The 56187-nt window shown below is 67.5% G+C and carries 54 protein-coding genes and 1 tRNA gene (2 of these 55 running past the window's edge); 13 read left to right on the top strand and 42 right to left on the bottom strand.

Annotation, left to right across the window (positions count from 1 at the left end):
* On the bottom strand, window positions 1-114 hold the beginning of the coding sequence (locus ACE3T8_RS01740) for an EamA family transporter (RefSeq protein ID WP_374606289.1). The gene continues 255 nt to the left of window position 1, outside the view; only the first 114 of its 369 coding nucleotides appear in the window; its start codon is at window positions 112-114; its stop codon lies off the left edge, out of view.
* Between the two features lie 475 nt (window positions 115-589).
* On the opposite strand from ACE3T8_RS01740, the gene ACE3T8_RS01735 reads away from it, so the two are divergent.
* The 4 genes from ACE3T8_RS01735 to ACE3T8_RS01720 all read left to right on the top strand — a co-directional run bounded on the left by ACE3T8_RS01735 (window position 590) and on the right by ACE3T8_RS01720 (window position 5249).
* The gene (locus ACE3T8_RS01735; protein WP_374606287.1) at window positions 590-1015 is read left to right on the top strand and encodes a hypothetical protein; all 426 of its coding nucleotides are present in this window, start codon (window positions 590-592) and stop codon (window positions 1013-1015) included.
* Window positions 1016-1103: 88 nt separating this feature from the next.
* Window positions 1104-1535 (top strand): hypothetical protein, encoded by a 432-nt coding sequence (locus tag ACE3T8_RS01730; protein WP_374606286.1) that lies wholly within the window; start codon window positions 1104-1106, stop codon window positions 1533-1535.
* A gap of 331 nt (window positions 1536-1866) precedes the next feature.
* The gene (locus ACE3T8_RS01725) at window positions 1867-4287 is read left to right on the top strand and encodes a hypothetical protein (protein ID WP_374606284.1); all 2421 of its coding nucleotides are present in this window, start codon (window positions 1867-1869) and stop codon (window positions 4285-4287) included.
* Window positions 4284-5249: a glycosyltransferase family 2 protein gene (locus ACE3T8_RS01720; RefSeq protein ID WP_374606283.1), complete on the top strand. Its 966-nt coding sequence runs from the start codon at window positions 4284-4286 to the stop codon at window positions 5247-5249. Before ACE3T8_RS01725 ends, ACE3T8_RS01720 begins: the two co-directional genes overlap by 4 nt.
* A 9-nt stretch (window positions 5250-5258) precedes the next feature.
* Here ACE3T8_RS01720 and ACE3T8_RS01715 read toward each other — a convergent pair whose 3' ends face one another.
* The 20 genes from ACE3T8_RS01715 to ACE3T8_RS01620 form a co-directional block, all read right to left on the bottom strand.
* Complete coding sequence (locus ACE3T8_RS01715; RefSeq protein ID WP_374606281.1) at window positions 5259-6251, bottom strand: acyltransferase family protein; 993 nt, start codon at window positions 6249-6251, stop codon at window positions 5259-5261.
* A gap of 5 nt (window positions 6252-6256) precedes the next feature.
* Window positions 6257-6697 carry a hypothetical protein gene (locus ACE3T8_RS01710; protein ID WP_374606280.1) on the bottom strand — a complete coding sequence of 147 codons (441 nt, stop codon included), beginning with the start codon at window positions 6695-6697 and terminating at the stop codon, window positions 6257-6259.
* Window positions 6698-6832: 135 nt separating this feature from the next.
* Window positions 6833-8944 carry a hypothetical protein gene (locus tag ACE3T8_RS01705; protein ID WP_374606278.1) on the bottom strand — a complete coding sequence of 704 codons (2112 nt, stop codon included), beginning with the start codon at window positions 8942-8944 and terminating at the stop codon, window positions 6833-6835.
* Window positions 8941-9528: a D-glycero-beta-D-manno-heptose 1,7-bisphosphate 7-phosphatase gene (gene gmhB / locus ACE3T8_RS01700; RefSeq protein ID WP_374606276.1), complete on the bottom strand. Its 588-nt coding sequence runs from the start codon at window positions 9526-9528 to the stop codon at window positions 8941-8943. Before gmhB ends, ACE3T8_RS01705 begins: the two co-directional genes overlap by 4 nt.
* Window positions 9525-10226, bottom strand: a complete 702-nt coding sequence (locus ACE3T8_RS01695; RefSeq protein ID WP_374606274.1) for a nucleotidyltransferase family protein — start codon at window positions 10224-10226, stop codon at window positions 9525-9527. The genes gmhB and ACE3T8_RS01695 overlap by 4 nt, the downstream gene beginning before the upstream one ends.
* Window positions 10216-10815: an SIS domain-containing protein gene (locus ACE3T8_RS01690; protein WP_374606272.1), complete on the bottom strand. Its 600-nt coding sequence runs from the start codon at window positions 10813-10815 to the stop codon at window positions 10216-10218. The genes ACE3T8_RS01695 and ACE3T8_RS01690 overlap by 11 nt, the downstream gene beginning before the upstream one ends.
* Complete coding sequence (locus ACE3T8_RS01685) at window positions 10812-11840, bottom strand: dehydrogenase (RefSeq protein WP_374606271.1); 1029 nt, start codon at window positions 11838-11840, stop codon at window positions 10812-10814. The genes ACE3T8_RS01690 and ACE3T8_RS01685 overlap by 4 nt, the downstream gene beginning before the upstream one ends.
* Window positions 11837-15916, bottom strand: a complete 4080-nt coding sequence (locus tag ACE3T8_RS01680) for a glycosyltransferase (RefSeq protein WP_374606270.1) — start codon at window positions 15914-15916, stop codon at window positions 11837-11839. The genes ACE3T8_RS01685 and ACE3T8_RS01680 overlap by 4 nt, the downstream gene beginning before the upstream one ends.
* 22 nt (window positions 15917-15938) lie before the next feature.
* On the bottom strand, window positions 15939-18149 hold the full coding sequence (locus ACE3T8_RS01675; protein ID WP_374606269.1) for a secretin N-terminal domain-containing protein: 2211 nt from the start codon (window positions 18147-18149) through the stop codon (window positions 15939-15941).
* Between the two features lie 25 nt (window positions 18150-18174).
* Window positions 18175-18747 (bottom strand): hypothetical protein, encoded by a 573-nt coding sequence (locus ACE3T8_RS01670; protein WP_374606268.1) that lies wholly within the window; start codon window positions 18745-18747, stop codon window positions 18175-18177.
* On the bottom strand, window positions 18734-19342 hold the full coding sequence (locus ACE3T8_RS01665; protein WP_374606266.1) for a GspMb/PilO family protein: 609 nt from the start codon (window positions 19340-19342) through the stop codon (window positions 18734-18736). Before ACE3T8_RS01665 ends, ACE3T8_RS01670 begins: the two co-directional genes overlap by 14 nt.
* Entirely contained in the window at window positions 19339-20340 is a 1002-nt protein-coding gene (locus tag ACE3T8_RS01660; protein WP_374606265.1) for a hypothetical protein, read from the bottom strand. Before ACE3T8_RS01660 ends, ACE3T8_RS01665 begins: the two co-directional genes overlap by 4 nt.
* A gap of 13 nt (window positions 20341-20353) precedes the next feature.
* A complete protein-coding gene (locus ACE3T8_RS01655; RefSeq protein WP_374606263.1) occupies window positions 20354-21421 on the bottom strand; it encodes a hypothetical protein in 1068 nt (355 codons plus the stop codon).
* Window positions 21418-22044, bottom strand: a complete 627-nt coding sequence (locus ACE3T8_RS01650) for a type II secretion system protein (RefSeq protein WP_374606261.1) — start codon at window positions 22042-22044, stop codon at window positions 21418-21420. Before ACE3T8_RS01650 ends, ACE3T8_RS01655 begins: the two co-directional genes overlap by 4 nt.
* Window positions 22041-22478, bottom strand: coding sequence for a type II secretion system protein J (locus ACE3T8_RS01645; RefSeq protein ID WP_374606259.1), 438 nt, complete (start codon window positions 22476-22478; stop codon window positions 22041-22043). The genes ACE3T8_RS01650 and ACE3T8_RS01645 overlap by 4 nt, the downstream gene beginning before the upstream one ends.
* A 74-nt stretch (window positions 22479-22552) precedes the next feature.
* Window positions 22553-23011, bottom strand: coding sequence for a Tfp pilus assembly protein FimT/FimU (locus ACE3T8_RS01640; protein WP_374606257.1), 459 nt, complete (start codon window positions 23009-23011; stop codon window positions 22553-22555).
* Window positions 23012-23024: 13 nt separating this feature from the next.
* On the bottom strand, window positions 23025-23489 hold the full coding sequence (gspG, locus tag ACE3T8_RS01635) for a type II secretion system major pseudopilin GspG (RefSeq protein ID WP_374606256.1): 465 nt from the start codon (window positions 23487-23489) through the stop codon (window positions 23025-23027).
* A gap of 45 nt (window positions 23490-23534) precedes the next feature.
* Window positions 23535-24728: a type II secretion system F family protein gene (locus ACE3T8_RS01630; protein ID WP_374606254.1), complete on the bottom strand. Its 1194-nt coding sequence runs from the start codon at window positions 24726-24728 to the stop codon at window positions 23535-23537.
* Window positions 24729-24735: 7 nt separating this feature from the next.
* Window positions 24736-26436, bottom strand: coding sequence for a GspE/PulE family protein (locus ACE3T8_RS01625; protein ID WP_374606253.1), 1701 nt, complete (start codon window positions 26434-26436; stop codon window positions 24736-24738).
* The gene (locus ACE3T8_RS01620; RefSeq protein ID WP_374606251.1) at window positions 26426-27226 is read right to left on the bottom strand and encodes an ABC transporter permease; all 801 of its coding nucleotides are present in this window, start codon (window positions 27224-27226) and stop codon (window positions 26426-26428) included. Before ACE3T8_RS01620 ends, ACE3T8_RS01625 begins: the two co-directional genes overlap by 11 nt.
* A gap of 464 nt (window positions 27227-27690) precedes the next feature.
* Here ACE3T8_RS01620 and ACE3T8_RS01615 point away from each other — a divergent pair, with 464 nt between their 5' ends.
* The 3 genes from ACE3T8_RS01615 (at window position 27691) to ACE3T8_RS01605 (ending at window position 31815) form a co-directional block, all read left to right on the top strand.
* Complete coding sequence (locus tag ACE3T8_RS01615) at window positions 27691-29625, top strand: hypothetical protein (RefSeq protein WP_374606249.1); 1935 nt, start codon at window positions 27691-27693, stop codon at window positions 29623-29625.
* Window positions 29626-29738: 113 nt separating this feature from the next.
* Window positions 29739-31061 (top strand): ABC transporter ATP-binding protein, encoded by a 1323-nt coding sequence (locus ACE3T8_RS01610; protein ID WP_374606247.1) that lies wholly within the window; start codon window positions 29739-29741, stop codon window positions 31059-31061.
* A complete protein-coding gene (locus ACE3T8_RS01605; RefSeq protein WP_374606245.1) occupies window positions 31042-31815 on the top strand; it encodes a sulfotransferase domain-containing protein in 774 nt (257 codons plus the stop codon). Before ACE3T8_RS01610 ends, ACE3T8_RS01605 begins: the two co-directional genes overlap by 20 nt.
* 15 nt (window positions 31816-31830) lie before the next feature.
* On the opposite strand, the gene ACE3T8_RS01600 is transcribed toward ACE3T8_RS01605, so the two are convergent.
* The 4 genes from ACE3T8_RS01600 to ACE3T8_RS01585 all read right to left on the bottom strand — a co-directional run bounded on the left by ACE3T8_RS01600 (window position 31831) and on the right by ACE3T8_RS01585 (window position 36535).
* Complete coding sequence (locus tag ACE3T8_RS01600; RefSeq protein ID WP_374606243.1) at window positions 31831-32994, bottom strand: cystathionine gamma-synthase; 1164 nt, start codon at window positions 32992-32994, stop codon at window positions 31831-31833.
* Between the two features lie 122 nt (window positions 32995-33116).
* Entirely contained in the window at window positions 33117-34493 is a 1377-nt protein-coding gene (locus tag ACE3T8_RS01595; RefSeq protein ID WP_374606242.1) for a pyridoxal-phosphate dependent enzyme, read from the bottom strand.
* A 136-nt stretch (window positions 34494-34629) separates the two neighbouring features.
* Window positions 34630-34842: a YdcH family protein gene (locus ACE3T8_RS01590; RefSeq protein ID WP_374606240.1), complete on the bottom strand. Its 213-nt coding sequence runs from the start codon at window positions 34840-34842 to the stop codon at window positions 34630-34632.
* A 430-nt stretch (window positions 34843-35272) separates the two neighbouring features.
* Complete coding sequence (locus tag ACE3T8_RS01585) at window positions 35273-36535, bottom strand: OmpA family protein (RefSeq protein ID WP_374606239.1); 1263 nt, start codon at window positions 36533-36535, stop codon at window positions 35273-35275.
* Window positions 36536-36626: 91 nt separating this feature from the next.
* On the opposite strand from ACE3T8_RS01585, the gene ACE3T8_RS01580 reads away from it, so the two are divergent.
* Complete coding sequence (locus ACE3T8_RS01580) at window positions 36627-37736, top strand: PilT/PilU family type 4a pilus ATPase (RefSeq protein WP_374606238.1); 1110 nt, start codon at window positions 36627-36629, stop codon at window positions 37734-37736.
* 10 nt (window positions 37737-37746) lie between these two features.
* On the opposite strand, the gene maiA is transcribed toward ACE3T8_RS01580, so the two are convergent.
* From maiA to rplM, 6 genes are all read right to left on the bottom strand, one after another.
* On the bottom strand, window positions 37747-38412 hold the full coding sequence (gene maiA / locus ACE3T8_RS01575; RefSeq protein WP_374606236.1) for a maleylacetoacetate isomerase: 666 nt from the start codon (window positions 38410-38412) through the stop codon (window positions 37747-37749).
* Between the two features lie 100 nt (window positions 38413-38512).
* Entirely contained in the window at window positions 38513-39502 is a 990-nt protein-coding gene (locus ACE3T8_RS01570) for a fumarylacetoacetate hydrolase family protein (protein ID WP_374606235.1), read from the bottom strand.
* An 85-nt stretch (window positions 39503-39587) separates the two neighbouring features.
* A complete protein-coding gene (locus ACE3T8_RS01565) occupies window positions 39588-40331 on the bottom strand; it encodes a 2OG-Fe dioxygenase family protein (RefSeq protein WP_374606233.1) in 744 nt (247 codons plus the stop codon).
* 118 nt (window positions 40332-40449) lie between these two features.
* Window positions 40450-40524 (bottom strand) — tRNA-Gln (locus ACE3T8_RS01560).
* Window positions 40525-40671: 147 nt separating this feature from the next.
* Window positions 40672-41079, bottom strand: a complete 408-nt coding sequence (rpsI, locus tag ACE3T8_RS01555; RefSeq protein ID WP_374606231.1) for a 30S ribosomal protein S9 — start codon at window positions 41077-41079, stop codon at window positions 40672-40674.
* Window positions 41080-41081: 2 nt separating this feature from the next.
* A complete protein-coding gene (gene rplM / locus ACE3T8_RS01550) occupies window positions 41082-41510 on the bottom strand; it encodes a 50S ribosomal protein L13 (RefSeq protein WP_166057659.1) in 429 nt (142 codons plus the stop codon).
* 193 nt (window positions 41511-41703) lie between these two features.
* On the opposite strand from rplM, the gene coq7 reads away from it, so the two are divergent.
* Window positions 41704-42348 carry a 2-polyprenyl-3-methyl-6-methoxy-1,4-benzoquinone monooxygenase gene (gene coq7, locus ACE3T8_RS01545; RefSeq protein WP_374606230.1) on the top strand — a complete coding sequence of 215 codons (645 nt, stop codon included), beginning with the start codon at window positions 41704-41706 and terminating at the stop codon, window positions 42346-42348.
* 6 nt (window positions 42349-42354) lie between these two features.
* Here the strand turns inward: coq7 and ACE3T8_RS01540 are convergent, their stop codons facing one another.
* Window positions 42355-42915: a YaeQ family protein gene (locus ACE3T8_RS01540; RefSeq protein WP_374606229.1), complete on the bottom strand. Its 561-nt coding sequence runs from the start codon at window positions 42913-42915 to the stop codon at window positions 42355-42357.
* A gap of 127 nt (window positions 42916-43042) precedes the next feature.
* Between ACE3T8_RS01540 and ACE3T8_RS01535 the strand changes: the two genes are divergently transcribed.
* Window positions 43043-43576 carry a hypothetical protein gene (locus ACE3T8_RS01535; RefSeq protein ID WP_374606228.1) on the top strand — a complete coding sequence of 178 codons (534 nt, stop codon included), beginning with the start codon at window positions 43043-43045 and terminating at the stop codon, window positions 43574-43576.
* 58 nt (window positions 43577-43634) lie between these two features.
* Here ACE3T8_RS01535 and speD read toward each other — a convergent pair whose 3' ends face one another.
* Window positions 43635-44426 (bottom strand): adenosylmethionine decarboxylase, encoded by a 792-nt coding sequence (speD, locus tag ACE3T8_RS01530; RefSeq protein ID WP_374353685.1) that lies wholly within the window; start codon window positions 44424-44426, stop codon window positions 43635-43637.
* Window positions 44427-44550: 124 nt separating this feature from the next.
* Between speD and crp the strand changes: the two genes are divergently transcribed.
* The 3 genes from crp to ACE3T8_RS01515 are packed head-to-tail and all read left to right on the top strand — an operon-like array spanning window position 44551 to window position 46095.
* Entirely contained in the window at window positions 44551-45234 is a 684-nt protein-coding gene (crp, locus tag ACE3T8_RS01525; RefSeq protein WP_374606227.1) for a cAMP-activated global transcriptional regulator CRP, read from the top strand.
* A 7-nt stretch (window positions 45235-45241) separates the two neighbouring features.
* Window positions 45242-45709 carry a GNAT family N-acetyltransferase gene (locus ACE3T8_RS01520; RefSeq protein WP_374606226.1) on the top strand — a complete coding sequence of 156 codons (468 nt, stop codon included), beginning with the start codon at window positions 45242-45244 and terminating at the stop codon, window positions 45707-45709.
* Between the two features lie 2 nt (window positions 45710-45711).
* The gene (locus ACE3T8_RS01515; RefSeq protein WP_374606225.1) at window positions 45712-46095 is read left to right on the top strand and encodes a zf-TFIIB domain-containing protein; all 384 of its coding nucleotides are present in this window, start codon (window positions 45712-45714) and stop codon (window positions 46093-46095) included.
* A 140-nt stretch (window positions 46096-46235) separates the two neighbouring features.
* On the opposite strand, the gene ACE3T8_RS01510 is transcribed toward ACE3T8_RS01515, so the two are convergent.
* The 9 genes from ACE3T8_RS01510 to ACE3T8_RS01470 form a co-directional block, all read right to left on the bottom strand.
* Window positions 46236-46967 (bottom strand): haloacid dehalogenase-like hydrolase, encoded by a 732-nt coding sequence (locus tag ACE3T8_RS01510; protein WP_374606461.1) that lies wholly within the window; start codon window positions 46965-46967, stop codon window positions 46236-46238.
* A gap of 2 nt (window positions 46968-46969) precedes the next feature.
* Window positions 46970-47761: an indole-3-glycerol phosphate synthase TrpC gene (gene trpC / locus ACE3T8_RS01505; protein WP_374606223.1), complete on the bottom strand. Its 792-nt coding sequence runs from the start codon at window positions 47759-47761 to the stop codon at window positions 46970-46972.
* A complete protein-coding gene (locus tag ACE3T8_RS01500; RefSeq protein ID WP_374606221.1) occupies window positions 47754-48101 on the bottom strand; it encodes an antibiotic biosynthesis monooxygenase in 348 nt (115 codons plus the stop codon). The genes trpC and ACE3T8_RS01500 overlap by 8 nt, the downstream gene beginning before the upstream one ends.
* Before the next feature lie 139 nt (window positions 48102-48240).
* Window positions 48241-50016 carry a Mur ligase family protein gene (locus tag ACE3T8_RS01495; RefSeq protein WP_374606219.1) on the bottom strand — a complete coding sequence of 592 codons (1776 nt, stop codon included), beginning with the start codon at window positions 50014-50016 and terminating at the stop codon, window positions 48241-48243.
* A 13-nt stretch (window positions 50017-50029) separates the two neighbouring features.
* On the bottom strand, window positions 50030-52813 hold the full coding sequence (gene cphA / locus ACE3T8_RS01490) for a cyanophycin synthetase (RefSeq protein WP_374606218.1): 2784 nt from the start codon (window positions 52811-52813) through the stop codon (window positions 50030-50032).
* Window positions 52814-52846: 33 nt separating this feature from the next.
* Complete coding sequence (locus tag ACE3T8_RS01485; RefSeq protein ID WP_374606216.1) at window positions 52847-53689, bottom strand: cyanophycinase; 843 nt, start codon at window positions 53687-53689, stop codon at window positions 52847-52849.
* A gap of 23 nt (window positions 53690-53712) precedes the next feature.
* Window positions 53713-54888 carry a beta-aspartyl-peptidase gene (gene iadA / locus ACE3T8_RS01480; RefSeq protein ID WP_374606215.1) on the bottom strand — a complete coding sequence of 392 codons (1176 nt, stop codon included), beginning with the start codon at window positions 54886-54888 and terminating at the stop codon, window positions 53713-53715.
* A gap of 31 nt (window positions 54889-54919) precedes the next feature.
* Entirely contained in the window at window positions 54920-55954 is a 1035-nt protein-coding gene (gene trpD, locus ACE3T8_RS01475) for an anthranilate phosphoribosyltransferase (protein ID WP_374606213.1), read from the bottom strand.
* Between the two features lies 1 nt (window position 55955).
* Window positions 55956-56187 carry the end of an aminodeoxychorismate/anthranilate synthase component II gene (locus ACE3T8_RS01470; protein WP_374606211.1) on the bottom strand. The gene runs 347 nt beyond the window's last position, so only the last 232 of its 579 coding nucleotides appear in the window; its start codon lies beyond the right edge, outside the window; the stop codon is at window positions 55956-55958.

The raw sequence follows: 56187 nt of genomic DNA, 5'->3' as shown, positions 1-56187 counted from the left end.
CAGGTCGAGCTGCGACGAAGCGGTCTTGAACAGCACCTGCCCCAGCGACAGCATCAGGATGGTGCCCAGGATCAGGCCCATGTTCCCGACGGTAAGGTAATCAGTGCGGTTCACGATGCGAGTCCCGCATCGGTGCCCTGCGCATGCCCTTCATCGCACGGCGACTGCGACCCCGGGACAATGGCCGCCATCGACTCTCCAATGATGCTGGCGCTCGCCACGATCTTCTCCCTGCGCATCATTGCCTTGCGCGACGCCGCAATTCTAGCTGCTGGCCGGCGCCCCTCGACAAGACGATTCTCCACTCTCCGATGCATCGACCCGAAAGCGCGGAACCACCCGCAGCCAGGCCTGGCGTGGTGTCCGGGCGACATCACGGATCATGACAACCCGACTCGGTGGGCATCCATGGCGACGTGAAAGCGGAGACGTGCCTACCCGATCTGGAGGTCGACCGACATAATAGGCAGGCACGACATGCAGGCACGGCACCACGCGGACCGCAGGCCCGCCGGGTTAGCCTCACGAGCTCGTTGCCGGCGCCTGCCCGGACCAGTTCCGTTCCCCTTCCCCAAACCCGGGCACCCCCATGAACATCGCATTGATTGCCCTGCTTCCGTGTCTGTTATTGCTGAGCGCCTGCGACGACGCCCCTCGGACGCCCCCTGCGGAGAAGATGGCGCGTGAGGCGGCGCGCAAATCCAGTACGCCCGAATCGCGGCCGGCCACCATTGGGCTAGGTTTTCTCCTCGCAAAACCCTCCAGCCTGCCGAATTGCGAACCGGCAGTCGTGGAAATCGCCTGGGACACGCGGGCTGCTGATCCCGATCTCACTGACGTGAAAGTCAGCGTCATCTCGCCGGGGGAATCCGCGGGCAAGCTTTTCGCGGCTGGCGGCGCAACCGACAAGGCGGTCACGGGCGCCTGGGTCAAGCCTGGCTTGACGTTCCAGCTCCATGATGGGGCGGGGAAGGAACTGGACCGCATCACGATCGGCGGCGCTCCGTGTCCCTGATCGGACCGCGGCTTTCTCGAATGACACCCGGCTGCTAATGTTCGGCAGATAGATGGCCCAAGCCGCCCCTCAATTCCGGTGTACCACCATGACCAAACCATTGTTCGCTGCGCTTCCCTTGCTCCTCGCCCTGGCCGCATGCGGCAAGCAGGGTTCCGAGGCGACGGGTCCGGCCCCCACGCCGGAAGCAAATCCCTCCAGCGCCAAGGGGGTGGCTGATGCCCGGATCGTTGTTCCCCAGACTCGCTTCATCCATGCACAACCGGCAGAACTTCCCAACTGCGACTTCACCAAAGTGACCCTGAAATGGGACGCCAGTGGAGCTGGAATACCGATTGCCGTCGTGGAGATCCATGCGGGCGATGCGACCAGCACTCCGGGATTGTTCGCCGCAGGTGGTATCGCCGGCGAAAAGGAGACGGGTCCTTGGGTACGCCCGGGATCGACGTTCTCGCTCCGGGACAAGGCCACGGGCAATGAGCTGGAAAAGCTCGTGATCGGCGGGCCACGCTGCAGCTGAGGCAGCATACGTGTCGCGGGCTCGGCAGCAGGCTGCGCCAAACTTCAGAACTGTGGCCGCCCGGCATCATCCAGCGTGCATCTGTGCCGCGCCGGAGTCTCCCTGACCGCAGGATCCGCAATATCGTTTTCCTGGTGGACTGGAAGTGCCCGGCGTTGTCGGCGCACCTCACCTCGGTGCCGTCCGCATACCGCTCAGGCGCAACCGAATTTGCTAGTGTTCCGGGTCATGGGGCGACACGGCGCGAGTCGGCATCCCCCGTGCCCTCCAGTTTTCCGCGTTGGGACACGCGGGAGACAAACTGCTCCACTTCATCCTCCAGGCTGGCAGCATGCGACAGTTCGACACCCGCATCGGCGGCGTCCTCAAGAGCACGCTCCTGTGGCTCCCGTTGTTGGTGACCCTGGCCGGGTATCTGACTTACACCTTGAATGTCTCCGCACAAGTTCCACGTGCGCGGACGCTGCTCCTGGTCGCACTGGGGCTGAATGCCGCAAGTTTCGTCGCGCATCGCCTGCGTCGCGAGATCCCGCTGGCGCTTCTGCTGGGCGGCGCCTGGCTGGTCGCGGCGGCGTTCCACGCCGGACTCGCGGCAGCCCTGGCGACGGTACTGGTTGCCGCATGTGCCATCGGCGTCGGAAGCCTGCTCACCGATGGCAACGACGACGCCCTTGCTTCGTTGCTGGTTGGGCTTGCGATCCTGGCCACATCGGTGGGTTGGTTGCTGCCGTTTCCCGTCCATCGCCGCTGGCTTTACGTCCTTGTCGCGATTCTCCTGGTCCTGTTGCGTGCGCCGGCGATCGCAAGATCCTTGGGGAACGCTGGCGTTTCGTTGCGAACGGCTGCAGCGGATTCGCCACTTGCTGCCCTCATCGTGATCAACGTATTGGGTATCTGTTCGACGCCGTCATGGCTGCCGACCATGCAGGCCGACGACATCAGCTATCACCTCGCGCTGCCGTTCCAGCTCCAGGAGCTCGGCTACTACCGGATGGACATCGCGGGCTCGATCTGGGCACTCGCTCCCTGGGCCTCGGACACGATCCATGCGATGGCACAGGTCATCGCCAGCGCGGAGGCCCGAGGCGCGGTCAACCTCATGTGGATGGTCGCCCTGTACGCCGGCATGTGGCGGCTTGGACGAATGCTCGCATTGCCGCCAGCAATCACTGTGGCGGCGATCGCCCTGCACTGCAGCCTGCCGATGTCCAGTTCGCTGCTCGCGGGGATGCAGACCGAACTGCCCTCCTCGGCCTTGCTGGTCGGCTTGATGCTGCTGATTGGCGCATCACCGTCGATCACGGCGTCTCGCCTGGCAAGCATCGCGGCGCTGGCCGGCCTGCTGCTGGCCATCAAACTGTCGAACGCCCTGTTGCTGCTGCCTCTCGGCATCTGGATGCTGGTCCGCTCCGGCAGGGTATTGCCCTGGAGATCGCTGCCGGCAAGCGTCCTGCTGGGGGCGTTCGTGGCCCTGCCCAGTTATGCCTATGGCTACCTGATCACCGGAAATCCGGCGCTGCCGTTCTTCAATGGCATTTTCAGATCCCCGTTCTTCGTGCTCGAGAACTGGATGGATCCTGCATGGATGCATCCGATCGATGGCCTGCTGCCCTGGCGGTTGATGTTCGAGACGTCGAACTACCTCACCGCCCCGGCAGGCGCGGCAGGCTTCGTCTATCTCGTCTGCGCGGCGGGACTGCTGATTGCGCTGGCAACCAGGAAATACCGTCCCATCGCCCTGATTGGCCTGTCGTGCTTCCTGCTGGTCTTCTCCCAGGTCCACTTCATCCGCTATACCCAACCGGCCAATGCCTTGCTGATCGTTGCGGCATTGGGCGGCTTCCATTCCATGGGCTTACACCGTTCCTTGATCGCCGCGGCGTCAGTGCTGTGCGCGCTGAACCTGAGCATGGTCAGCATCGGCTATTGGCAGATCAGCGATGGCGCGCTGGATTCGCTGCTCCGGAACGGACCGGCCGCCACCCTTGAGCGATTCGCACCGCAACGCACGATCGCGGCGAGAATCCGCGCAATCGACGATGGCGATACCCACGTGCTGTTCCACAAGGTCGACGCCCACGGAAACGCGGAACTCACCATTCCCGCGCTCACTTCGTCCTGGTACAACTGGAACCTCGCCAACGACGCCAACGCGGCGGATGCGGACGACAGCGGCGCTCGCTGGGTCGAGATCCTCTCGAGGCACGACATTTCCCTGCTGATCGTCGACCGGGAAAAGACCTCGCCGGGCCTGAGGGCGGCGTTGGCGGCATCCTCCAGGGATCCTGCCTTCTCCCGGCAGAATTACGACGCCTGGCGGATCCCGGAGCAACCCAGCCAGGCACTCGGGGTGGAAATGCTGCATGCAGGGAACGATTTCGCAAAGTACCGCTATGCCCGCGTGGGCGGACAGGGCTCTGTCGCCACCCGCGCGCGGTTCCGCTGCAACCTGCCCGACGAACCCATCGTCATCAGCATCTCGGCGCGCATCTCCGGCACAGGAAACGACCGCAACCTCATCTCGGGCTGGGCCGTCTGCAACGACGAAGGCATCGCCGAGGGAGAGGTAAAGACAGAGATCCCGGAGGGAACGCAGGAAATGTTCTTTACCGCCGTGCCGCGTTCGCCCATGACCTTCGCCCTGATCGAAGCCCGGTCGCAGGCGCAGCCGCGCGCGATTCCGCAATCCGACCCGGCGCGTGATTTGCGCCAGCGGCTGCTTGGACTGATGTTGGCCCGAGTCGAGCCATGAACACCGTGCCGCTACGAGTGGCCGTGGTGATCCCGTGTTTTCGGGTGGGCCCTCTGGTGCTGGACGTGATCGAGCGGATCGGACCGGAAGTGGATCGTATCTATGTGGTCGACGATTGCTGTCCGCTCGGCACGGGGGCAATGGTCGCCACCGGTTGCAGCGACCCCAGAGTAAGCGTCATCGTCCATCCGGAAAACCGCGGGGTTGGCGGCGCGGTGATGTCCGGATACCGGGCCGGCCTCGCCGACGGAATGGACATCATCGTCAAGATCGACGGTGATGGCCAGATGGACCCTGCCCTGGTCGGCCGGTTCATCGCCCCCATCATCGAGGGGCGCGCCGACTACACGAAAGGCAATCGATTCCATCGCCTGCGCAATGTCCGCGCGATGCCCCGCGTACGCCTGCTTGGCAATACCGTGCTTTCGTTCATGACCAAGCTTTCAAGCGGGTATTGGCAGGTATTCGATCCCACCAACGGCTACACCGCGATCCATCGCGCGGCACTGCAGGAACTGGACCTGCAGGAACTGTCTGCGCGCTACTTCTTCGAGTCGGACATGCTGTTCCAGCTCAACCAGGCGCGCGCCGTCGTGCTGGACATCCCGATGATGGCGAAGTACGACGACGAGCCATCCAGCCTGAGCCCGGGCCGGATCATCGCGCCTTTCCTGCGCGGGCATATCCGCAACACGATCAGGCGCGTGTTCGGCACCTATTTCCTGCGCGGCTTCTCGGTGGCATCGATCGAGCTGCTCGCCGGGATGGCGCTCACCGGCTTCAGCGTGTGCTTCGGCAGCCAGGCCTGGTACCTGTCGGTGGCCAACGCAACCCCTGCCTCCGCCGGCACCGTCATGCTGGCTGCGCTGCCATTGATCCTCGGTTTCCAGCTGCTACTGTCGTGGCTCAATTTCGACATCGCCGCGGAACCACGCACACCACTGCAGCACCTGATGCGCTAGGCGACCCGGTCATTTCGCCGCATCGCCCGGCGCCTTCCATTTTAGTCGTGCCAGCGGCCGATCGACCAGAATCACGATCAACCACGACAGCAAGAGCGTCAACGCAAACGCCTTCAGGAAGAACTCGAACGGTCGCGAGAATCCGCATGGGCACACGAACCAGGCGGCGACCGTGGTGTGGATGAGGTAGACCGGGTAGCTGAGATCCCCCAGCATGCGATCGACCTTGCCCGCACGTTGCCGGTGCAGCGACACCACCATCCAGACCGACAGCACCAGCGACACGTAGAGCCCCCATTCCCATGGCCATCCCGGCAGTTTCAGCCAAAGCAAGCCATGCAGGATCCATAGCACCAGGCTCGTCCACGGCATGCTGAAGCGATCCAGCGATTCCCTGTAGTGGCACGCGAGCGAGCCGGCCGCGAACGGCAGCATGCAGGGCAGGAAAGTCGAGTAGCGTTCGCCGAAGGAATCGCCGTTGATGCCGAGCTTCAGGTTCAGCACCACCGCGACCGCAAAGGCGAACCAGGCGGTGCTGCGGGAACGCGCCATCAACGGCATCAGCATGTAGTAGCCGACTTCGATCGCCAGCGCGTTCGACACCGGGACGGGAAGGCCACCACGCTGTGCGCCCGCGAACAGCGTGCTCACATGCACCCATTGTTCGACGTTCTGCGGCCAGTAGAACTCGCCGTTGATGACGCGCAGGTCGATGCCATGGCGCCCGGCGTACCAGAGGCTGGCGAGGCCGGCGACGACCGCGAGCCAGTACAGCGGGAAGATGCGCATGAACCGGTTGAAGGCGTAGGCACGCAACCCCGGCCCGTCGAACCCGTAGCGCGTGGTGAGCACCAGCGTCATCAGGAAGCCGCTGAGCACGAAGAACGCCCACACCGCGTATGCCGCATAGCCCTGCAGCATGCCGTCCCAGAGGTGGGAGGCCGCCACCAGCGACGCAAGTATCAGTCGGCACGCACCAAATCCGATCGTCGGATATTGCATGCGCATCATTTGCTTTCACACGGAAGGCTGGTGGCATGAACCTCCGCCAGCAACTTGTCCCCCGACGGATCTCGCAACTGGATCAATGCGCCGTCCTGGATCCAGGGCCCGGTGACCCCTTCGCCTTCGGGACCGGCTTCCATCCAGACCTTGTTCGCATTCCCCTTCTCGCCAACCGTCACGCGTACCGTCATGACACCCGGCGTCGAAACCTTCCACTTCACTCGCACTTCCGCACTTGCGCCCTTTCCCGAAACGCACGCGCTGCGCACTGCATCCGCCTCCACGGCCACCGATGCGGCGGCGCGAATATCCAGGCGCATCGGCGCCGTCGAGGGTTTGACCGCTTGCTCCAACAGCGCCAGCTTGGCGGCCTGCTCGACGCGACAGCGCTCGAGCGCCGCCTTCTCGCAGCATCCCGCGAGCGAAACGGAAGCCGCGAGCACGAGCTTCCACCTCAGCGAATTTTCCGGCTGCAGCCCACTAGCATCCACTGGTCACCATCCAAATGAAACGTCATCACGTGCCGCGCGAGCCACGGCAATCCCCGAACACGCGAACGGAAGGATAACTCCGCCCCCCTAGCCCGATCGCACGCGCAGCAGCTCGCGTGCGCGATTGCGACGCTCGTCCAGAGCGCGGCAACCGCCACCTCCGGACTGCAGCCTGCCCCAGGCCTCCAGCGAGTCTTCCCGATCCACCCGCACGTAGCCCGAGCCCTCCAGCGCCCCGAAAATCGGACCGCGGACGGAGCCATCTACAACCACGAAGGACGGATCGACCCAGGCCAGCAGGCTGGTCCAGCGTTTCCCTGATGTATCCGCCTCGGCCGCGTTGCGCGCCTGCCACAGTTCCGGATCGTAGCGGCGGTGCATGGAGATCGCATGCCCATGGCCAGCACCGACGAAGGGCTTCTTGGGATCGCCCATCAGTACGCAGGCATCCGGATTGCCCGCCATCACGCGCTCGAGCAGCGCGCGTTCCGGCATGAATTTGCGCACGAGGTCGCTGCGCGCGGCCGGGCCCTCGCGGAGCAACTGCATCCACGGGTTCTCGCGGGCGATCCAGTGGGTGGTCGGCAGCAACGCGGCATTCGCCAGCGCCACCGTGATGACGACACCGGCGAACACGCGGCGGTCGCCCAGGCGAGCCAACCCGACCACGCCGAGCACGCAGAGGACCGACAGGGCCGGGAAGATGTAACGCAGGTACTGCAGGTAGGAGAACACCAGCAAACCGGTGGCCAGCGCCCACAGCAGGAGCCAGCGCGAGGCTGGCCGGCGCACGGCATCCACCAGCGCCGCGGGCAGCAAGGCCAGCAGCGCGATGCCGGCCGCCCCCGGATAGAACTCGCCGAAGGCGACGGTGTTGAAGGTGAGATCCCACAACGAACGCCACGAGATGCCGGCGCGCCAGCGCGGATCGGAGAAGTTCTCGATCGGGTAGTACGGCGACTGGAAGAACCCGTTGAAGAACGGGAACAGCGGATTGCCGGTAACCAACGTCGCGTACGCATAACTCGACCCGCCGATCGCCAGCACGGTCGCCAAGGCGATCGAGGCCCAACGCAGGCGCTGGCCGACAGGTCGCACCGCGACCAGCCAGGCGAGCAGCGGCAGCATGTAGAGCAGGTTGCTGGTCTTCAACGCAAGCAACAAGCCGCAGATGGCGCCGACTGCGACAGCACCCAGCTTGCCTCGGTCCGGACCGGCGGCGAGCGCGGCCAGGTTCAGGAGGATCGCCGTGCTCGCGCCGTCGACCTGCATGGCAGTGGTGAAGTAGCCCGTCAGCGGCTGTGATGCGAACACCGCAGCCGCGGCCAACGCAGTGCCAGGCGACGCATCCAGTGCACGCGCCAGCCGCCATGCCCCGGCCACGCCAAGCAGCAACCACAACGAGGCGACGGCGGCGCGCGCCTCGCCGCCGGCCAGCATCGCGGCGACGCCATGCAGCACGTTGTTGGCCCACGGCGCGACAGCCCAGGACTGGGTCTGCACGTCGAGGTGGTAGTAGCCGTCGAAGCGCAGTTGCGATTGCAGGATCAGGTGCACCGCGTTGTCGTCGTAGTTGAGGCTGGGCAACCACAGCCCCAGGCTGGCCACGGTCATGGCGGCGACCAGCAGGATCGCCCGCTGCGGCCGGGTGGATGCCAGGCCATCGAGCGCCTCGAAGGCGGCGCGCAACTGGCGGGCGATCGGCCTGCGTCGCCACATGACGACGACGGCAGCCAGTGCCAGGTACAGCCAACGCTGATGCAGCGGAAACGGCAGCAGCCAGCCGACGACCGCCGCAATCACGCCCAGTCCCACGACCAGCGACGTCGTCGCGCCGCTCGCGTCCTCTTGGTCCGCAAGCGTGCCCAGGCCAAGCGCGGCAAGCGCGAGCAGCATCGCCGCCGCAAGCGTGGCGGGGCCGACGAACACGACGAGCCCCAGCAGGGCCGGCAACGCCGCGGCGACAGGCAACCATTTTCGCGACTGCGCCATTGCATGCGGCACGGAGTGACGCTCGCACCAATGCACGACGAAGGCGATCAACGCATGCCAGGCCACCACGCAAGCCAGCAGCCAGCGGTAGTCGGCCCGGATGTTCGCCTGCAGGTCGTAACGCACGAAAGCGAGCAACAGGAGCGGCAGCGGCAACAACAGCAGCCACGCGGCGGGGTGGGGACGCGCTGCGACGCGAGCGCTCATCGACCGGCCATCGCTGCAAAAAGCCGGTTCAAATCCGCGATGCCCGCATCGTCCTGCAGCAGGTGGCGTTGCTCCACCCCGGCAGCCGCAGCGGCCTCCAGGTCGGTGGCTTTGTCGCCGATCATCCAGGACGCCCGCATATCTACGTCGAAGCGCGCCGCGGCATCGAGCAGCATCCCCGGCCGCGGCTTGCGGCACTCGCAAGCCACGCGATAGTCGCCAAGGCCTTCTTCGGGATGATGCGGGCACCAGTACGTCGCCAGCAGCGGTGTGCCGCGCGCCGCGAACTGCGCGTGCATCCACGCGGTGTAGGCGAGGAACGCGGCTTCGTCGTACATCCCGCGCCCGATCCCGGCCTGGTTGGTGACCACGATGCAGGCATGGCCGCGCGCCTGCGCATCGGCGACCAGTTCGAAGATGCCCGGCACCCAATCGGTGTTAGCAGGCGTATGCACGTAGCCGTGGTTGATATTGATCACGCCGTCGCGATCGAGGAACAGCGCCTTGCGTGGCGACGCCGTCCCTGCGAGCAGTGCATCCGCCGACGGATCGAGGTATGGCGCGCGGATCAGCGACATGCTCATCGTCGCCCCGCGAACTGCCGCTGCGCGCGTGCGTAATCCTCCGGCACGCCGATGTCGATGAAGCCTGCCGTATCGGTGAACGCAGCGACTTCGCCGGCATGCGTGCGCGCCTGCAGCACCGCTTGCTCGAACGAGAACGCATCCTGCGCAGGCAATGCCGCGAGCGCATCGGCGCCGAGGAAATAGCAGCCCGCATTGATCCAGCCTGGGCCTGCCTCGCCTTTCTCGCGGAAGCCAGTGATGCGGTGCTGGTCGATATCGACGGCGCCGTAGCGCGCCACGTCATCCACCCGCGCCAGCGCGATCGCCATCGGTGTACCCGCGTTGCGCGCGGCGGATTCGAGGGCTGCCGGGTCGTACTCGAGCCAGGTGTCGCCGTTCAATACATGCGCAGCATCGCCTTGCAGCCGGCGCGTCGCGAGGCGGATGGCGCCACCGGTGCCGAGCGGTTCCGGCTCCACCGAGTAGGCGATTTCCATCTTCTGCCAGCGCGCGCCGATGCGCTGTTCGATCACATCCGAGAGATAGCCGGTCGCGAGGATGCAGCGGCGAATACCACTGTCCGCAAGCCGATCCAACAACCACGCCAGGAACGGTCGGCCGGCGACCGGCGCCAGCGGCTTGGGGACGTCGTCGACGATGCCGCGCAGGCGGGTGCCGAAGCCGCCGGCGAGGACGATGGCTTCGTCAGCCGGCATCGCGCGGGAACAGGCCGGCTTCGATCAGCGCGCACAGCAGGTGGCCGACGAATTCGTGGCCTTCCTGGATGCGCGGGGTTTCGTCGGAGGGCATGCGGAAGCACAGGTCCGACATCGACAGCAGCTTGCCGCCGCTGCGCCCGGTGAACGCGATCACCTGCATGCCGCGCGCGCGCGCGACATCGGCGGCGCGCAGCACGTTCGGCGAATTGCCGGACGTGGAGATCGCGACGAGCACGTCGCCAGCCTGGCCCAGCGCCTCGACCTGGCGGGCGAACACGTAGTCGTAGCCGTAGTCGTTGCCGATCGCGGTGAGGATGCTGCTGTCGGTGGTCAGCGCGATCGCCGCCAGGCCGGGGCGGTCGTAATAGAACCGGCTGACCAGTTCGCCGGCCCAGTGCTGCGCATCCGCGGCGCTGCCGCCGTTGCCGCAGAACAGCAGCTTGCGGCCGTTGCGCAGCGCATCGATGCACCGCGCCACTGCATCCTCGATCTGCGCCGACAACGCTTCGTCCGCGGCCAGCGCCTGCATGTTCGCCACGGCCTTGTCGAATTCGCTTCGGATCACGCGCTGGATCGCGTCGCTCATGGCGTCCTCCATGCGGTCGCACCGCCGGGGTTGAAATGGAAGTCGAGCAGGCTGCCGCCCTGCGTCGCCAGTGCAGCCGACAGGCGCACGCGGTCGACCGGATCGCAGACGAACATCATGAACCCGCCGCCACCCGCGCCGGAGACCTTGGTCGCCACCGCGCCATTGTCCATCGCCAATGTTTCCAGTGCGTCGATCATCGGGTTGCTGATGCTGCTGGCCATGCGCTTCTTCGCCTGCCAGCCCTGTTGCAATGTGCGCGCGAAACCCGGCAGGTCGCCGCGTAGCAGGTGTTCCTTCATCTGCACGGCCTCGGCCTTGAGCTGGTGCATCGCCTCGATCGGATTGGCCGCGCCACTGGCGGCATTGCGCGCCTGCTCGTCGATGATCCGCGCCGATTCGCGCGAGACCCCGGTGAAGTACAGCAGCAGCGAGGCTTCCAGTTCAGCGGCCACCCAGTCCTTGATCCGCAAGGGATTGACGATGACGCGGTCGCCGGCGTGGAATTCCATGAAGTTGAACCCGCCGAACGCGGCGGCGTACTGATCCTGCTTGCCGCCGGCCAGGCCGAGGTCGACGCGCTCGATGTCGTAGGCGAGGTGGGCGATCTCGTATTCGCCCAGCGCCAGCGAAAAATACTCCGCGAGCGCGGTCACCAGCGCGACCACCAGGGTGGACGACGAACCCAGGCCGGAACCTGGCGGCGCATCGGACCACGTACGGATGCGCAGCGGCGGACGCTTGCCGTCGAGATAGTCGCGGCTGATGCGCAGGTAGGCGCCTGCGAGCAACTGCACCGGCCCGGCATTCGCATCCACGTCGCCTGGCGCGACAGCGATGCGTGCGCCGCGATCCAGGGCTTCGAGGATCACGAGCGCATCGCTGCCGGCATCGATGGTCGCGTAGGCGTACTTGTCGATGGCTGCGTTCATCACGCAACCGCCGTGCAGGTCGCAGTACGGGGCGACATCGGTGCCGCCACCGGCCAGCCCGAGGCGCAGCGGCGCGCGCGCGCGGACGATCATCGCGCGGGCTCCGCGGCGATGGCGAGCGCGGACGCCAGTTGGGTGCGCAGCGTGTCGCGGGAGAAATGCGCGCGTGCATAGGCGGCACCGAGCCGCGATTGCCGTTGCCACGCCGCGTCGTCGTCGAGCAACTGCAGGATGTGGTCGGCGAGTGCGGCCTCGTCGTCGGCGACGGCGCAGGTCGCTTCGACATCGGGCAGGCCTTGCGCACCCACCGACGTGGTCACCAGCGGCAAGCCCTGCTGCAACGCTTCCACGACCTTGCTTTTCACGCCAGCGCCGTAGCGCAGCGGCACCACGGCGACGCGCGCCTGCGCATAGCGGCGCTGCAGTTCGCCATCGTCGACGAAACCGGTGACGTCCACGCGCTCGCCGGCCAGTGCCAGCACCTCCGCGGTGGGGTTGGATCCGACCAGCGACAGGCGTGCATCCGGACGACGTGCCCACACGCGCGGCATGATCGATTCGACCAGCCAGCGCGCGGCATCCACGTTCGGCGGATGGGCGAAGCCGGCGACGAACAGCAGGTGTTGGCGCTGGTCCAGGGCGGCATCATCGACGAACCGCTCGTAGGCATACGGCGTGATCGCGCGCGCATCGACCGTCGGTTCCAGCGCACGCACCTGCGCCGCTTCGTCTTCGCTCGGATACAACACGCCATCGCAGCGCCGCCAGATCGTGCGCTCGCGTCGCTCCATCGTCGCGGCCGCGCGCAACAACGCGTCGCGGTCATCGCCCTCCGGCAGCAAGGCGGCCTGGTCGCGCATGCGGCGGAAATGCAGGTCGTGGCCGTAGTAGACGACGCGGGCGCGGCTGCTGGCGCGGATCGCGTCGAGGTGCGCATCGGCCACGTCCGGGCGCGACAGCAGCACCGCGTCGAACACGTCGCCGTATTCGCGCAACATCGCGCCGATGCCGTCGCGCCAGCGAATCCCGTGGAAGACCTCCACGCCGATCGCCTGCAATCGCGCGGCGTAGTGCGGGTCGTAGTAAAGATTGTCAGGCCAGAACTTCACCACCGCGCCGGCGTCCAGCAGGCCGCGGAGGAAGGCGAGCATGGTGCGCGAGCCGGCATCACGGTCCGGTTGCGGGATGTAGTGGTCGACCACCAGCACCATCGGCCGGTCCCACGCGCGGTCGCGCGCGCGGGTGACCTGTTCACCGTTCGGATAGTGCGCCTGCAACGCGTCGTGCCAGCGCGTGCGCAGGGTCTGCTGGTTGGCGAGCTGGTAGGCCTTGATCCCGCCGCCGGTGTCGGTGCCGTGCGACACGCCCTCGTGGTGGACGACCCGCGAGAACGGCGTGTAGTAGACCTGCAGGCCCGCCTCGCGCACGCGGAAGCAGAGGTCGGAATCCTCGCAATACGCGGGCGCGTAGCGCTCGTCGAAACCGCCGAGTCGCTCGAACAACGCGCGTGGCAGCAGCAGCGCGGCACCGGAGCAGTAGTCGGCGCGACGCACGTAGTTGAATTCGTTGGCCTCGGGATCGCCAAGCCGCCCGTAATTCCATGCCGAGGCATCGCGCCAGACGATCCCGCCGGCTTCCTGCAGGCGCCCGTCCGGGTACACCAGCATCGAACCTGCAACGCCGGCATCCGCATGGGTGGCGAACACATCGAGCAATGCGTCGAGCCAGTCGCGGGTGACTTCGGTGTCGTTGTTGAGCAGGCAGATGTACTCGCCGCGCGCCAGTTGCAGCGCCTGGTTGCAGGAGCGCAGGAAGCCCAGGTTCTCTGCGTTCTCGTGGTAACGCAGGCCGGGCACCGCGCGCAGCGGCGTCATCGCGGGATCGCCGGATGCGTCTTCCAGCACCAGCACTTCGAAGCTGGCGTGCGCGCCTGCGGACTGCAACGAATGCAGGCAGCGCGCGGTGTAGTCGGCCTTGCCGTAAGTCGGGATGACGATGCTGACGCGCGGGGCGGCGACCTCCGGGAATGCCAGGCCGGCGAACGGATTTGCGGGTGCCAAGGTGGTCGCGGCGGCGATGGCGGGTGGCGATGCGGCATCCGCCACCGTTTGCACTGCAAACGGGATGGCCGGCGCACGCGGGCGTTGCGGCAGCACCGGTTCGGCGGCATGGCCGCGCAGCTTTGCCAGCAGCCGTCGCAACGGGCGCGCCAGCTTCCAGCTGGACGATCCCAGCACGCCACGCAACGCCTGCTCCATCTGCTCCGCGTAACGCTCCATCGACTGCCGCGCCGCGCGTTCGTTGGCCAATGCCGCCTGTTCGCGGGCGAGCGCATCCTGCAAACGCGTCAGTTCGCCGGCGATCCTGTCCAGCTGGTCCCGCATTTCGTGTTCCTGCTGTTCCTGCCGGGCCACCGTCGCTTCAAGCGCCGCCACCCGCCCCCTGCTGTCCGCCAGTTCCGCATCCAGCGCCTTCGCCCAGGCCAGTTTCTCCAGGCGGTCGGCCTCGACGCGGTCGTAGTCCAGGCGCGATTGTGCCAGTTCGCGCTCCAGGCCCCGCGCCCAATCTGTCTTCGCGTCGCCGTCGGCTTGCAGTTGCCGGTAGAGCGCCTGCAGCGATTCGAGTTCGCCCTGCAGCGACATCGCCCATGCCGTCTTCGCCTCGCGGTCGGCCTCCGCCCGGCGATAGCTGGCCTGCAGCGATTCCAGGTCGTCCTGCAAGGATCGCGCCCATCGAACCTTCTCGTCGCGATCCGCTTCGGCCTGACGATACGAGGCTTGCAGCGATCCCAGCTCACCCTGCAGCGCCTTCGCCCAGCCGGCCTTTTCATCGCGGTCCGCCTCGGCCTGGCGATAGACCGCCTGCAACGACGCCAGCTCGTCTTGCAACGCGCGCGCCCAATCGGCCTTCTCGTCGCGGTCCGCCTCGGCCTGGCGATAGACCGCCTGCAACGACGCCAGCTCGTCTTGCAACGCGCGCGCCCAATCGGCCTTCTCGTCGCGGTCCGCCTCGGCCTGGCGATAGACCGCCTGCAACGACGCCAGCTCGTCTTGCAACGCGCGCGCCCAATCGGCCTTCTCGTCGCGGTCCGCCTCCGCCTGACGGTACAGCGCCTGCAGCGTCAGCAGTTCGTCGCGCAGAGACGTCGCCCAGCCGACCATCGCCTCGTATTCGCCGACCTGCGCACCGTGCAGGTCGCGCAGCGCATGCAAGGCCTCGTCGAGTTGCTGGGCCCAGCGCCCCTGCTCGTCGAGTTCGCCGCGCATGGCATCGGTGACGCGGCGCAAGTCCGCTGCCTCGTCACGGCATTTGCCGAGCAGGCCCGCATAGGCATCGACCAGCGGCTCCACCGGGGCGATGGCCGCGGCGAATGCACGTTCGGCTGCCGCCACGCCCCCGGGATCCAACGCACCAACCGCAACCTCCGCCAGCGGTTCCAGCATGCCGCCCACCGGTTCCGTGGTGCGGTGGTGGCGCAGCTGCGGCGTCAGGAACGCATCGATGTCGCGTGCCTGCGGCGTATCCGCGATGAGTTGCGTCGCCAGCGCCCGGTTGATGCGATCCACTGCGCCCTGCCAGTCGGCCAGGAGCTCGTCATAGGCCACCATGCCGCGCCGGCAGCCTTCGCTGCCGCGCACGGCCTCCAGCAGGTAGCGGGCCCACAGCAGTTCGCCGATGGCGATCGGCAGGCCGTCGCGGCGCAGCAGCGAACCCGCGACCTCCTGCGGATGCCGCGAGACCAGCAACACCCGCGGCTCGATGGCGAGGTCCGCCAGCACGCGTCGCCACAACGGCATGAGCCGGCACAGCCGCGGATCCTTCACTGCCCAGAGGGATACCCCGGCGAAATCGCGTTGCACGATCGCCGCGATCGCCTCGCCGGCTGCGTGCGCGGCCTCGGAGTCGAGCCAGCCCTCGGGCATCGGCCGCGGATCGTCCCAGCGCCGGTCGAGCGCGCCCAGCAAGGCGTCGTGCACGGAGACGATGCCCTGGTGTTCCCAGAATCCCAGCGGATTGTCGTCGCCGGGAGGCATCAGGTCGTCGCCCAGGGCCACGCCCAGCAGATTGAGGACACGGGTCAGCGCCGAGGTGCCACTGCGGTGCATGCCCAGCACCAGCAGCGCCACCGGCGCGACGGCCGTGGCCTTTCCCGGACCGTGCTTCGCCATGCCCCTGTCGCCCGCGATCAACTCACTGCGGGCGCTTTGCGGGGACCTGGGCGTCCACCGGCACCGAAGGCCGCACCGGGATTTCGCGCGGGACAGTCGTGGCCGGCGGCAGTTCCAGCAACTCGAAGCGCTGGGCCATCGAGCGGGTCAGTTCCTCTGCCTGGGTATCGGTCTCGATGATGTAGGGCACGATCATCAGCACCAGTTCGGTCTTGTTGCGGCCCTGCTTCTGGGTCTTGAACAGGTTGCCCAGCACCGGCACGTCCTTCAGGAAGGGAACGCCACTGTTTCCATTGGTCTGCCGCTGCGACATCAGCCCGGCCATCAGGATCGCGCTGCCGTCCTTGAGGCTGAGGCTGGTGCTGTAGGAGCGGTTGAAGATGGCCGGCGAACTGACCGTGGAATCCGCCCCGATCGGCAGCGCCTCGCTCACTTCCTGACGCAGTTCGATATCCACGCGGTCGTCCGAATACACCACCGGCTTGATGCTCAGCAGGATGCCGGTCTTGCGGTACTGGACGGTCTGGATGATGCCGCTGTCGCCTCCAGAGATGATCCCGGAAGTGGCCTGCGAACTGATCGTGGGCACCTCGGTGCCAACGTCGAGGTTGGCTTCCTCGCCGCTCTTGACCATCAATCGCGGCGTAGACAGCACGCTGATCCGGTCCTGGCTGGCCAGTGCCTTGAGCGAGGCGCGGGTCTGCCCGCCGATGTCCAGCAGGTAGTTCAACCCGGCACCGCCGGTCGCGGTGCCAAGCACACCGGAACTGATGTTGCCGTTGAACTTGCCCAGGTCCGAATTGTTGGCCAGCCACGCAACCCCGAATTCCTGGTCATTGGTCAGGGTCACTTCCGCCACCGTGACTTCGATCATCACCTGCCGCGGTGCCTTGTCCATCTGCTGGATCAGCGGCAGCAGCCGTCCCCAGTCGGTGGCCGAGCCCTGGTAGATCAAGGCGTTGCGTGGCTCGTCGAGGGTGAGCTTGCCCTTGCTCAGGTCCCCGCCGGATGCGGCGCTGGCCGCCGCGGTCAGCGTGGCCGAGCCCGCCGCCGTTTCCGCGGCAGGTGGCGCGCCGACGTCGCTGCCATCGATCGCATCGCGCGCCGGTTCGCGCGTGCCCGAACCGGTCCGCACACCGGTGATCGTCTTGGCGATTTCCGCGGCGCGGGTGTTCTTCACCATGTAGTAGAACAAGCCGTCGCTACCCGCGGTCGGGTTGGGCCGGTCGATGGTGCGCGCCCACTCGATGGCGTGTTCCAGCACGGCCTTGTCGCCGGCGAACACCAGCACGGTGTTGGCGGCGGTCAGCGGCAGCACCAGGATCGAACCAGCACCGGCACCGCTGCCGCTGTACAGCGAGGCCCCGTACCCTTCGGCCCCCAGCACCTCGACCAGGCGCTTGGACAGTTCTTCCGCGCTGACGAAGGCCGGTTCCAGCCGCGCGCTTTGCCTGCCCCGCATGGACGGACGATCGAACACCCGGATCGCGTCCAGGGCCTGTCGCACCATTTCCGGGCGACCCATCAGGATCACCGCATTGCGCGCACTGTCGGCCTGGATGGTGAGCGCGTCGGACTGCTTGAACGCGACGTTGAGCAGGCTGACCACGTCGTTGACCTTGATCGACTGCAACTCCACCAGCTGGAACACGGGCCGATGGCTGATCGGGACCTCGGGCAGGGTGCGGCCGCTGACGACCAGTGGCGGCACGCTGCCCGCCGTTCCCTGGGCGCGGCTGAACATCACCATCCCCGAGCTGTATTCGGTCGCGACCCCGTAATTGCGAAGCACCTGCACCGCGAGTCGATAGAAATTCTGCGGCGACTGCGGACCCGACGTCCGCAAGGTCACCAGGTCGCTCATGCGCGAGACCTGCGGATCCATCTGGAAGCCGGTCCCCAGGATCGATCCGAAGAACTCGTTGATGAAGGCCGGTACCGGCATGCCTTCGATGTTGACGTTGACGGCACCGCCCTTGAGCGGCGGCATCGGTTCGCCTTGCGCGCCGGCGACAAGGCTGCCGCCCGCACCGGGAATCTGCGGCGTCGCGCTGCGCTGCAGGCCCAGGGGTGCCTGGTTCGCGCTGCTGTTGACCTGGTCGAAGCCCGTCTGGGACTGGCTGGAAGGCCCCGGTGCAGGCAGCGGATCCGGAACCGCAAGTCGCGGCGTGGCGCACGCGCCTGCGAGCATGGCGATGCCGGCGGCGGCCATGAAGGGACGGAGATTGTTCATGCGGTGATAGTCGTCGCGAAGAGGGTCATTGGGTCTTGCCATTGCCTGCAGCAGTGGCTGTTTGTGCGCGCGCCGGTGCGGGTGGTGTCGCTGCCGGGGCGTTGTCGCCGGACGGCGCGCCGATGCAGCCCTCCGGATCCGGCTTGGTCTTGTCCTGGTACAGCGAACGCACGCGCTTGCAGCCGTCTTTTTCGAACCAGATCCGGTCGCGGTTCACGGCCACCAGGGTGGCACCGTCCGGCAGGGCGCCACCCAGCCGCACCCAGGTCTGCGCAGGCTTACCGCCGACGCCGACCGCGACCTGCACCCTGGGACGCGTCACGATCGCACTAAGGCTCCAGGTCGAAGGCTGGTTCGCGGCAGGACGCCCCGGCATGGCCAACTCGCCCCAAAAGCGCGCACGGCGCACGGTCTGGAAGTTGTCGTCGCGGAACCGCTTGAGCGCCTGCGCATTCGGCAGGGACCACGCGGCGTCCTCGGACTTCGGCGGGTCGGCCGCGCGAATCGGCAGGAACAGTCCGATCACCGCGCCGACGACGCTACCGGCGATCGCGACGGCGACGAAGCGACGGCGGCGGAGCAGGTCAGCGAACGCCATCGGTCGCCTCCTTCGGCGCGCCGCTGCCGACGCGGTAATACGCCACCAGCGTCATCGACATGCTGGGCACGCCGCGCACGAAGGTGAAGGAAAATTCGTCGACCACCATCAACCGGTCCGAATCCTCCACCCGCCGCAGCATTTCCAGCATCTGCGGCTGGCTGACCACGCCACGCAGGGTGACCGGGATCCGCCACAGGCCTGGTTGGCCGGCGACTTCGGCCGGTGGCCGCACATCGCTGCCCAACTTGCGTCCGAACGCATTGATGAGTTGCCTGACGAAGGTCTGCACTTCGGCCTGGGCCAGGCCGATCGTGGCCGCATTCGGGACCTCCGCCTGCAGTGCCTTCTCGAGCGCCTGCGCACTCTGCGCCCTGCCCAACCATTGTTCCTGGCCGGCGAGCTCGGTCATCTTGTAGAGCTGCAGCGTGCGCTGCTGGTACTGGTCATGCAGGTCGCGGCGCCAGTCGGCGAGGACCAGGCACAGATAGAAGAATCCGATCGCGATCGCGATGCCGGCGCCCCAGCGCAGGCGCGGATTGCCGTTCCATTCCTCGCGGATCTTGCGGGTCCGCACCGGCAGGATCGCGCTCACTTGCGTGCACTCCCGGATGCAGGCGCGCGCAAGATGCGAGCCTTGACGACGACGGTCTCGGGTTGCTTGCCGATCTCCGCGGTGACCTCGGTGAAACGCTTGGACGCTTCCCATGCCGACACGATCGCGCTGGGATCCGCATTGAGCATCTTCGCGGTCATTTCCAGCGTCTGCGCATCGGTCATCTTCCACTCGACCAGTTGCCAGTTGCCACGCATCAGCCCTGAGACCAGCGAGAACAGTTCCACTTGCCCCGCCGGCGGACGCAAGGCCAGGCGCGCCTCGATCGCCGCCTGCCCCTGCTGGGCACGATCGCGCGCATCGATGATCTTCTCGAGCGCCTGTTCGCGCTCGGCGATGTCTTGGTCGAGTTGCCAGTTCGATACCTTCAGCGCGAGCACGCCGACCAGCAACGCAGCGAGCACCGCAGCGGCGATCCCGACCGCCGCCATCGCCATGTAGTCGCGATAGTGACCGAAGGCCTCGCCGAGGCCGGCCGCTTTCTGCGCCGCCCACGCGCGCTCGTCGAGCGGATACGCCCCCTGCACCGGCAAGGCGGAGGCCGGTGGCAGGCCGGCACCGCGACGGAATTCATTCCATTCCGGCAGGTCCGGCATCTCCGGCCACCAGCGCGACGCAGTCATTACCCCATCGCGCCACGCACGGGCTTCGACACCCTCATCGAGTCCGACCAGTTCTTCGCCCTCGACGCGGGGTTGCCCACGGAACAGCGACTCCGGCCAGACCCGGCGCGGTGGCGGCAAGCTGGTGTCGTCCGGGCCCGCCAGTACGCGCGCCTTCGACCATGCCCACACCATCGCGCGGTCCCCGACCCATTCCACATGGGACTGCGCGTCGGCGAACGGCGACCAGCGCGACACCGCCATGTCGACGAAACCGCGACGCTTGCGCGGCGGCACCGCCGAACCATCGAGCACGGTGTAGGCGCAGAAGCCCCGGGCGAGTACCCATTCCTGGCCATTGCCGCCATCCGCCAACAGGCGGAGGCCGTCACTTCCGCGCAGCCACCTGCTGGCCGAAAAGCCGCGAGCGAACCGGGAGAGCAACGTCGTCCTGCGACGGAGCTTGGGATTGGATGAGCTCATAGTCCTCACGCCAGGGGCGACCCTTGTCTTCGATCGGGGTCAAGGTCCAGTGCACCAGTCCCGCCTGCCCCCCGTGCGAAGGCCACAGCTTCAGAGTGCCGGACGGGGCAGGATACACAGCCACCGGCGCCTCGGGCGACTTGGGCAGCCCGAGGAACTCGAAAAACGCGGTGCCGGTCATGAACGGTTGCACTTTGCGGAATGCGATCGCGCGTGCCGCCTTTTCCTCGTCCACGCCATCGATGACGCGCAGGACGCGGGAGGGTGCAGTGTTGAGATTCACGACAGCGACCGGCTCCACCGTGATCGTGTCGCTGATCTCCGCGGGCGTGAGGAACGACAATGCCTGCTTCCAGCCCGTCACCCGCAACACCTCCATCGGCGTGGCCACGGGCAGGTTGGTGGGCGGCGACATCCCGAGCTTGCGATAGCCATCCGCCTCCATGCTGTTGAGGCGGTACAAGTCGTCGCGGTCCTGGTAATCGAACAGGCGGTTGACCAGAGCCTCCGCAGGCACGGGCCGCGGGTGACCACCCTGCGCGAGCAGGCGCTCCAGCCGCCAAGGCGGATTCCAGTTCACGCCGAACAGCCCATAGTCGTCCTGCAGGGCGAAACGGACGCCACCAAATCCCTTGTACGTCCGTCCGTCCAGCCGGAGCTCGGTACCGACGGGGAGTATCGATTCCAGGTCGGCCTGCGACTGCATCGGCCTCACCCCGTCCTCGCCGAACGAGACGAGGTTGTCCACGGTCAACCCGCCCACCGTCATCCGCTGCGTGCTGAGCAGATACAACAACGTTGCGCGCGTACTGGCGATGTCCACCGCATCCTGGGTGAATTGCGCACGCTGCCGGGCCTGCTCCGCAAGCCGACCGGTCACCGCCGCGATGGTGCCCGCGAGCAAACCCAGCACCACCAGCATGGCCAGCACCAGCACCAGCACGAACCCATGATCGCGACGTGGCTGCTTCATTCCAGTTCTTCTTCGCCATACAGCCGCTTCGGCGGTTCCAGCGGCCCCAGCACGGCCACCAGCAGTGGCCGATCACCGGCCTCGAAGCGTCGCATCAAGCCGACGAACGCAGGTATCGCCTCGGGGTTCACCACGCCGAGCTTCGGTGGCCATGCATCGGTTTCCCGCCACTGGGCATCGAAATAGGCGAACTCCACCTCGCCGCCCCTCTGCAGCGGCAGGTGCCACTGCTCGCGGCCTTCCTCGGCGTACACGATCTCCGCAACGCCCGCCTCATTCTCGCGCAGCGACCATTGGATCGGCGTCGGGCTGCCTTCCGGCGCATACAGGGGATTGAGCGTGGTCGCGGAAAAGTGCGCGGGATCTCCCACGAAATGGTGCTTCGGCGCCGCATAGAGCCCGTGCACGCTGTCGCGGAACCACGACTGGAACAGCGCATTGCGATCGATGTTCCCGGCCTGGCCACGCACGCGCTCGCTTGCGATGCGATAGCTGCCCAGCATCTGGAACATCAGCATCGTCGCGAACGAGATCAGCACCAGCGTCACGAGCATCTCCATCAGCGTGAAGCCGGACTGCGCACGCGTGCACGGGCGCGAATGGCGAGGCGCGTCGGTGCTCACGAGTCGTCTCCCACGGCCCTGACCTGCTTCCATCCGACCTGGCGGACACGGAACACGCCCAGCTCCTTGCCATCGCGGAGGACGCGCACGTTGGCGTCGTACAGGCCGACGTTGAAGATGGCAGGCGTGCCGGACTGCCCCACGTTCGGACGCGCAGGTTCCACCGGGACACTCGTCCAGCTGACCAGCAGGTGGCCGGCCTGGCGCTCTCCGGATGGCGTCTCCATCGGGTTCGTGCGCCTCACCATGTCCAGCGCGGAGTGCATCGCGGCCTCGATCTCCTGCCGATCGCGGATGCGTTCCAGGGTGATCATGTTGGTCGACAGCCAGCCGTACAACGCGAATGCGCCCATGCTGAAGACGACCAGCGCGACGATGGCTTCGAGCAGGGTGAAGCCGGCGGCCTTGGCGGCACTGCCGCCAGGCCGGCTCAATGCCCGAGGGCGATGCCCAAGTGCCGGATTGAAGCGGCGCGGATGCCGACGGCCGGAGCGAGCGGTCCCGCGCATCATGGTTGCACGGACGGATCGCAGAACGGGGCGGCGACGCGGATGGTGCGTTCACCGAAGCTGTTGGCGACGACGACATCGCCGCCCCGGCAGACGCCGTTCGCGCCGACCACCCAAGGGTCCGGCACGCGCAGGCGCCAGTCGCCATCGACGCTCAACGGCGGCGCAGTGGATGCGAGGGTGGCGTCGCTGACGACGATGGGCTTGCCGCTGCCGCGCGCGTTGCCGGGCAGTGCGCGCAGTTGGTCGAGCAACCCGTCCATCGCCGCTTGCCGCCGCCAGCTATCGATGCCGCGCACCATCGACGGCCCGACCAGTGCAGCGGACAGTCCGAGGATCGCCAGCACCACGATCATTTCAAGCAGGGTGAAGCCGGCTGCCTTGGCGACACCGCCGCCAGGCAGGCTGGACCCCGGCGGGCTACGCCCGAGAGCCGGATTGAAGCCGCCGTGGCGCATCCGCTGGGTCGACTCAGGGGGCGACGGCCTGGCCGGGCGGATAACCCACGTCGGCGTCCTGACCGTCGCCGCCCGCCTTGCCGTCGGCTCCGAAGGAATACAGGGTGATGGGATTGTCGCCGCTTGCCTGCGGCGAGTACTGGTACGGCTGGCCCCAAGGGTCGAGCGGCACCGACTCGTCCAGGTAAGGACCGGCCCAGCCGCGCGCCGCATCGGCATTCGCAGGCTTGGTGGTCAGCAGCGCCAGGCCTTCCTGCTCGGTCGGCCAGCGGCTGATGTCCAGGCGCATGGTCTGCAGCGCACCCTTCAGCATCTTGGTCTGGGTGATCGCGGTCTGCACTTTCGCCTTGTCGGCCTGGCCGAACAGGCGCGGACCCACCAGGCCCATGATCAGGCCGATGATGACCAGCACCACGATCATCTCGAGCAGGGTGAAGCCGGCCTGGCGTGGAACAGCGGGAATGCGGCGACGTTGCATCGGTATTGCCCCTGGATTCGATTCGTTGCGGTTGGTGCGTTGCGACTAGACGGCGAGGTCGTTGGCGCTGGTGATGGCAAGGATGACGCCGAGGATGATCGTGCCGATCACGCTGCCGATCACCAGGATCGCGATCGGTTCCAGCAGGATCAGCACGCGCTTCATGCGGTTGCGGCCGGCCTCTTCATACAGCCGGGCCAATGAATCCAGCATGGATGCCAGCTTGCCGGAGCGCTCGCCGACCCGGATCAGGTTGTAGCCGGTCGCGGTCAATGCGTCGTGGTCCTCCAGCGCATCGGCCAGCGACGCGCCGCCGCGCACTGCGCGGGTCACCTCGCCCATGCGTGCGCGCCGCTGCGGCAGCTGCAGGCCCGATTGCGCCAGTTCCAGCCCGCGCATCAAGGGCACCTTGTTGCCGAGCAACGCCCCCAGCACCTTGGCCCAGCGCGCAGTGTCGGCCTCCACCAGCCACGGCCCGACCACCGGCCAGCGCGACATCGCATCCATCCCGCGCGCGCGCAGTTCCGGCTTGCGCAAGGCCCACGTCGCGCCACCGCCGGCCGCCGCGAGCAATACCAACAGGAGCAGGAAGTTCTCGCGGGTCCAGGTACCGAAAGCCAGCACCACCCACGCCAGCAACGGCAGGTCCTTGGCCTGCTGCAGCAGCGAGGCGAACTTCGGCACCACGAAGACGAACATGATCGCCACCGCAGCCACGCCGGCGAACACCAGCACCATCGGATAGATCAACGCGTTGCGCATCTCGCTGCGCAGCTGCTGCTCGTATTCCATCTGGGTGGAGGCATCGCGCAGGGCCTTGCCGAGTTCGCCGGTGAGTTCGCCGGCACGCGCCAGCTGCACCACGTATTCGGGGAGCGGCAAACCGCACTGGGCCAGCGTCGCCGAGAACGCCAGGCCGCGTTGCAGGTCGCGCGACATGCCGGTGAACGCGGCCACGATGCGCGGATGGTGCGCGCCGAGCGCCTGGCTGCCGACCGCATCGGCGATGCTCACGCCGGAGGTGAGCATGGTCGCCAGTTCCTGCAGGGCCAGGATCACGTCAGCGTGGCGCAGGCGGCCACGACGTTCGCGGCCCGCGGCCTCGCCGGAACGCACCTCGACCACCGACAGGCCGCGCCGTTCCAGCTGGCGGGCCACATCGCGCTCGTTGTCGGCGCGCAGCATGCCTTCCAGGCTGATGCCCTCGGCGTTCAGTGCGTGGTAGTGGTAACGAGGCATGCGGGGCTCAGGTGCCGGCGACGCGCAGCACTTCCTCGACCGTGGTCTGGCCCTGCCATGCCTTCAGCAGACCGTCCTCGCGCAGGAAGCGGCAGCCTTCGTCGCGGGCCAGCTTCTTCATCTCGTTCACCGATGCGCCGCTGACGATCAAATGTTGCATCGCTTCGGTCACCGGCACCATTTCGTAGATGCCCAGGCGGCCGCGGTAGCCGGTGTTCATGCAGTGCGGACAGCCCACCGCTTCCATCCAGCGCGGTGCCATGCCGGGCAGCACCCGTTCGGCGAACGGACGCACCTCGGCATCGATCGCCTCCGGCACGGCGTGCGGGCGGGCGCAATGGGTGCACAGCCGGCGCACCAGCCGCTGCGCCTGCACCGCGCGCACCGGGGTGGCGACCAGGAACGGCTCGACGCCCATGTCGACCAGGCGGGTGAACGCACTGATCGCGTCGTTGGTATGCAGGGTGCTCAGCACCAGGTGGCCGGTGAGCGCGGCCTGCACCGCGATCTGCGCGGTTTCGAGGTCGCGGATTTCGCCGATCATGATCACGTCCGGGTCCTGGCGCAGGATCGAACGCAGCGCGTTGGCGAAGGTCAGGCCGATGTCGGGATGCGCCTGGATCTGGGTGATCGCCGGCAACTGGAACTCGACCGGGTCCTCGACCGTGATGATCTTCTTGAGGCCGTCGTTCGCTGCGGCCAGCGAGGCATAGAGCGTGGTGGACTTGCCCGAACCGGTCGGGCCGGTGACCAGCACGATGCCGTTCGCCTCCGCAGTCCATTCCTTCATCAGGGCGAGGTGGTCGGACTCGAAGCCAAGTTTCTCCAGCCCCAGTTCCTTGCGCTCCTTCGGCAGCAGGCGCATCACGATCGATTCGCCATGCACGCCCGGCAATGCCGAGACGCGGATGTCCATTTCCTGGCCGCCGACGCGGGTCGACAGGCGGCCATCCTGCGGCAGGCGGCGCTCGGCGATGTCCATCCCGGAAATCAGCTTGAGGCGCGAAGCCACGGCGTCGAAACGGTCGCGCGGCAGCGACAGCCGGTTGTGGAGCACGCCGTCGATGCGGAAACGCACGCTGAAGGTGCGCTCCTCCGGCTCCAGGTGGATGTCCGAAGCGCGCTGCTCGACCGCCTGCGCCATGAGATTGCTGACCAGCTCGACGACCGGTGCTTCCTCGGCCATCGCCCGCAGCTGCTGTTCGTCGCCCCCGCCCCACTCGTCCGAGCGGGCGTGGTGGGCCAGGCCGTCGAGCATGCGTTCCAGGTCCTGCGCACGGCACAGGCACCAATGCACCCGGCGCCCCGGGAATGCATGCCGCATCGCTTCGCGCAGCGAGGGCTGCAGCGGATCGCGCGCGGCGCACAGCACGTCGTTCCCCTCCCCCGGCCAGACCAGCACCTGCTGGTCGAGCAGCCAGTCGATCCCGGTCGGGGCCTGCAGCGCGGTGAGCCGCATCGCGTCCTCGTCCGGTGCCGGCACCTCGACACCCATCACGGGCAGGCCCAGCTGCCGGCTGAGGACCTGCAGCAGGTTGTCCTCGCTGACCGCGCCGATGCGCATCAGCACGCTGCCGAGGCGCCCGCCGATCTTCTGCTGCAGGGCGAGCCCGCGCTCGAGGTCGGCCACGCCCAGCAGGCCGGCGTCGAGCAGCAACTCGCCCAGCAGGCGGTCGCGCGGCGCGGCGCGCGCGGCTTCAGAGGACATCGGCGAATCCTTTCTTGAGTCTGGAGAACGCCCACAGGCCGAACAGATAGACGACCATGGCGACCAGCGAATACTGCGCCATCACGTCCCACTGCGGCCACTGCGCGTCGAACAGCACCCGCCTCACCTGCTCCACCGGAACCGTGATCGGGTTCAGCGCCAACCACGGCTGGGCCGCCGCCGGCATCGCCTCGCGCGGGTAGAACACCGGCCCCAGGAACATGCAGACCATCACCAGCGGCCCGACCAACTGGGTGAGGTCGCGCAGGAAGACGCCGAGCGCGGACACCAGCCATGCCAAGCCAAGCAGGAGCAAGGCATAGGGAATCAGCACCAGCGGCAGGGCTAGCATCGTCCACGAGAACCCGGTCCCGAACACGCCGTCCAGCACCACCAGCACCACCAGGGCCATCACCGCATGGAACGCGCCGGTCAGCAGCGCCACCCAGCCCAGGACCTCCAGCGGGAACACCACCTTGGTCACGTAATTGGGCTGGGAGGTCACCAGGGTCGGGGCACGCGACAACACTTCCGACAGCAGGCCGTGCACCACCATCCCGGCCAGCAGCCGCAGGGCGAACATGCCGATGCCCTGTTCCTCGACCCCGGGCCAGCGGGTCGGTGCCACCACCCCGAACACGAAGGTGAAGACCGCGAGCATCAGGAGTGGCGTCAGCAGCGACCAGAACGAACCCAGCAGCGAACCACGATACCGTCCGCTGATGTCCCGCCAGGCCAGGATGCGGATCAGCGATGCGTGCCGCAACGGATGTGCGAGGGTATTCAGCACGGCGGGCGTGGCTCCGGATCGGCGGTCAATGCAGCGCGACGGGCGGACAAGGCGCAGCCCTGCGGCCGGTTCTGGCGGCACGGAAGTCTAGCGGTTCCATGCCAACCCTCGGCCACCACCAGCTGAACAGGGACTACACTGACGCAAAAGGTCACATTGATGTCGCAACGTCATGTTGTGACGCAGGTTTCGCTCAGGCTCGCCACCCATTCACATTTAAGGGATTGACGATTCCTGAACCGTGGGTTAGCGTCCGCGCTGCAACTTGATCAACCAGGGGAAGGGGAGTCACGCATGGGCGCAAGCCGGGCGCGACTAACGTCAATCAGAACATCGATGCAAGCCTGGAAGAAACCGGGTGCCGGAGGCCCAGCCTCCTGGTACCGGGCATGGGCCGTGCAGCCGGAAAGAGTTGCAATCAAACCGCAATACCAACTGACAGGAGTTAGTTAGACATGTCTAGCATGAAGAAGAACGCCCTCGCCGCTGCCCTCGTGGCCGGCCTGGGTATGGCGGGCGCCGCCGCGGCCTACAACTACGGCACGCTGAAGGATCCCGCGAATTGCGGCTACACCGACTGCACCCAGCCGGGCGGCAGCCCGTCGAGTGAAGCCACGGCGAGCACCGATCTGCTGACCGCCGAACCGGTGGCCTACCAGAACATCACCATTTCGTCCGGTTACGACTACACCATGCGCGAGCAGCTGGTGTGGGACATCAACCCGGCTGACAACGCGGTGAACTTCACGAACGGTTTCACCGCTCGCCTGACCATCAATGATGGTGCGCTGTTCGACACCAGCTACACCCCGACCGTGTTCAACGTCGATCCGGCGAACTGCACCGCGCAGGATCACGACCTGAACGCCGCGACCCCGAACATCCTGCTGCCGGCCCCGGGCTTTGGTCGTAACGATGCCGTCACCCCGGCGGACATCTACCTCGACCCGTCCATGACCTGCACCTGGGACGTGAACTTCGACAACTACTACACCGCCGGCCAGACGATCTCCATCCGCGTCACCCCGAAGCAGGGCGTCACCAACCCGCAGAACCCGTCGGGCGGCATGATGCTGCGTTACGACAATGCGCACCTGACCAGCCTCGACGAGTTCGTCAATGGTCCGCTCAACGGGATCGTCGACGGCGACTTCTGGTTGATCAACCCGACCAACGACGCGCCGTTCACCGGCTCTCTGCAGAACAAGCCGATCCTCCAGAAGGTCAGCGGTGTCGTTGCCTGCGCCGACTCGGATGGTGCCGAGACCGACAAGTACATCGACGTTGCCGACAACTGGAACGAAGAGCAGCTCCCGAAGACCCGTTTCAGCTGGGACGGCAAGCTGGGTTCGGCTGAAGACGCGACCGGCGGCTCGTTGTTCGCACCGGGCGACTACGGCTCGCAGGTCATCGACCTCGGCAACGTCACCTTGGGTACCAACGATGCGATCGGCGGCTTCACCTTCGACGCGGCGGATGACTTCCACACGGTCCTGACCGGTGACACCGGCGGCTGGGAGGCATTCGACAACGGCGATCCGGCGATTTACAACGACGATGTGTACCTGGTCAACGGCACGTGCGCCTCGGGTACCCTCGTCGCACAGGGCGAAGTGAGCGGCAACACCGTGTACTTCGACTACGACGGCCAGGATCTCGAGGATGCGTTCGGCATCGTCGGCGACGAAGGCGCTTCCGTCTCGATGACGGTGTGCGGTTTCGTCGACACCAATGTGCTGATCAACGATCAGAACATCTCGGTTACCACGACCTTCACCCGCAGCGACATCGTTGGTGGCCCGCAGGTCTTCGGTCCGGCCGGCTGCAACCTGCTGCCGCTGCGCTACAACGGCTCGACGATGGAGATCTTCACCATCAACCCGGGTAGCAACACCACCCAGCGCAGCTTCGTCCGCCTGACCAACCGCGGCGCCACCGACGGTTACGTCTCGCTGGAAGGCATCGACAACAACGGTGATCGCGGCGCTTCGCAGGTCCGCGTGTGGGTTCCGGCCGGCGCTTCGGTGCAGCTGGATGCCACCGACCTGGAGAACGGCACCGGTGGTGCGGTCGGCGCATGGGGTACCGGTGCGGGCAAGTGGCGTGCGGTCGTGACCGCCGAGTTCCCGGGCCTGGTTGCCACCAGCCTGGTCAACAGCTCGCTGCCGAACGTGCTGACCAACATCACCGACAGCGACACCCGCGGTGAGCAGTACGGTCGTGACTACGACGAAGGCACCTTCGCCAGCGATCCGGGCGAGCGTCCGTCGGACTTCGTCCAGGAAGTGACCCCGGACTTCCACGGCAATGGCTCGGAAACTGGTGAGCCGGGTGGTCCGAACGGTGGTGATGGTCCGAGCGGTGGCCAGACCACTCCGGATGGCAACCCGGGTCTGTAATACGCGGCACTGCAACACCTGCTGTAACTGACGGGCGGCCTTCGGGCCGCCCGTTTTTTTTTGCGTGCAAGGATCGCAGTTACAATGCCGGCCGCACCCGCCACGCCGCCTTCATGCCTGCAGACGCGTCAACTTCCGCATCCACGCCCGTCATCCTGGTCCGCGACATCTGCAAGACCTTCGTGACCTGGGCCACGCCGGCCCAGCGCCTGATCGCACCGGCACTGCATCGCGCGGGCAGCCTGCTCGCGCAGGCGGCACCCCGCCTGTCCGAGCGCCTGCATGCCGCCGCACGCCGCCGGATGCATGTCCACGAGGCCCTCCACGGGATCAGCTTCGAACTCCAGCGCGGGGAAGCGCTGGGCATCATCGGCCTGAACGGCAGCGGCAAGAGCACCCTGCTGCAGGTGATCGCCGGCGTGTTGCCGCCGACGTCCGGGCGGGTGGAGACCCATGGCCGCGTCGCTGCCCTGCTGGAACTGGGCTCTGGCTTCAATCCCGAGCTGACCGGGCGCGAGAACATCTACATCAATGGCGCGATCCTGGGCCTGCCGACCGCGCGCATCGATGCCCTGCTCGGCGACATCATCGCGTTCGCAGACATCGGCGACTACATCGACCAGCCGGTCAAGACCTACAGCTCGGGCATGGCCCTGCGCCTCGCGTTCTCGGTGCAGGTGCACATCGACCCCGACATCCTGATCGTCGACGAGGCGCTGGCGGTCGGCGACGCCGCGTTCCAGGCCAAGGCGATGAGCCGCATCCAGCAGATCCTGGCGCGTGGCACCACCCTGCTGTTCGTCGGCCACGACCTCAATGCCCTGCGCGCGTTCTGCCAGCGCGCGATCCTGCTGGAATCCGGGCGCATGGCGATGCTCGGCAGCCCAGAGGAGGTGATCGAGGAGTACCTCTTCCGCGTGCACGCCAAGGCGTTGCGCGACGATCAGCCGAAGCCGATCCGCATGGCGGAGGGGTTCCGCAGCGAAGACGGCGGCATCGTCGGGTTGCGGCTGCAGGATGGTGCTCGCCACCTGGCGCTGGCGCACGACGACCTGCTGGAGATCAGCGCCGACCTGCACCTGGATCCGGGACTCACCGATGCCGCCTGCATCATCGACATCCTCGATGAACGCGGGGTCCCGCTGAGCGGGCGGCGCGTCCGCCTGCCGGATCGCGCGCCTGGCGAGCAACAGGTCCAGCTGAAGATCGCATTCCGCGTGCAGTTGGCGCATGGCGTCTACCGCATCCGCGCGCGCCTGGTGCAGGCGCCGACCTTGCACCAGCACCATCACAGGGTGCTGTGCCGCTACGAGTCCGACCTGTCGTTCGAAGTGATCGACAACTCGATCGAGCGCTTCAGCGGTCTCTTCCCGTTGCCCGCCGAGATCACCCTGCATACCGGCCCTGCCGATGCCGATGGCGCCGACAACGGCTGAACCGCTGATCGCGTTCCTGGTCGGCGGCGTGCAGAAGGCCGGGACCTCGGCGCTCGCCCGTTACCTGGGCGCCAGTCAGGGCCTGCGGCTGCCGGTCGACAAGGAAGCGCATGTCTTCGACGCGCCGGATTTCGATGACGCGTGGTCGCCGGCCGACATCGACGCGTGCTACGCCGCACGATTCGCCGACGATGCACCAGGCGTGCTGTTCGGCGATGCAACGCCCTTCTATGTTTTCCACCCGCGCTGCGTCGCGCGCATCGGCCGCTACAACCCGGCGATGCGCTGGATCGTGCTGCTGCGCGACCCGGTCGAGCGGGCCCGGTCGCAGTACCACATGGAACGCGCACGCGGCGACGAATCCCTGTCCTTCTGGCTGGCGCTGCTTCTGGAACCCTGGCGCCTCCGCGGGCGACATGAAGATTTGACACTAGGATCCCCCATGCGCCACCACAGCTATCGCGCACGCGGCGACTACGCCCGCCAGCTCGACACGCTGTATGCGCACTTCCCACGCGAGCAGGTCCTGCTGCTGCGCAGCGAACGCCTGCGCGAAGACGCCGGAGCCTGCGTGCGCGAGGCGTGCGAATTCCTGGGCGTGCCGCCGCCATCGGAGGACACGGCCTACGAGCCGGTGTTCGTCGGCGACTATCCGCCGGCTTCATCCGGTTCGCTGGGATCGCGGTTCCTGCGCTGGCTGATGCGGCGGGAATTGCGGGCGATGCGCGAGCGTTACGGCATCCGCTTCGACTGAGGCGGGCTGTCCCGATCAGGCCAGTGCGTTCGCCAGGTCCGCACGCAGGTCGGCGATGTCTTCCACGCCCACGCTCAGGCGCACCAGGTCGTCGCTGATCCCCAGTTCCGCACGGCGTGCCGGCGGGATGGACGCATGGGTCATCACCGCCGGATGGTTGGCCAGCGATTCCACGCCACCCAGCGATTCGGCCAGGGTGAAGAGTTCGAGCCGCTCGCAGAAGCGCTTCGCGCCCTCGAAGCCGCCTTTGATCCGCACCGAGACGATGCCGCCGAAGCCATCCATCTGCCGCTTCGCGAGGTCGTGGTGCGGATGCGAGGCCAGCCCCGGATAGATCACGTCGACCACGCCCGCATGGCCCTGCAGCCACTCCGCCAGCGCCTGCGCATTGGTGCAATGCGCATGCATGCGCAGGTGCAGCGTCTTCAGGCCGCGCAGCGCGAGGAAGCTGTCGAACGGTCCCTGCACCGCACCCACCGAGTTCTGCAGGAAGGCGAGTTGCTCGCCGAGTTCGGCGTCGGCACCGACCACCAGGATGCCGCCGACCATGTCCGAGTGGCCGTTGAGGTACTTGGTGGCCGAATGCATGACGATGTCGGCGCCCTGCTCCAGCGGGCGCTGCAGCATCGGCGAGGCAAAGGTGTTGTCGACCGCGACCAGCAGGCCGTGCCGCTTCGCGATGGCGGCGATCGCGGCGATGTCGACGATCTTCAGCAGCGGATTGGTCGGGGTTTCGATCCAGACCAGCTTGGTCTCAGGCTTGATCGCGGCCTCGAACGCAGCCGGATCGGTCAGGTCGACGAACGAGAACGACAATCCGGCGCTGCGCGTGCGCACGCGCTCGAACAGCCGGTAGCTGCCGCCGTACAGATCGTCCATCGCGATGACGTGGTCGCCGCTGTCCAGCAGCTCCAGCAAGGTCGACGTCGCTGCCAGTCCGGAGGCGAAGGCGAAGCCGCGGCTGCCGCCCTCCAGCGATGCGACGCCGCGCTCCCAGGCGAAACGGGTCGGGTTGTGCGTGCGCGAGTACTCGAAGCCCTGGTGCACGCCCGGGCTCGACTGCGCGTAGGTGCTGGTCGCATAGATCGGCTGCATCACCGCGCCGGTGGTCGGATCCGGCGATTGCCCGCCGTGGATGGCGAGGGTGCCGAGGCCGTGGTCGTCGCGTTTACTGGTCATGGTCAGGTTCACGTGTGCCTGGAAAGTTGATCGCTGGAGCCTTGCAGGCACCGGGGCACGTCAAGTCGCTCCCCGATACTCGCTTGGTTGACGTGCCCCGGTGCCCGCAATGCTCGCCGGTTTTACTGCACGCGACGGCGCAGGTAGTTGAGCAGGTCGATGCGGGTGATCAGGCCGATGAAGCGCTCGCCGTCCATCACGATGGCCACGTGGCCGCGGTCGAACACCGGCAGCAGCGCCTCGATCGGCGCCGACACGTTGACCTTGTCGAGCTTGCTGACCATGGCGGTGGCGACCGGGTCGCGGAAACGCGCCTCGTCACCGTACACGTGCAGCAGCACGTCGGACTCGTCGACGATGCCGACGATGCGGTCGCCTTCCATCACCGGCAGCTGGCTCACGTCGTACAGCTTCATCCGCTGCCAAGCGGTGATCAGCAGGTCGCCCGGCCCGACCACCACGGTGTCGCGGGCGGCGAACGGGCGCAGGATCAGGTCGCGCAGGTCGCCGTGCTGCTCGCGCTCCAGGAAACCGTTGTCCAGCATCCAGAAGTCGTTGTACATCTTCGACAGGTACTTGTTGCCGGTGTCGCAGACGAACACCAGCACGTTCTTCGGCGTGGCCTGCTCGCGGCAGTACCGCAGCGCCGCGGCGAGCAGGGTGCCGCTGGACGAACCGCCCAGGATGCCTTCCTTCTCCAGCAATTCGCGCGCGGTCAGGAAGCTTTCCTTGTCGGTGATCGCGTAGGCCTTGGTGACCCGGCTGAAGTCGGCGATCCCGGGCAGGAAATCCTCGCCGATGCCTTCCACCATCCAGCTCGCCGACTTCTCGCTCAGCGTGCCGCGGTTGATGTATTCCTCCAGGATCGAACCGACCGGGTCCGCCAGCACCAGTTCGGTCTGCGGCGAGTGCTCGGCGAAGCAGCGCGACAGCCCGGTCATGGTGCCGCTGCTGCCGCAGCCGAACACGATCGCGTCCACGCCGCCGACGTCGGCCATCTGCGCGAGGATTTCCGGGCCGGTACCGAATTCATGCGCAGCCGGGTTGTCCGGGTTGCCGAACTGGTTGATGAAGTAGGCGCCCGGCGTTTCCCGGGCGATGCGCTCGGCCATGTCCTGGTAGTAGTCCGGATGGCCCTTGGCGACGTCGCTGCGGGTCAGCACGACCTGCGCGCCCATCGCCTTGAGGTTGAAGATCTTCTCCCGGCTCATCTTGTCCGGGACGACGAGGATCAGCTGGTAGCCCTTCTGCTGCGCCACCAGGGCCAGGCCGATGCCGGTATTGCCGGCGGTGCCCTCGACCAAGGTGTCGCCTGGCTTGATGTCGCCACGCTTCTCCGCGGCCTCGATCATCGACAGGCCGATCCGGTCCTTGATCGAGCCGCCGGGGTTCTGGCTTTCCAGCTTGAGGTAGAGCGTGCACGGGCCGACATCGAGGCGGCGGGCACGGATGATCGGGGTGTCGCCGACCAGTTCGAGGATGGAATCGTGGGTAGCCATGCGATCGTCAGCGTGTTGCGGCGAGCCGTCGATTCTAGCAGCCGCCCCTTTCCCACCCGGATATCGACCTGCTGCATGCGCACGGACGGCGGCGGCCCGCGAGCAGGCCACGCACCGCCCGTGCAGGCGCGTGCCGTCAGTGAGTTTCGTACATCCGCAACAGCCGGTCCTTGGCGGCGAGCTTCTCGCGCTTCATTTGGCCCAGGGTCATGTCATTGATGGGCAATACGCCGAGCTCGGCGTCCAGCACCTGCTTGTCCAGTTCCTGGTGCCGGTAATACAGCTGCCGGAACTCGGGGCTGGACTTCATCTTCGCTTCGAGTTCCGTCTGCGGTTGTCCTTCGAACATGGAAACCTCCTTGGGTCTCATGCGGAGCCCGGCGGGAGAAGCCGGGACGGCGCGGGTGGTGGCAGATCCTGGACCTGCCGTGGATGCGGCCCGACATGCTGCGAGCCACGGGGAAACCGATGCGGGATGGGTACCCCGCAAATGCGAACGCCCCGGCTGCGAGCAGCACGGGGCGTCAACAGGACTTGCGGGAACAACCGACCGGCGCATCCGACTGCCTCGGTTGCGCCGCCGCGATCCTGGCTTGCGGCGGCGATCTCCGGGTTGTCGAACGGGTGGTGCATCAGCCGGTCTCCGGCCAGAGGATCCGCGAATTCGAACCCTCCGGGAAACCGACACTACGCCTGCGGTTGCGACCTCGCAAGCCCCGGCGATGAACGGTCAGGACGATCTTCGGGATCGGTGGATTTTGCGTTAAATATTTGTTTTATCAGGGATTATCCGCAACCACGATCTCGACCCGGCGATTCTTCGCACGTCCTGCGGCATTGGCATTGTCGGCCACCGGCTCGCTCTCGCCCACACCCTGGGCGTCCACCCGCCCACGGGTCAGCCCGGCTGAGACCAGAGTCGCACGCACCTGCTGGGCGCGACGCTCGGACAGCGCCTGGTTCGCAGCCTCCTCGCCCTGGCTGTCGGTGTGGCCCAGCACCTGCACCGCGCCACCCGGCACCGCCGCCAGATAGAGGCCGAGCGCCTTGATGCTGGCAGCGGCCCCCGCCGTCAGTTGCGCCTGCCCGGAGGCGAAGGCATCGCCGGCCAGGGTAAACACCTCACCGCGCGCATCGCGTCGCGACGGCGGCAGCTTCGCGCCGGCGACCAGCTCGGCCTCCTGGCGGGCCAGCGCGGCTTCCTTCTCGCGCGCCGCGGCCACCTTCGCACCTTGGTCGATCTGCGCGCTGTCGAGTACCGCTTCGGCCTGCTCGGCCTGGGCACGCAGGCGCGCCGCTTCTTCGGCCTGGACCTGGGCTTCGATGCGCAGGCGCTCGGCTTCGGCGCGCGCGCGCTCGGCGTCGCGACGGCTGGCTTCGACCAGCAGTTCGCTACGCTCGCGCTCGAGGCGATCGATCTCGCGGCGGGTCGCTTCGATCCGCGCCGCCTGTTCGGCGATGCCGACCCGGCGATCTGCAAGGGCCAGCGCCGCCGGTTGCTTGCTGCGGCTGGCCGCATCGACCGCCGCCAAGGCCTGGCGCGCTTGCAGGCGTTCGTACTGCGCGAACGGATTGAGTCGCGGATCGGCGTCGAGCGCCTGCAGGCGTTGCACGGGCGGCGCGCCGGCCATCGGTTCGCCGAACGGATCCATCGACAGGGGTTCGCCTTCCATCTGCAGGCGCGCGCGCAAGCCGGCGATGCCGTCCTGCTGCTGGCGGAACTCGGCGCGGGTGGTCTCCGCGCTGCTGCGCACGCGCGCCAGGTCGGCATCGGCACTGGCCGCCAGCGCGGCCTCGCGGGCCTCGGCATCGCGCCCGCGCGCCATCGCCGCCTGCGCGCGCGACAATGCGTCGCGTGCGCGCAACAGGTCCGCAGCCGCGTACTGCTCGGCATCGGCGGCCTCCGCGCGGGCCAAGGCCTGCTGCGCGGCATCCAGTTCGGCGGTAGGCGGCGGCAGTGTGGCGCAACCCGCGAGCAGGATCGCGATGCCGGCAAGGGGGGCCTGCAGCGCCCGGCGGAAGTGTGCGAAGCTAGTTTGCATAGGGAGTCGTGGCGTCCTGTACGTCCACGGTCATTGTGGGAAGCCGCCGCCGGCAGTGCAATCGCCGGGGCCGCGCCAAGGGGCAGACAGCATGGATATCGGCTATTTCCTCAAGCTGATGGCGGAAAAGAACGCCTCGGACATGTTCCTCACGTCCGGGGCACCGGTGAACATCAAGGTCGAGGGCGACCTGCTGCCGCTGGGCAGCGCGCCGCTACCGTCCGGGATGTCGAAGAAAGTCGCCTATTCGCTGATGAACGAGGCGCAGATCGCCGAGTTCGAACGCGAGCTGGAACTGAACATGGCGATCGCGGTGGCCGGCTCCGGTCGCTTCCGCGTCAACGTGTTCATGCAGCGCGGCGAAGTCGGCATGGTGATCCGCGCGATCCGCAGCGACATCCCCAGCATCGAGGAACTGCAGCTGCCGCAGGTGCTGAAGGACATCATCATGGCCGCGCGCGGGCTGGTGCTGATCGTCGGTTCCACCGGCGCCGGCAAGTCGACCACGCTGGCGTCGATGATCGACCATCGCAACAGCACCAGCACCGGGCACATCCTCACCATCGAGGACCCGATCGAGTACCTGCACCGGCACAAGATGTCGATCGTCAACCAGCGCGAAGTCGGGCTGGACACGCACACCTTCCACGCCGCGCTGAAGAACGCGATGCGCGAGGCGCCGGACGTGATCCTGATCGGCGAGATCCGCGACGCGGCGACGATGGAGGCGGCGATCGCCTTCGCCGAAACCGGCCACATCTGCCTGGCCACCCTGCACTCCAACAACGCCGACCAGACCATCGAGCGCATCCTCAACTTCTTCCCCGAGGGCGCGCACAAGAACGTGCTGATGAACCTGGCGCTGAACCTCAAGGCAGTGGTCAGCCAGCGCCTGGTGGTCGGCGTGGATGGCCGCCGCCTGCCGGCGACCGAAGTGCTGATCAACACCCCGATGATCCGCGACCTCCTGCGCCGCGGGCAGGTGCACGAGATCAAGATGGCGATGGAGGAATCCCTGCAGGAAGGCATGCAGAGCTTCGACCAGTGCCTGTTCCGGCTCTACAAGGAAGGCCGGATCGAGATGGAGGAAGCGCTCAAGGCCGCCGACTCGCGCGATGGCCTGGCCCTGAAATTCCGCCTGTCCGAAGGCGGCGGTGCCGAGCACGATCCCTACGCCGACGTGTTCGGCGGGTCGCACTGACGACCACGATTCAAGCGGGCACGGGTGCGTCCGGCTGGCGTTCCGGGCGCGCGGCATCGAACGCCGGCAAGGCCAGGCAGGCGGCATCGATCCGTTCGATGGTGGGATACGCCGCCATGTCCACGCCGAAGCGGCGCGCGTTGTAGACCTGCGGCACCAGGCAGCAGTCGGCCAGCCCGGGCACGTCGCCCTCGCAGAAGATCCCGGTCGAGGGATGGTCGGCGAGCATCGCTTCCGCCGCACGGAGCCCCTCGACGATCCAGTGCCGCACCCATTCGTCGCGCTCGGGCTGCGGCACGTTCCACTCGTGCTCGAAGTACTGCAGCACCCGCAGGTTGTTGAGCGGGTGCACGTCGCAGGCCACGAGTTGCGCCAGCGCGCGGGCACGATGGCGCGCGCGCGCATTGGCCGGCAACAGCGGCGGCTCCGGCCAGAATTCGTCCAGGTATTCGAGGATCGCCAGCGACTGCCCGAGCCGGCGCTGGCCGTGGCAGAGCGTCGGCACCAGTTCCTGCGGGTTCATCGCGCGGTATTCGGCGGAATGCTGCTGCCCGCCATCGCGCAGCAGGTGCACCGGCACGATGCTGTGCGCCAGGCCCTTCAGGTTCAGGCCGATGCGCACGCGATAGGCCGCGCTGGAACGCCAGTACGAATACAGCTGCAGCGTTTCGGTCATCGGGTCCCCGCCCGCATGGCGACTCCGCACATTAGCGATCCTGCCGATGCCGCGGTATGCCGTTCACGCCCCTGCGGCGACCGCCCGTCCCGTGGGTGGGTCAGGGCCGTTCCTGGCGCTCGATCCGCTGTTCGATCGCACCGAACACGCTGTGGCCGGCCGCGTCCAGCACCTCGATCCGGACCACGTCGCCGAACGCCATGAACGGCGTGGACGGCTTGCCGTCGCGCAGAGTCTCCACGGTGCGCTGCTCGGCGAAGCAGGACGCGCCCAGCGAGGTGTCCTCGTTCGCCACCGTGCCGGAACCGACGATGGTGCCGGCCGACAACGGCCGCGTCTTCGCCGCGTGCGCCACCAGCTGGGCGAAGTCGAACTGCATGTCCACGCCGGCTTCCGGCGCGCCGAACCACGTGCCGTTGATGTGGGTGAGCAGCGGCAGGTGCAGCTTGCTGTCGCGCCAGGCATCGCCCAGCTCGTCCGGGGTCACGAACACCGGGCTCAGCGCGCTGCGCGGCTTGCTCTGCAGGAAGCCGAAGCCCTTGGCCAGCTCGTTCGGGATGAGGTTGCGCAGCGAGACGTCGTTGACCAGGCCGATGAGCTGGATGTGCGATGCCGCCTGCTCCGCGGTCACCGCCATCGGCACGTCGTCGGTGACGATCACGATCTCGGCCTCGAGGTCGATGCCGTAGTCCTCGCTGACCACCTTCACCGCATCGCGCGGGCCGTAGAAGCCGGCGCTCACGCCCTGGTACATCAACGGGTCAACGTAGAAGCTCTCCGGCACCTCGGCACCGCGCGCCTTGCGGACGCGTGCCACGTGCGGCAGGTAGGCGCTGCCGTCGACGAATTCGTAGGCGCGCGGCAGCGGTGCGGCCAGCACCTGCATGTCGAGGTCGAACACGCCGTCGACATCGCCCGCGTCCAGCGACTCGGACAGCGCATTGAGGCGCGGCGCCACGTTGCTCCAGTCCTCCAGCGCGCGCTGCAGCGTCGGCGCGATGCCGGTGGCCCGCACCGCCCTGGACAGGTCGCGGGACACCACGACCAGGGTGCCATCGCGGCCGCCTTCCTTGAGAGAACCCAGTTTCATCGCGACCTCGGCAGACAGTTTCGGAGAGATGGTTGCAATTGTAACGATGTGACGGGAGCGATGTATCGAGGCGCAGTCGATGCGGTCAGCCCGGGTCGTCGCCCAAGAACGCAGCAGCGCGATAGGTCAACACCAGCGTATCGCGATGGCCAAAATCGTCGATCGGCTGGATCGGCGTGGATTCATGGATCACCCGCGCATCGTCCATCAGCAGCATCGACCACGGCGCGTCCAGGGTGAAGCGCTGCCCGCGCGGGCCGTTGGCGTCGAACACCCGGGTTTCGCCGCCCTTGATGCCGCTGCGCGCGACCAGCAAGACGGCAACGAAATCGACGCCGTCGCGGTGCGCGCCTTCCGGCGTGGGCCGGCCCAGGCCGTCGGTGGTGTCGATGCGGAACTGGTGGGCCTCGACATGCCAGCGCGGCGCCGGCGTGCAGCGCCCGCAGGCATCGGCGATCGCCAGCACCAGCTTCGACCAGGCCGGATGCGCAATCACCGCGGGCGTCACCGGCTCGAACCAGCGCTCCATGCCACCGTGCAGCGCGTTGTACTCGACCGGCTGCCAGTGGCGGCGATGCGGCACCTGCACCAATGTCCCCGCTTCCGCGATGAACGACGCATGCCGCCGCTTGCGATAGCGGCCGCCGTCCTTGAGATAGCCGTCCTGCGGCAAGTCGTCCCAGCTCGGCAGCAGCGCATCGAATCCATCGACCGCGATGCCGGCAAGCCCGGAAACCGACTCGGGTGCCAACACGGCATAGCCATCGTCCCGCAGGGCGCGATCCAGCCCATCCAGCGGCACGCTCGGGGCGGGGAAGTGAGCGACCATGCGCGGCTCCAAGGATGAACACGCATTGTCGCATTGCGCCACGCCGGCACGCATTCCGGAATGGCATCGCGCAAACGCGAAACCCGCCTTGCGGCGGGTTTCGAGAGTCTTGCGAATGTGGCAGCCCCGGATGGATTCGAACCACCGAATGCCTGAGTCAGAGTCAGGTGCCTTACCGCTTGGCGACGGGGCTATGTAGCGAATTGTAGAACCAAACGCGCTTGCTGGAAAAACCGCGCCAGCAAGCGCGTATCCGATCGTTCGCTGGCTAGAAGTGGTGGCGCCGCCTGTACGGACAGTACAGGCAAGCTGCCAAGACAACGCCAGGGGACGAGCCGGATTAGCGCTTCGAGAACTGGGTGGCGCGGCGGGCTTTGTGCAGGCCGACCTTCTTGCGCTCGACTTCGCGCGCATCGCGGGTCATGAAACCGGCCTTGCGCAGCTCGATCTTCAGGGTCTCGTCGTACTCGACCAGCGCGCGGGCGATGCCCAGGCGGATCGCACCGGCCTGGCCGGTGGTGCCGCCGCCGGTGGTGGTCGCGACGATGTCGAAGGTCTCGATGTGCTTGGTCAGCTCCAGCGGCTGGCGCACGATCATGCGCGCGGTCTCGCGGCCGAAGAACTCGTCCAGCGGACGCTCGTTGACGGTGATGGTGCCGGTGCCCTTGCGCAGGAACACGCGGGCAACGGAGGACTTGCGGCGGCCGGTGCCGTAATTCTGCGTGCTTTTATTGGAGATGGTCGCCATGATCAGATGTCCAGCGTCTGCGGCTGCTGAGCAGCGTGCGGGTGTTCGGAGCCCTTGTAGACCTTGAGCTTGCGGTACATCGCGCGGCCCAGGGTGTTCTTCGGCAGCATGCCCTTGACCGCGATCTCGATCACGCGCTCCGGGTGGCGCTCCAGCGCCTGTGCCAGGGATTCGGTCTTCAGGTTGCCGACGTAACCGGTGAACCGGTGATACATCTTGTCCTGCAGCTTCTTGCCGGTCACCGCGATCTTCTCGGCGTTGATCACGACGAGGTAGTCGCCGGTATCGACGTGCGGGGTGAAAACGGGCTTGTGCTTGCCGCGCAGGCGGTAGGCCAGTGCTGCGGCCAGACGACCCAGGGTCTTGCCCTCGGCGTCGACGACGTACCAGTCGCGCTGGACGGTCTCGTTCTTGGCGATGAAAGTCTTCATGGGAACTCTTCAGGGGTGCATGGTCGGGCTGGTTGCGCAGCAGGTTGCGGCTGCGGAAGGTCGCCTCGCGTTGTTCTTTCGATACCGGGCCAGATGGCCATCCCTTGACGGGTTTTCGGCGCGAAAGGAGCGGGATGATAGCCCGCGACGCCGGCCCGTGCAACCTGCCATCCTGGCCGCCTAGAATGGCGGCATGTCGACCTCGCGCATCCTGAGCCCCCTCGACCGCCTGCTGGACTCGGCGCAGAACGCGCTCTCCACCGTGGCCGGCAGCCCACGCGCCGAGCGCGCCAACCCCGGCGATTCCACCCCCGACGTGGTCCTGGACGATGCCGAGCGCCGCCACGCCGCCGGCCTGATGCGGATCAACCACGTCGGCGAGGTCTGCGCGCAGGCGCTGTACATCGGCCAGGCCGCGGTCGCCCGCGACCCCGCCACCCGCGCCCACCTGCTGGAGGCGGCGCAGGAAGAAACCGACCACCTGGCGTGGTGCGCGGATCGCCTGCGCGAGCTCGACAGCCGGCCCAGCCTGCTCAACCCGCTGTGGTACGCCGGCAGTTACACCATCGGCGCACTGGCTGGTTTGCGTGGCGACGGCTGGAACCTGGGGTTCGTGGTCGAGACCGAGCACCAGGTCGAGGCACACTTGGAAGAACACCTGCGCACCCTGCCCGAAGCCGACCTGCGCAGCCGCGCGATCCTGCAGGTCATGAAGGACGACGAAGCCCGCCACGCCGATCACGCCGAACAGGCTGGCGCGAAGGTGTTGCCGCAACCGGTGCCGACCCTGATGAAGGCGGCATCGACGCTGATGAAGGCGGTCGCCTACCGCCTCTGAGCGGCCTCAGTCCGGCGTGGCCACGCCGTCCTGCATGCGGATCCGCGGCCGCAGCGACACGCTGCGATCCGCATCCATCAACTGCAGTTCGCCGTCCTGGATCATCGCGGTGACCCGCATGCTGCGGCCAAGCAAGGCCTCAGCCGCCGCGACCTCGGCATCGTCCAGCTCGATCACGCTGAGGTTGCGCAAGCGAGCCAGCGCGGTCGCATTGCGCTTCCACCATGCCTCGGCGGCCTGCCCGCCATAGCCGACCACCACGACTTGCATCGCGCGTCCGCTGGCCTTGCGCAGGCGGGCTTCGTCCGGCTGCCCGAGCTCGATCCATTGCTCGATGTCGCCGGTGTAGTCGCGCCGCCACAACGCCGGCTCGTCCTCGTCGCTCAGCCCGCGGCCGAACTCCAGGCGCTCGTCCGCATGCAGCGCGAACGCGAGCAGACGCACCAGCAGCCGGGTGTCGGTTTCCGACGGATGCTGCGCCAGCGTCAGCGCATGGCTGGCGTAGTAGTGGCGGTCGAGGTCGGTGACCTGCAGCTCGGCCTTGAAGATGGTGGCCTTGGCGGCCATGGCGCGTCCTGCGGCCACGGGGCCGGATCGGGGGTGCGCCATTCTACGGGCAGCCCGGCGGCGTGGCCGGCCGTCGCGGACGTATGCTGCGCGCCTGTCCATGCCGCGCACGCGCAGGAGGTGCCCGATGGCCGCCCACGAATACGACCCCGACGACAACTTCGACCACGCCTTCCATGCGCAGGCCGGCATCGACGATGACGATGCCCTGGAGGCCGTCGCCTGGCAGTTCCTGCTGCTGGTCAACCCGGACGACGAGGACGCGGCGCTGGAGCAGTTCACCGCCTTCCAGCGCGGGCTCGACGAGACCGGCGAGCGCGCCGATCCGGCCCTGCTGCTGCGCGACGCGATCGACTGGAAAGCCGGCTTCCACGTGGGCGAGGACGACGCGCAGGGCCTGATGGAAGCGCTGGACGAACTGGCGGCGCGCTGGCGGTTGCGCATCGACTGGCCACTGGACGACGACGCGGGCGAGTCGCCCGATACCGCCGCGCTGCTGCACGCCGCCTTCGTGCAACTGCGCGAGCGCCATTTCTGCCTGTGGACGGTCGAAACCGGCGAGCCCACCCTGGCCGGCTGGATCACCCGCGAGCGCGACATGGAGGCGATGCAACTCGTCGCCAGCGCATTGGGCATGCCGGCGCGGCCCGGCGCCGGCTGAGTCCAGCCCACGAAAAAGCCGGCTTGCGCCGGCTTTTCCTTGACCGCGTCGCGAACGGTCAGTCGACCAGGTTGCGTCCGTGGTAGAGCTCTTCGATCTCGCGCTTCAGGCGCGCCTCGATCTTCATGCGCTCCTTGAACGACAGGTTCTTCGCCTTCTCCTCGAACAGATAGTTGTCGAGGTCGAATTCCTTCATGTGCATCTTCGTGTGGAAGATGTTTTCCTGGTAGACGTTGACGTCGAGCATCTCGTAGCGCGCGCCGACATTCTTGGCCAGGTAGTCCTGGATCGAATTGATCTTGTGGTCGATGTAGTGCTTGCGCCCCTTCACGTCGCGGGTGAAGCCGCGCACGCGGTAGTCCATCACCACGATGTCGCTTTCCAGCGACTCGATCAGGTAGTTCAGCGCCTTCAGCGGCGAGATCACCCCGCAGGTCGACACGTCGATGTCGGCGCGGAACGTCGCGATGCCGTTGTCCGGATGGGTTTCCGGATAGGTGTGCACGGTGATGTGCGACTTGTCGAGGTGGGCGACCACCGCATCGGAGATCACGCCCTTGGCATCGGCCTTGTCGACCACCGGCTGCTCGGAGATCAGGATCGTCACCGAGGCGCCCTGCGGATCGTAGTCCTGGCGCGCGATGTTGAGGATGTTGGCACCGATGATCTCCGCCACGTCCGTGAGGATCTGGGTGAGGCGGTCGGCGTTGTATTCCTCGTCGATGTATTCGATGTAACGCCTGCGCTCGTCTTCGGACGCTGCGTAGCACACGTCGTAGATGTTGAAGCTCAGCGACTTGGTGAGGTTGTTGAAGCCTTGCAGCTTCAGGCGCGGCAGCGGTTTGACCACGGCGGGGTATTCCGAATGGCTCGAACAGGGCCGCGATTATGCGGCAAAGCGCCGGCCTGCGCGTGCAGAAGTTTGCCCGCCATCACGGTTCCGCCTAAGCTGCGGCATCCCCCGAGGCTTTCCGATGAGCACCAGCTTCAGCAAGCCCGTGATGCCGCGCGTGACCAATCCGCTGCTTGCGGACGCCGCAACCATCGAGCGCTTCATCGCGCATTGCCACCGCCGCAAGTACCCGGCGCGGACCGACGTGTTCCGCCCCGGCGACGCCGCGGGCACGCTGTACTACATCATGTCCGGCTCGGTCAGCATCATCGCCAGCGAGGAAGACGGCCGCGAGCTGGTGCTGGGCTACATCGGCCCCGGCGAGTTCGTCGGCGAGATGGGCCTGTTCGTGGAATCCGACCGGCGCGGCGTCGCCCTGCGCACGCGCACTGCCTGCGAGCTGGCCGAAATCGGCTACGAGCGCCTGCAGCAGTTGCTCACCACCCAGGCCAACGACGCCGCCCGCCTGCTGTACTCGATGGGCGCGCAGATCAGCCAGCGCCTGCTGGACACCAGCCGCAAGGCCGGCCGCCTGGCCTTCCTGGACGTCAGCGACCGCATCTACCGCACCCTGTTCGACCTCGCCCGCGAGCCGGACGCGCTCAGCCATCCGCAGGGCACCCAGCTACGGGTGTCGCGGCAGGAGCTGGCGCGGCTGGTCGGCTGCTCGCGCGAGATGGCCGGGCGGGTGCTGAAGAAACTGCAGGCCGACGGCAAGCTGCACGCACGCGGCAAGACCGTGGTCGTCTACGGCACCCGCGACTGACCCGCGCATGAGCCAGGCGTTCTCACCGGGGCCTTCCCCGTTCGGTGCCGACCTGCGCAGCGCGATGATCGCCGACGCCGACGACGTCGCCCGCCTGCTCACCGAGCTGGGCTATCCCTGCGAGATCGACGAGGCCGCCGAGCGGATCGACGCGATCGCCGCCAACGACCGCCAGGCGCTGGTGCTGGCCCGGCGCGAAGGCGCGGTGTGCGGGCTGGTCGCGCTGGACTTCATGTATTACCTGCCGCTGGGCACGATCACCTGCCGGGTCACCGCGCTGGTGGTCACGCCGACCGCGCAGGGCCTGGGCATCGGCCGCCAGTTGCTGAAGGAAGCCGAGCGCCGCGCCCGCAGCGGCGGCGCCGCGCGCATCGAACTGACCAGCGGCTCGCAGCGCACCGAGGCGCATGCGTTCTACCGCGCCTGCGGCTACAAGGACAGTTCCGTGCGCTTCGTGAAGCAATTGGGAGCCTGACCATGCAGGACGCCGCCCGGCCGCAGGCCCTGACCTGCCCCAAGTGCGATGCGCAGATGCACATCCAGCGCCATCCGGAAAACGACGCCTACCGCTGCGAGGGCTGCCATGGGTTGTGGTTGCCGCTGATGGCGCACGAGCAGTTGGAAGAACGCGCAGACGAGATCGATACCGCCCCCTATCCCGGCACATCCGCACCGGAGACGCGCACCCTCGCCTGCCCCGAATGCGAATTCATGCCGCTGATCCGGATGGTGGACGCGGCGCACCCGGAGATCCATTTCGAAAGCTGCAAGGGCTGCTACGGCCGCTACTACGACGCGGGCGAGTTCCGCGAAGTCAGCGAGGATCCCTCGTTCCTCGACCGGTTGTTCGGGCCGGGCTGACGCCCTGTACACGTGTCGTCCCGAGCGTAGCGAAGGAACCGCTTCACCCTCGCAAGAACAGATCCTTCGCTGCGCTCAGGATGACCTCTCAGGACGCCGCCCCGGATGCGCTTCGCTTATCCGGGCTACGGATTGCGCGCTCAGGCGACCGGATCGCCCGCACGATCGGCGCAACCCCAGTTGAGGATCGGCGTGCCCTCCAGCAGCACCCTGCGGAACATCGCCACGCTGCCGACCTTCGGGTTCACCACCACCGGGCGCAGCGCGGCCTGCAGCAACGGCAGGTCGGCGCTGCTGTCGGTGTAGGCGATCGCCACCGGCTGGGTGAAGCCGGCATCGCGCAGCATGGTCATCTTCATCGCGTGGTGGCAGTGGCGGATCGCCGCGACCGCGCCGAACTTCGGCCCGACCAGGGTGCCCACCACCGGCACGTCGTGATGGGCCACGAAGGCCAGGATCGCGCGCGCGAGTTCCGGCGGCGCGCCGGTGGCGACCACCACGCGGTCGCCGGCTTCGCGATGCGCGCGGAACACCTCAAGCGCGATCGGCAGCAGGCGTGACTGGATCACTTCGACATGGCCGGCCACGTAGGCGTCGATCAATGCGTCGAGGTCACGGCGACGATGCAGTCCGATCGTGCCGATCCAGACGAATACCGAAATCCCGGCGCGACGCGTCGGCAGGAAGGCGACCATCGGCCCGGCCACGGGCGCCGCCAGGATCGCCAGCAACTGACGCCACCACGCGCGCTGGATCAACCACTTGAACAGATGGCTGCCGGAGTCGCCGTCGTACAGGGTGTGGTCGAAGTCGAACACCACCAGCGGCGCATCGTCGCGCGGCACCGGGAATGCGGCTGCAGCTTCCTGCACGCTCACGCGGCGAACAGGTCGCTGAGCGCCACGCCCGGATCCGGCTGGCGCATGAAGGCCTCGCCGACCAGGAAGGCATGCACGCCGGCATCGCGCATCAGCTGCACGTCGGCCGGCGCCAGGATCCCGCTCTCCGTGACCAGCACGCGGTCTGCCGGCACCATCGATTTCAGATCCAGCGTGGCCTGCAGCGAGACATCGAACGTGCGCAGGTTGCGGTTGTTGATGCCAAGCAACCGCGCCGGCACCGGCAGCGCGCGCTCGAGCTCGTCGAGGTCATGCACTTCGACCAGCACGTCCATGCCGAGCTCGTCGGCGATGAAGGCGAATTCGGACAACTGCCGGTCGTCCAGCGCGGCGGCGATCAGCAGCACGCAGTCGGCGCCGAGCACGCGCGCCTCGTGCAGCTGGTAGGCATCGACGATGAAGTCCTTGCGCAGCACCGGCAGCGAACACGCCACGCGCGCCTGCTGCAGGTAGGCGTCGCTGCCCTGGAAGAAATCGATGTCGGTCAGCACCGACAGGCAGGCCGCGCCGCCGGCCTCGTAACTGCGGGCGATCTCGGCAGGATGGAAGTCGGCGCGGATCACGCCCTTGCTGGGGCTGGCCTTCTTCACCTCGGCGATCACCGCCGGCAACCCGGCGGCGATCTTCGCCTGCACCGCATCGGCGAACCCGCGCACCGGCGGCGCCGATGCGGCGCGCGCCTTCAGCTCGAACAGCGAGACCCGGTCGCGACGTTCCGCGACTTCTTCCTGCTTGCGCGCCAGGATCCGCTTCAACACATCATGCATCGGCGCGCTCCCAGCCGTACGCGCGCTCGACCTTCGCCACCCGCACCGCGAACTGCGCATACCAGGCCTCGCGCCCGCGCTGGCGGGTGCTTGCGTGCTCGGCGTGGTCGCGCCAGGCCTTGATCGACGCCTCGCTGTCGAAATACGCGGTGGTGATGCCGAAGCCTTCGCCATCGCGTGCGGATTCGGCGCCGAGGAAGCCGGGCTGCGCGGCAACCAGGTCCTCCATGCGCATCGCGGCTTCGGCATAGCCATCGGCGGCATCGCCGCGGCGGCGCGAACTGAAGATCACCGCGTAGTACGGCGGCTCGGGCAGGCGGGCGAAACGGTCGTCGTGCATGGCAGGGCGCTCGCGGGGGAGCGCCATTCTAAGCGAGCCGGCCTGGTTCGCCCGTAGCCCGGATAAGCGGAGCGCATCCGGGGTTCTTCGAGACGCCATCGCGCTTCATTCCCGGATGCGGCCTGCGGCCTTATCCGGGCTACAAGTCGTGTGCGAAGGCTTCCGGCAACGGCTCGCCCGCGCGCCAACCCTCGGCCTGCAGGCGATCCAGCAGGGCCACGACTTCGTCGCGACGCGCGGGTTCGTGCACCGGCAACACCAGCAGGTCGCCCGCGTTCGCCCAGGCCAGTGCCTCGCGCGATGCCTGCGCTTCGTCCAGGCAGACCGGCAGGTCGGCATCGGCCATGCCGGATGCCAGCAACGCGCCGCGCAGGATCATCGCCACGTCGCCCGAGGCACGCCCGCGCAGGTAATCGCCGCCGATGTCCTTCAGCCAGACGCGGTCGGGCTTCGCCTGCGCGGCGACCTCGGCCAGCGCGCGGAAATCGGATTCCAGGCGATTGCCGGCATGGCCAAGCAACAGGCCCAAGCGGCCACCACGGCGCAGTCCTGCGGCGACATCGAGCAAGCCGCGCAGCCCGTCCGGGTTATGCGCGTAATCCAGCAGCACCTCGACATCGCCCAGCCTCCAGCGCTGCAGGCGACCGGGGTTGTCGGCATTGCTGGCACCGAAGCGCGTGAGGACGGCGGCGATCTTCGCTGGCGGGATATCAAGCGCCTGCGCCGCCAACGATGCCGCAGCAATGTTAGCGATGTTGTAGCGAGCCGCGCCGCCCACGCTCAGCGGCATTGCCGTGACCGCACCGAGATCGTGTTCGCTGCCGTCGCGCGACAGGATCAGCTGGCCATCGCGCACACCGCACGCAAGCGCGCTGCGTGCCGCCGCGTCGGCGAAGGCCAGCGCGAACCAGCCGATGCGACGCGATGCCGGCGCATGCGCGACCAGCATCGGATCATCGGCGTTCAATACCAGCAGGCCATCGGCGGCGAGCGATTTCGCCACCACCAGTTTCACCGCGGCGATGTGCGCCAAGGTGTGGATGCCGTATTCGCCGAAATGATCGGCCGCGACGTTGGTGACCACGGCCACGCGCGCATCGCGGGCGACCAGTCCACGCCGCAGCAGCCCGCCACGCGCGGTTTCCAGCACGGCGGCATCGACCCGCACGTCGCGCAGCACGGTGCGCGCGCCGACCGGACCGGAATAGTCGCCGGCCTCCACGCGCTCGCCGTCGATGAACAACCCATCGGTGCTGCTGTAACCGGCGTGCAGGCCATGCGCGCGCAGCATGGCCGCGAGCAGGCGCACGGTGGTGGTCTTGCCGTTGGAACCGGTGACGACGGCTTTAGGAATCGCGTGCAACTGCGCCCACGGCACATCGTCGATCGCGGGCAACGCCGCCAGGCTCCATGTCTGCGATGCCGCGCCTTCGCCGAGCGACAACGCATCGTCGTCCGCATGCGCGGGCACGCCGTGCGCGCGGGATGCATCGACCAATGCGCGCAGCGCCGGCTTCGCTTCCGCAGCCGCAAGCGCGTGCAACCGGCGCAGGGCTTCACCATCGTCGAAGTGGGCGACATGCGGGCGTGGCGAATCGGCTTCATCATCGACCGGCGCATCGCTCGCACGCAAACCGAGCGCCGAATACAGCGCCCACTCGTTCACTTCGGTGGCGATGTAGAGCTGGTCGAATGGGGCCTCGAACGCCAGCGAAGCACCGGTGGCGTGTTCGCGCACGACGATGGCGTCGTCCGGCCAATCCAGCAACATCCGCGCCCGCGCGATGTTCGCGCGCCAGCGTTGCAGCGTGTCCGCATCGAAGGCGAGGCCCGGCCGCGTTTCCAGCGCTGCGCCTGCACCGTCGAAATACAGGTTGGCGCCGGTGAGTCGGCGCGAGTCCTCGAAGGGTTCCATCACGACGCGAAGCTCAATCGCTTTCCTCGCGCTCGAAACGCAGGCCGCGTTCGTCGCGCACCACGCCTTCCATCGCCGCGACCAGTTGTTCGTCGAGGTTGGTTTCCAGCGTGGGCACTTCGGCGCGCGCGCTCGTCTTCTGCATCTCGCCCTCGGGCTTGAAGCGGATGATCTGCTTCCACGTACGCACCAACGCATCGGCGAAGACCACCAGGAGGTCGCCCGGCTGGCCCATGCGCAACGCGGCATCGACCGCTTCCTGCTCGTCGGGGATCACGGTGATCGCGGCGAGATCCACGCCTGCGGTTTCCAGCGCCTTCGAGATGATCCGCGGCACTTCGTCGCCGTCGCGGCCGCGCAGACTGTCGTCGCGGCGCACTACGTAATGATCGAACTTGCCGGCCAGGGTGGCGGCGATCTCGCGCAGGTCCTCGTCGCGGCGATCGCCCGGCCCGGCGACCACGACGATGCGCCGTCCGCCAACGTCCAGGCGCTGGGCCAGGTCGGCCATCACGCCCGTCGCGTGCGCGTTGTGGGCGTAGTCCATGATCACCTTGAACGGGTGCTCGTTGTACACGTTCATCCGGCCCGGGGCCTGGAAGAACGTGGTGTCGAAGGTGCGCAGGCCGTGCCGGATCGCATCCAGCTTCATGCCCAGCGAGAACGCCATCGACGCCGCGAACATCGCGTTCTGCACATTGTGCAGCGCACGCCCTTCCAGCGTGGCCGGGATCAGGTGCGTCCACAACAGCGGGATGTGGCTGCCCTTGTCATACAGGGTGATCATGTGGCCGTTGACGCCGGCCTCCAGCGCGCAGGCGCGGCCACCGGCGCGCACATGCTCGCGCACTAGCGGATGCGACGGATTCATTGTCACGTAGCAGATGACCTTGGCGTCGGTGTACGCGGACATTTTCAGCACGTTGGGATCGTCGGCGTTGAGCACCGCGCATTCGCGCGCGGCTTCGACGACAACACGCTTCACCTCGGCGAGCTGCTCGAGGGTGTCGATGCCCTTCAGGCCCAGGTGGTCGGAGGCGACGTTGATCACCGCGCCGACGTCGACCTCGGCCACGCCCATGCCGGCGCGCACCAGCCCGCCACGCGCGGTCTCCAGCACGGCGAAGTCGATCTGCGGATCGGCCATCACCATCCGCGCGGACACCGGCCCGGTCATGTCGCCTTCCACGGTGCGCTGGCCGTCGATGTAGACGCCGTCGGTGGTGGTCAGGCCCGGCGTGTAGCCGGACATCTTGGCGATGTGCGCCAGCATGCGCGAGGTGGTCGTCTTGCCGTTGGTGCCGGTCACCGCGGCAATCGGCACGCGCGACGGCGCGCCCGGCGGGAACAGCATGTCGATGACCGGGCCGGCGGCGTCGCGCGGCGTGCCTTCGCTCGGTGCGATGTGCATGCGGAAGCCGGGCGCGGCGTTCACCTCGCAGATGCCGCCGCCGATCGCCTTGTAGCTTTCGGCGATGTTGGTGCTGAGGAAATCCACGCCGCCGACGTCCAGCCCGATCGCGCGCACCGCGCGTTCCGCCATTGCGCGGTTGTCAGGGTGGATGATGTCGGTGACATCGGTCGCTGTGCCGCCGGTCGAGAGATTCGCGGTGGAGCGCAGCGGCACCACTTCGCCCGCCTTCGGCACCGACTCCGCGGTGTAGCCCGCGCGTTCCAGCATCAGTTCGGCCTCGCGGTCGAGCTTGAGCTTGGTCAGGACTTTCTCGTGGCCCACGCCTCGGCGCGGATCGCTGTTCACGACGTCGACCAGCGCCGCGACGGTCGACGCGCCATCACCAACGACGTGGCCCGGCGTGCGCCGCGTCGCCGCGACCAGTTCGCCGTTGACCACCAGCAGGCGATGGTCGTCGCCGGCCAGGTAGGTTTCCACGATCACCGAACGCGAGTGCTCGCGCGCGGCCTCGAAGCCGGCGCGGATATCGTCGTCTTCACGGACGTTGATGGTGATGCCGCGGCCGTGGTTGCCGTTGTACGGCTTCAGCACCACGCCGCCGCCAAGGCGGCGCGCGGCGCGCACGGCTTCGGACGCGCTGGTGACCAGGTGCTGGTGCGGCACCGGCAGGCCCAGCGAGGCCAGGATCTTGTTGGTTTCTTCCTTGTCGCTGGCCAGCTCCACCGCGATGTGCGGCGTGCGCCCGGTGACGGTGGCCTGGATGCGCTGCTGGTACTTGCCGTGGCCCAGTTGCACCAGCGACTGCTCGTTGAGGCGCAGCCACGGGATGCCGCGTTCTTCCGCCGCGCGCACCAGCGACATCGTCGACGGACCCAGCGCGCGGCGCTGCGCGTAGCGGATGAAGCCGTCGCGTTCTTCTTCCCAGTTCCAGCTATCGTCGGTGGCGCTGCGCAGGTCGGTGGGCAGCAGCGAGTCCAGCAGCTTCAGCGCCAGCTCGCCGGCGGCGATGCCCTCCTCCTTCTGCGCGTATTCGTAGACCACCGAATACACGCCGGGACGGTCGTCGGAAATGCTGCGGGTCTTGCCGAAGGTGACGTCCTCGCCGGCGACGTTCTGCAGTTCGATGGCGACGTGTTCCAGCACGTGGCCCAGCCAGGTGCCCTCGCCCTCGCGCATGCGCCGGACGAAGCCGCCGGGCTCGCGGTAGGAGCAGCCGTGTTCGGCCAGCCCGGGCAGTGCGGCCAGCAGGCCGTCGATGAAGCCGTCGCCCAGCTTCGCGGTGGGCCATTGCTCCAGCGCGCCGAGGTCCAGTTCGAGGCGGATGACCGGGAATTTCGCGTACTGCGAAGGCCCCACGTAGACATTACGATTGAGGATCCGCATCGAGCCCTCCGCTCGGTTGCATTGCGTGATGGTTCAGTCCTTGCGTGCCGACAGGGTGCCCGGCAAGGCCTGGCGCGTGTGCAGGTTGAAGGTCGCGCCCGCGGTCAGGATATGCAGTTGCAGGCCGATGATGCAGACCGCATCGCTGCCGCCCACCTGGTCCATCGAGGTGAACTGCACCTGGCTGGCATCGACCACGGTGATCGCACCGCTGCCCTCGACCTCCAGCGTGTTGTCGGGGCCGATGAAGGCCGCGGTGTCCTCGTCCAGGCCGATGCCGATCGCGAACGGGTTGTAGGCCAGTGCCGCGGTGAGCCGGCCCAGGCGGTCGCGCTGGCGGAAATGCTGGTCGATGATGAAGCGGTTGGTCAGGCCGAAGCCGGGCGCCAGGTGCACGCTGTCGGCGCGCGGCGAACCGCCCTCGCTGCCGAACGCGATCATGTGTTCGGACAGGATGCTGGCGCCGGCACTGGTGCCGCCGACCGGCACGCCGTCGGCGTTGCGCTCGCGGATCAGCTTGGCCGCGGGCGTGCCGCCGATGATCGTGGACAGGCGCAGCTGGTTGCCGCCGGTGATGAACACTCCGGTGCACTGGCGCAGGATCTCGAGGAAGTCCTCGCGCTCGCCGTCGGCGCGGCTCTCGAAGTCCAGCGTGTCCACCCGCCCGGCCTCGAGCCGGTCGAACAGTTCCTCGTAGCGCTCGCCGGTGTCGGCCAGTTTGCTGGCGGTGGGGATCACCGCGATGCGTGCGTCACGACCACCGCACAACTGCACGAAGCGCTTGAGGATGCGGCGCCGGCTTTCCTTGTCTTCCGCCCCACCGATGGGGACGATCCAGCCGCGCGTTTCGCCGTCGGCTACCTTGCTGGGACACATGTACTGCGCACTTCCCCTGTGGTTCAGCGCTCGAACATACCACGCCGCACCGGCGCGCCATCGCGCACATGCGGCACGCCACGGGCCAGCAGGTAGCGGACCCGACCGGCGGCATCCAGTGCGACCAGGTCGGCATCGAAGCCCACCGCGATCCGGCCCTTCCCGGGCAGCCGCAGCAGCGCGGCCACGTTGCTGGTGAAGGCCGGCAGCGCGCGTTCAAGCGGCAGGCCACGCGCGAGCAGCGCGTTCAAGGTGTCCAGCATCGAGCCGGAATGGCCCACGTCCATGCCGCAGACGCGGCCTTCGCCGTCGAAGCAGGGCAGGCAGCCGCCGGCGTCGGAACTGATGCTGACCCGCTGCGGCGGCGCACCGCTGTCGAGGTAGCGGATGAGCGCCTCGTCGGCGGGCCAGGCGTCTTCGCCCTCCTCGACCGGGAACGCGGTTATGTCGACATGGCAGCCGCGCTTCGCCAGTTCCAGGGCTTCCTCGAACAGCGCTTTCTTGCGATTGACATGGGTCGGCTGGAAGACGCGCGGCGGCAATTCGCTGGTGTCCAACGCCCGGCGCACCAGGTCGAGGCCGCGCGTGCCGTCGCCCAGATGCAGGTGGACGATGCCGGCCTTGCCGCTCATCAGGCCGGCCACATGCGCCTCGGATGCGAGCCGCAGGAGTTCGTCGAGGGTCGGCTGGCTGGAACGATGGTCGCTGATCGCCAGTTCGCCGATCCCGATCAATGGCTCGATCAGCGCGACGTCGCCGCGCACGCTGCCGGTGAGCGTGGCCGGCGGCACGTGGTAGCCGCCGCAGTAGCCCCACGCCGACAGGCCCTGCTCGCGCAGCGCATACACATGCGAGAGCAGTTCGGCGGTGCTGCGCGTGGCATCGTCGGTGCCGAGCAGGCCGACCACGCTGGTCACGCCGGCCATCGTGTAGCGACTGAGCAAGGGCGCGGGGACGCGGGTGGCGAAGCCGGCCTCGCCGCCGCCGCCGCTGACATGCACGTGGCCATCGATGAAGCCGGGCACCAGGCGCGCGCCATCGAGGTCGAGCGTCTCGACCGCAAGCGATGCAGGCAGGGCCGGCTCGACATCGCCCATCCACAACACCTTGCCGCCGCCGAGCAGCAGGTGGCGCCTGCCCAGCGATTCGGGGGCGTACACGTCGGCATTGCGGAGCAGCAGCATCGGGGTTTCGGTCATCGCGGCAGGGTGCGGGGCCTGCGTTGCAGCGTCAAGCGCCGGCCAGCGCCTGCGTGGCCGCCACGAACTCGTCCAGCTTCGCCCGCGCCGCACCCGACGCGATCGCCTTGCGCGCGCGCGCGATGCCGTCGCCGATGTCCTCGGCCACGCCGGCCGCGTACAGCGCCGCACCCGCGTTGTAGGCCACGATCTGCCGCGGCAGGCCCTCGTGGTCGTCCAGCGCCTGCAGCAGCATCGCCATCGACTGTTCGGCGTCGGCCACCTTGAGGTTGCGGCTGTGCGCCATCGGGATGCCGAAATCCTCGGGATGCAATTCGTACTCGCGGACCTTGCCGTCGCGCAGTTCGCCGACAAGCGTCGCCGATCCAAGCGACAGCTCGTCCATGCCGTCGCGGCCCCAGACCACCAGCGCGCGCTCCGCGCCGAGCTCCTGCAGCACGCGCACCTGGATGCCCACCAGGTCCGGATGGAACACGCCCATCAGGATGTTGCGCGCGCCCGCGGGATTGGTCAGCGGACCGAGGATGTTGAACAGCGTGCGCACGCCCATTTCGCGACGCACTGGCGCGACCACCTTCATCGCCGGGTGATGCACCGGCGCGAACATGAAGCCGATCCCGCAACGCTCGATGCAACTGGCGACCTGCTCCGGCTGCAAGTCGATGTTCGCACCGAGCGCCTCCAGCACATCGGCGCTGCCCGACTTCGACGACACGCTGCGGTTGCCGTGCTTGGCGACCTTCGCGCCGGCCGCGGCGACCACGAACATCGATGCGGTGGAGATGTTGAAGGTATGCGCGCCATCGCCGCCGGTGCCGACGATATCGACCAACCCGGTCCGATCCGCCACCTCGACCGGCAGCGCGAACTCGCGCAACACGGTCGCGGCCGCGGCGATCTCGCCCACGGTTTCCTTCTTCACCCGCAGGCCGGTGAGGATCGCCGCGGTCATCGACGGCGACACCTCGCCGCGCATCACCTGGCGCATCAGGTCGACCATCTCGTCGAAGAAGATTTCGCGATGCTCGATCGCGCGTTGCAGGGCCTGTTGCGGGGTGAAGGGCATTTCAGCGCTCCAGGAAATTCTTCAGCAGCGCGTGGCCGTGCTGGGTGAGGATCGATTCGGGATGGAACTGCACGCCTTCCACCGGGAATTCGCGATGGCGCAGGCCCATGATCTCCTCCATCGAGCCGTCGTCGTTCTCGGTCCACGCAGTGATTTCGAGCGCTTCAGGCAATGTCGTTTTGTCGACGACGAGCGAGTGGTAGCGCGTGGCCTCGTAACCATCCGGCAGGCCG

It is taken from the genome of Thermomonas sp. (assembly GCF_041919455.1).
Classification (GTDB): Bacteria; Pseudomonadota; Gammaproteobacteria; order Xanthomonadales; family Xanthomonadaceae; genus Thermomonas.
This window is presented reverse-complemented; position numbering and strand designations above follow the sequence as displayed.

Coding starts and splice junctions, on each gene's coding strand:
- ACE3T8_RS01540 (WP_374606229.1), bottom strand. CDS start 42,915: ATGGCCGCCAAGGCCACCATCTTCAAGGCCGAGCTGCAGGTCACCGAC.
- ACE3T8_RS01680 (WP_374606270.1), bottom strand. CDS start 15,916: ATGGCGAAGCACGGTCCGGGAAAGGCCACGGCCGTCGCGCCGGTGGCG.
- ACE3T8_RS01570 (WP_374606235.1), bottom strand. CDS start 39,502: ATGAAACTGGGTTCTCTCAAGGAAGGCGGCCGCGATGGCACCCTGGTC.
- ACE3T8_RS01615 (WP_374606249.1), top strand. CDS start 27,691: ATGAAGAAGAACGCCCTCGCCGCTGCCCTCGTGGCCGGCCTGGGTATG.
- ACE3T8_RS01630 (WP_374606254.1), bottom strand. CDS start 24,728: ATGCCTCGTTACCACTACCACGCACTGAACGCCGAGGGCATCAGCCTG.
- ACE3T8_RS01485 (WP_374606216.1), bottom strand. CDS start 53,689: ATGTGTCCCAGCAAGGTAGCCGACGGCGAAACGCGCGGCTGGATCGTC.
- ACE3T8_RS01735 (WP_374606287.1), top strand. CDS start 590: ATGAACATCGCATTGATTGCCCTGCTTCCGTGTCTGTTATTGCTGAGC.
- ACE3T8_RS01495 (WP_374606219.1), bottom strand. CDS start 50,016: ATGGAACCCTTCGAGGACTCGCGCCGACTCACCGGCGCCAACCTGTAT.
- iadA (WP_374606215.1), bottom strand. CDS start 54,888: ATGACCGAAACCCCGATGCTGCTGCTCCGCAATGCCGACGTGTACGCC.
- ACE3T8_RS01715 (WP_374606281.1), bottom strand. CDS start 6,251: ATGCAATATCCGACGATCGGATTTGGTGCGTGCCGACTGATACTTGCG.
- ACE3T8_RS01705 (WP_374606278.1), bottom strand. CDS start 8,944: ATGAGCGCTCGCGTCGCAGCGCGTCCCCACCCCGCCGCGTGGCTGCTG.
- ACE3T8_RS01720 (WP_374606283.1), top strand. CDS start 4,284: ATGAACACCGTGCCGCTACGAGTGGCCGTGGTGATCCCGTGTTTTCGG.
- ACE3T8_RS01695 (WP_374606274.1), bottom strand. CDS start 10,226: ATGCCGGCTGACGAAGCCATCGTCCTCGCCGGCGGCTTCGGCACCCGC.
- ACE3T8_RS01725 (WP_374606284.1), top strand. CDS start 1,867: ATGCGACAGTTCGACACCCGCATCGGCGGCGTCCTCAAGAGCACGCTC.
- ACE3T8_RS01610 (WP_374606247.1), top strand. CDS start 29,739: ATGCCTGCAGACGCGTCAACTTCCGCATCCACGCCCGTCATCCTGGTC.
- ACE3T8_RS01565 (WP_374606233.1), bottom strand. CDS start 40,331: ATGGTCGCTCACTTCCCCGCCCCGAGCGTGCCGCTGGATGGGCTGGAT.
- ACE3T8_RS01580 (WP_374606238.1), top strand. CDS start 36,627: ATGGATATCGGCTATTTCCTCAAGCTGATGGCGGAAAAGAACGCCTCG.
- maiA (WP_374606236.1), bottom strand. CDS start 38,412: ATGACCGAAACGCTGCAGCTGTATTCGTACTGGCGTTCCAGCGCGGCC.
- cphA (WP_374606218.1), bottom strand. CDS start 52,813: ATGCGGATCCTCAATCGTAATGTCTACGTGGGGCCTTCGCAGTACGCG.
- ACE3T8_RS01625 (WP_374606253.1), bottom strand. CDS start 26,436: ATGTCCTCTGAAGCCGCGCGCGCCGCGCCGCGCGACCGCCTGCTGGGC.
- trpD (WP_374606213.1), bottom strand. CDS start 55,954: ATGCCCTTCACCCCGCAACAGGCCCTGCAACGCGCGATCGAGCATCGC.
- trpC (WP_374606223.1), bottom strand. CDS start 47,761: ATGCATGATGTGTTGAAGCGGATCCTGGCGCGCAAGCAGGAAGAAGTC.
- ACE3T8_RS01655 (WP_374606263.1), bottom strand. CDS start 21,421: ATGAAGCAGCCACGTCGCGATCATGGGTTCGTGCTGGTGCTGGTGCTG.
- ACE3T8_RS01730 (WP_374606286.1), top strand. CDS start 1,104: ATGACCAAACCATTGTTCGCTGCGCTTCCCTTGCTCCTCGCCCTGGCC.
- rplM (WP_166057659.1), bottom strand. CDS start 41,510: ATGAAGACTTTCATCGCCAAGAACGAGACCGTCCAGCGCGACTGGTAC.
- ACE3T8_RS01675 (WP_374606269.1), bottom strand. CDS start 18,149: ATGAACAATCTCCGTCCCTTCATGGCCGCCGCCGGCATCGCCATGCTC.
- gmhB (WP_374606276.1), bottom strand. CDS start 9,528: ATGAGCATGTCGCTGATCCGCGCGCCATACCTCGATCCGTCGGCGGAT.
- ACE3T8_RS01685 (WP_374606271.1), bottom strand. CDS start 11,840: ATGATCGTCCGCGCGCGCGCGCCGCTGCGCCTCGGGCTGGCCGGTGGC.
- ACE3T8_RS01670 (WP_374606268.1), bottom strand. CDS start 18,747: ATGGCGTTCGCTGACCTGCTCCGCCGCCGTCGCTTCGTCGCCGTCGCG.
- ACE3T8_RS01515 (WP_374606225.1), top strand. CDS start 45,712: ATGCAGGACGCCGCCCGGCCGCAGGCCCTGACCTGCCCCAAGTGCGAT.
- ACE3T8_RS01585 (WP_374606239.1), bottom strand. CDS start 36,535: ATGCAAACTAGCTTCGCACACTTCCGCCGGGCGCTGCAGGCCCCCCTT.
- ACE3T8_RS01605 (WP_374606245.1), top strand. CDS start 31,042: ATGGCGCCGACAACGGCTGAACCGCTGATCGCGTTCCTGGTCGGCGGC.
- ACE3T8_RS01535 (WP_374606228.1), top strand. CDS start 43,043: ATGGCCGCCCACGAATACGACCCCGACGACAACTTCGACCACGCCTTC.
- gspG (WP_374606256.1), bottom strand. CDS start 23,489: ATGCAACGTCGCCGCATTCCCGCTGTTCCACGCCAGGCCGGCTTCACC.
- ACE3T8_RS01600 (WP_374606243.1), bottom strand. CDS start 32,994: ATGACCAGTAAACGCGACGACCACGGCCTCGGCACCCTCGCCATCCAC.
- ACE3T8_RS01640 (WP_374606257.1), bottom strand. CDS start 23,011: ATGCGCCACGGCGGCTTCAATCCGGCTCTCGGGCGTAGCCCGCCGGGG.
- crp (WP_374606227.1), top strand. CDS start 44,551: ATGAGCACCAGCTTCAGCAAGCCCGTGATGCCGCGCGTGACCAATCCG.
- ACE3T8_RS01595 (WP_374606242.1), bottom strand. CDS start 34,493: ATGGCTACCCACGATTCCATCCTCGAACTGGTCGGCGACACCCCGATC.
- ACE3T8_RS01690 (WP_374606272.1), bottom strand. CDS start 10,815: ATGAGCGACGCGATCCAGCGCGTGATCCGAAGCGAATTCGACAAGGCC.
- ACE3T8_RS01520 (WP_374606226.1), top strand. CDS start 45,242: ATGAGCCAGGCGTTCTCACCGGGGCCTTCCCCGTTCGGTGCCGACCTG.
- coq7 (WP_374606230.1), top strand. CDS start 41,704: ATGTCGACCTCGCGCATCCTGAGCCCCCTCGACCGCCTGCTGGACTCG.
- ACE3T8_RS01590 (WP_374606240.1), bottom strand. CDS start 34,842: ATGTTCGAAGGACAACCGCAGACGGAACTCGAAGCGAAGATGAAGTCC.
- ACE3T8_RS01500 (WP_374606221.1), bottom strand. CDS start 48,101: ATGCACGACGACCGTTTCGCCCGCCTGCCCGAGCCGCCGTACTACGCG.
- rpsI (WP_374606231.1), bottom strand. CDS start 41,079: ATGGCGACCATCTCCAATAAAAGCACGCAGAATTACGGCACCGGCCGC.